Annotated in this window: 55 protein-coding genes and 4 pseudogenes (1 of these 59 running past the window's edge); 34 read left to right on the top strand and 25 right to left on the bottom strand. The window is 62.0% G+C overall.

Features of this window, described 5'->3' with window-relative positions; all coding sequences use genetic code 11:
* From Q2941_RS16515 to Q2941_RS16505, 3 genes are all read left to right on the top strand, one after another.
* Window positions 1-303, top strand: a 303-nt coding sequence (locus Q2941_RS16515) for an integrase core domain-containing protein (RefSeq protein ID WP_458193116.1), incomplete at its 5' end; no start/stop codon positions are given.
* A gap of 48 nt (window positions 304-351) precedes the next feature.
* A complete protein-coding gene (locus Q2941_RS16510; protein ID WP_458193115.1) occupies window positions 352-1,560 on the top strand; it encodes an MBL fold metallo-hydrolase in 1,209 nt (402 codons plus the stop codon).
* 641 nt (window positions 1,561-2,201) lie between these two features.
* Window positions 2,202-3,182, top strand: coding sequence for a catalase family peroxidase (locus tag Q2941_RS16505; RefSeq protein ID WP_458193114.1), 981 nt, complete (start codon window positions 2,202-2,204; stop codon window positions 3,180-3,182).
* Window positions 3,183-3,919: 737 nt separating this feature from the next.
* Here the strand turns inward: Q2941_RS16505 and Q2941_RS16500 are convergent.
* From Q2941_RS16500 to Q2941_RS16475, 6 genes are all read right to left on the bottom strand, one after another.
* Window positions 3,920-4,786, bottom strand: a complete 867-nt coding sequence (locus tag Q2941_RS16500) for a D-psicose 3-epimerase (protein WP_458193113.1) — start codon at window positions 4,784-4,786, stop codon at window positions 3,920-3,922.
* Between the two features lie 111 nt (window positions 4,787-4,897).
* Complete coding sequence (locus Q2941_RS16495; RefSeq protein WP_458193112.1) at window positions 4,898-5,896, bottom strand: ABC transporter permease; 999 nt, start codon at window positions 5,894-5,896, stop codon at window positions 4,898-4,900.
* Window positions 5,880-6,878 (bottom strand): ABC transporter permease, encoded by a 999-nt coding sequence (locus Q2941_RS16490; protein WP_458193111.1) that lies wholly within the window; start codon window positions 6,876-6,878, stop codon window positions 5,880-5,882. Before Q2941_RS16490 ends, Q2941_RS16495 begins: the two co-directional genes overlap by 17 nt.
* Window positions 6,871-8,382: a sugar ABC transporter ATP-binding protein gene (locus Q2941_RS16485; RefSeq protein WP_458193110.1), complete on the bottom strand. Its 1,512-nt coding sequence runs from the start codon at window positions 8,380-8,382 to the stop codon at window positions 6,871-6,873. Before Q2941_RS16485 ends, Q2941_RS16490 begins: the two co-directional genes overlap by 8 nt.
* A 90-nt stretch (window positions 8,383-8,472) precedes the next feature.
* Window positions 8,473-9,417: an autoinducer 2 ABC transporter substrate-binding protein gene (locus Q2941_RS16480; protein ID WP_458193122.1), complete on the bottom strand. Its 945-nt coding sequence runs from the start codon at window positions 9,415-9,417 to the stop codon at window positions 8,473-8,475.
* A 162-nt stretch (window positions 9,418-9,579) separates the two neighbouring features.
* Window positions 9,580-10,599, bottom strand: coding sequence for a LacI family DNA-binding transcriptional regulator (locus Q2941_RS16475; RefSeq protein ID WP_458193121.1), 1,020 nt, complete (start codon window positions 10,597-10,599; stop codon window positions 9,580-9,582).
* Between Q2941_RS16475 and Q2941_RS16470 the strand changes: the two genes are divergently transcribed.
* Complete coding sequence (locus Q2941_RS16470; RefSeq protein ID WP_458193123.1) at window positions 10,505-10,729, top strand: hypothetical protein; 225 nt, start codon at window positions 10,505-10,507, stop codon at window positions 10,727-10,729. The genes Q2941_RS16475 and Q2941_RS16470 overlap by 95 nt on opposite strands.
* A gap of 327 nt (window positions 10,730-11,056) precedes the next feature.
* On the opposite strand, the gene Q2941_RS16465 is transcribed toward Q2941_RS16470, so the two are convergent.
* Complete coding sequence (locus Q2941_RS16465) at window positions 11,057-11,533, bottom strand: DUF1269 domain-containing protein (RefSeq protein WP_458193109.1); 477 nt, start codon at window positions 11,531-11,533, stop codon at window positions 11,057-11,059.
* Here Q2941_RS16465 and Q2941_RS16460 point away from each other — a divergent pair.
* The 4 genes and pseudogenes from Q2941_RS16460 to Q2941_RS16445 form a co-directional block, all read left to right on the top strand.
* A pseudogene (locus Q2941_RS16460) lies at window positions 11,528-11,950 on the top strand (TenA family protein); the annotation flags it as partial. The gene Q2941_RS16465 and the pseudogene Q2941_RS16460 overlap by 6 nt on opposite strands.
* A gap of 340 nt (window positions 11,951-12,290) precedes the next feature.
* Window positions 12,291-12,602: pseudogene (locus tag Q2941_RS16455) on the top strand (FAD-dependent oxidoreductase); the annotation flags it as partial.
* Between the two features lie 418 nt (window positions 12,603-13,020).
* Window positions 13,021-14,142, top strand: coding sequence for an adenylate/guanylate cyclase domain-containing protein (locus tag Q2941_RS16450; RefSeq protein WP_458193108.1), 1,122 nt, complete (start codon window positions 13,021-13,023; stop codon window positions 14,140-14,142).
* A 37-nt stretch (window positions 14,143-14,179) separates the two neighbouring features.
* Entirely contained in the window at window positions 14,180-14,575 is a 396-nt protein-coding gene (locus Q2941_RS16445; RefSeq protein WP_458193107.1) for a tetratricopeptide repeat protein, read from the top strand.
* 89 nt (window positions 14,576-14,664) lie between these two features.
* On the opposite strand, the pseudogene Q2941_RS16440 reads toward Q2941_RS16445, so the two are convergent.
* The 5 genes and pseudogenes from Q2941_RS16440 to Q2941_RS16420 form a co-directional block, all read right to left on the bottom strand.
* Window positions 14,665-14,745 (bottom strand): annotated as a pseudogene (locus Q2941_RS16440) (tyrosine-type recombinase/integrase); the annotation flags it as partial.
* 71 nt (window positions 14,746-14,816) lie between these two features.
* Window positions 14,817-16,091 (bottom strand): ABC transporter permease, encoded by a 1,275-nt coding sequence (locus Q2941_RS16435; RefSeq protein ID WP_458193106.1) that lies wholly within the window; start codon window positions 16,089-16,091, stop codon window positions 14,817-14,819.
* The gene (locus tag Q2941_RS16430) at window positions 16,049-16,780 is read right to left on the bottom strand and encodes an ABC transporter ATP-binding protein (protein WP_458193105.1); all 732 of its coding nucleotides are present in this window, start codon (window positions 16,778-16,780) and stop codon (window positions 16,049-16,051) included. Before Q2941_RS16430 ends, Q2941_RS16435 begins: the two co-directional genes overlap by 43 nt.
* Before the next feature lie 15 nt (window positions 16,781-16,795).
* Window positions 16,796-18,151 (bottom strand): efflux RND transporter periplasmic adaptor subunit, encoded by a 1,356-nt coding sequence (locus tag Q2941_RS16425; RefSeq protein ID WP_458193104.1) that lies wholly within the window; start codon window positions 18,149-18,151, stop codon window positions 16,796-16,798.
* Between the two features lie 1,143 nt (window positions 18,152-19,294).
* Window positions 19,295-20,260: an ABC transporter substrate-binding protein gene (locus tag Q2941_RS16420; protein ID WP_458193103.1), complete on the bottom strand. Its 966-nt coding sequence runs from the start codon at window positions 20,258-20,260 to the stop codon at window positions 19,295-19,297.
* Window positions 20,261-20,462: 202 nt separating this feature from the next.
* Here Q2941_RS16420 and Q2941_RS16415 point away from each other — a divergent pair, with 202 nt between their 5' ends.
* A complete protein-coding gene (locus Q2941_RS16415; protein ID WP_458193102.1) occupies window positions 20,463-21,518 on the top strand; it encodes an IS110 family RNA-guided transposase in 1,056 nt (351 codons plus the stop codon).
* Between the two features lie 277 nt (window positions 21,519-21,795).
* Here the strand turns inward: Q2941_RS16415 and Q2941_RS16410 are convergent.
* A pseudogene (locus tag Q2941_RS16410) lies at window positions 21,796-22,038 on the bottom strand (ribbon-helix-helix domain-containing protein); the annotation flags it as partial.
* 366 nt (window positions 22,039-22,404) lie between these two features.
* A complete protein-coding gene (locus Q2941_RS16405; protein WP_458193101.1) occupies window positions 22,405-22,659 on the bottom strand; it encodes a hypothetical protein in 255 nt (84 codons plus the stop codon).
* 332 nt (window positions 22,660-22,991) lie between these two features.
* Between Q2941_RS16405 and Q2941_RS16400 the strand changes: the two genes are divergently transcribed.
* Window positions 22,992-23,336 carry a hypothetical protein gene (locus Q2941_RS16400; protein ID WP_458193100.1) on the top strand — a complete coding sequence of 115 codons (345 nt, stop codon included), beginning with the start codon at window positions 22,992-22,994 and terminating at the stop codon, window positions 23,334-23,336.
* Between the two features lie 140 nt (window positions 23,337-23,476).
* Here Q2941_RS16400 and Q2941_RS16395 read toward each other — a convergent pair whose 3' ends face one another.
* Window positions 23,477-23,743, bottom strand: a complete 267-nt coding sequence (locus Q2941_RS16395; protein WP_458193120.1) for a ribbon-helix-helix domain-containing protein — start codon at window positions 23,741-23,743, stop codon at window positions 23,477-23,479.
* On the opposite strand from Q2941_RS16395, the gene Q2941_RS16390 reads away from it, so the two are divergent.
* Window positions 23,664-23,945: a hypothetical protein gene (locus Q2941_RS16390; protein WP_458193099.1), complete on the top strand. Its 282-nt coding sequence runs from the start codon at window positions 23,664-23,666 to the stop codon at window positions 23,943-23,945. The genes Q2941_RS16395 and Q2941_RS16390 overlap by 80 nt on opposite strands.
* Before the next feature lie 860 nt (window positions 23,946-24,805).
* Here Q2941_RS16390 and Q2941_RS16385 read toward each other — a convergent pair.
* From Q2941_RS16385 to Q2941_RS16375, 3 genes are all read right to left on the bottom strand, one after another.
* The gene (locus Q2941_RS16385) at window positions 24,806-25,102 is read right to left on the bottom strand and encodes a hypothetical protein (protein WP_254107469.1); all 297 of its coding nucleotides are present in this window, start codon (window positions 25,100-25,102) and stop codon (window positions 24,806-24,808) included.
* A 159-nt stretch (window positions 25,103-25,261) separates the two neighbouring features.
* Window positions 25,262-25,573 carry a hypothetical protein gene (locus Q2941_RS16380; RefSeq protein ID WP_254107468.1) on the bottom strand — a complete coding sequence of 104 codons (312 nt, stop codon included), beginning with the start codon at window positions 25,571-25,573 and terminating at the stop codon, window positions 25,262-25,264.
* A gap of 260 nt (window positions 25,574-25,833) precedes the next feature.
* Window positions 25,834-26,850: a TRAP transporter substrate-binding protein gene (locus tag Q2941_RS16375; protein WP_254107467.1), complete on the bottom strand. Its 1,017-nt coding sequence runs from the start codon at window positions 26,848-26,850 to the stop codon at window positions 25,834-25,836.
* Between the two features lie 206 nt (window positions 26,851-27,056).
* Here Q2941_RS16375 and Q2941_RS16370 point away from each other — a divergent pair, with 206 nt between their 5' ends.
* From Q2941_RS16370 to Q2941_RS16340, 7 genes are all read left to right on the top strand, one after another.
* Window positions 27,057-27,611, top strand: coding sequence for a TetR/AcrR family transcriptional regulator (locus Q2941_RS16370; RefSeq protein ID WP_458193119.1), 555 nt, complete (start codon window positions 27,057-27,059; stop codon window positions 27,609-27,611).
* A gap of 49 nt (window positions 27,612-27,660) precedes the next feature.
* Window positions 27,661-28,857, top strand: coding sequence for an MFS transporter (locus tag Q2941_RS16365; RefSeq protein WP_458193098.1), 1,197 nt, complete (start codon window positions 27,661-27,663; stop codon window positions 28,855-28,857).
* Window positions 28,858-28,980: 123 nt separating this feature from the next.
* Window positions 28,981-29,202 carry a hypothetical protein gene (locus Q2941_RS16360; protein WP_027524334.1) on the top strand — a complete coding sequence of 74 codons (222 nt, stop codon included), beginning with the start codon at window positions 28,981-28,983 and terminating at the stop codon, window positions 29,200-29,202.
* 220 nt (window positions 29,203-29,422) lie between these two features.
* Window positions 29,423-31,210, top strand: a complete 1,788-nt coding sequence (locus tag Q2941_RS16355) for an ATP-binding protein (protein WP_458193097.1) — start codon at window positions 29,423-29,425, stop codon at window positions 31,208-31,210.
* Entirely contained in the window at window positions 31,207-32,565 is a 1,359-nt protein-coding gene (locus Q2941_RS16350; protein ID WP_458193096.1) for a sigma-54-dependent transcriptional regulator, read from the top strand. Before Q2941_RS16355 ends, Q2941_RS16350 begins: the two co-directional genes overlap by 4 nt.
* A gap of 316 nt (window positions 32,566-32,881) precedes the next feature.
* Window positions 32,882-34,153: an MFS transporter gene (locus Q2941_RS16345; RefSeq protein ID WP_458193118.1), complete on the top strand. Its 1,272-nt coding sequence runs from the start codon at window positions 32,882-32,884 to the stop codon at window positions 34,151-34,153.
* Between the two features lie 156 nt (window positions 34,154-34,309).
* Window positions 34,310-34,726, top strand: coding sequence for a DUF4118 domain-containing protein (locus tag Q2941_RS16340; RefSeq protein WP_254107459.1), 417 nt, complete (start codon window positions 34,310-34,312; stop codon window positions 34,724-34,726).
* A 165-nt stretch (window positions 34,727-34,891) separates the two neighbouring features.
* Here Q2941_RS16340 and Q2941_RS16335 read toward each other — a convergent pair whose 3' ends face one another.
* Together Q2941_RS16335 and Q2941_RS16330 are read right to left on the bottom strand one after the other, a co-directional pair.
* Window positions 34,892-36,175, bottom strand: a complete 1,284-nt coding sequence (locus Q2941_RS16335) for a glycosyltransferase family 87 protein (RefSeq protein WP_458193095.1) — start codon at window positions 36,173-36,175, stop codon at window positions 34,892-34,894.
* A gap of 461 nt (window positions 36,176-36,636) precedes the next feature.
* On the bottom strand, window positions 36,637-37,608 hold the full coding sequence (locus Q2941_RS16330; protein WP_458193094.1) for a LysR family transcriptional regulator: 972 nt from the start codon (window positions 37,606-37,608) through the stop codon (window positions 36,637-36,639).
* 119 nt (window positions 37,609-37,727) lie between these two features.
* On the opposite strand from Q2941_RS16330, the gene Q2941_RS16325 reads away from it, so the two are divergent.
* The 10 genes from Q2941_RS16325 to Q2941_RS16280 all read left to right on the top strand — a co-directional run bounded on the left by Q2941_RS16325 (window position 37,728) and on the right by Q2941_RS16280 (window position 48,213).
* Window positions 37,728-38,762, top strand: a complete 1,035-nt coding sequence (locus Q2941_RS16325) for a class 1 fructose-bisphosphatase (RefSeq protein ID WP_458193093.1) — start codon at window positions 37,728-37,730, stop codon at window positions 38,760-38,762.
* A gap of 12 nt (window positions 38,763-38,774) precedes the next feature.
* Window positions 38,775-39,650 carry a phosphoribulokinase gene (locus tag Q2941_RS16320; protein ID WP_027524340.1) on the top strand — a complete coding sequence of 292 codons (876 nt, stop codon included), beginning with the start codon at window positions 38,775-38,777 and terminating at the stop codon, window positions 39,648-39,650.
* Window positions 39,651-39,681: 31 nt separating this feature from the next.
* Entirely contained in the window at window positions 39,682-41,712 is a 2,031-nt protein-coding gene (gene tkt, locus Q2941_RS16315) for a transketolase (protein ID WP_458193092.1), read from the top strand.
* Complete coding sequence (gene gap / locus Q2941_RS16310) at window positions 41,709-42,716, top strand: type I glyceraldehyde-3-phosphate dehydrogenase (protein WP_458193091.1); 1,008 nt, start codon at window positions 41,709-41,711, stop codon at window positions 42,714-42,716. Before tkt ends, gap begins: the two co-directional genes overlap by 4 nt.
* A gap of 31 nt (window positions 42,717-42,747) precedes the next feature.
* Complete coding sequence (gene fba, locus Q2941_RS16305; RefSeq protein WP_458193090.1) at window positions 42,748-43,833, top strand: class II fructose-bisphosphate aldolase; 1,086 nt, start codon at window positions 42,748-42,750, stop codon at window positions 43,831-43,833.
* Window positions 43,834-43,869: 36 nt separating this feature from the next.
* A complete protein-coding gene (locus Q2941_RS16300) occupies window positions 43,870-45,330 on the top strand; it encodes a form I ribulose bisphosphate carboxylase large subunit (protein WP_458193089.1) in 1,461 nt (486 codons plus the stop codon).
* An 11-nt stretch (window positions 45,331-45,341) separates the two neighbouring features.
* Window positions 45,342-45,749 (top strand): ribulose bisphosphate carboxylase small subunit, encoded by a 408-nt coding sequence (locus Q2941_RS16295; protein WP_458193088.1) that lies wholly within the window; start codon window positions 45,342-45,344, stop codon window positions 45,747-45,749.
* A gap of 100 nt (window positions 45,750-45,849) precedes the next feature.
* Window positions 45,850-46,776, top strand: a complete 927-nt coding sequence (cbbX, locus tag Q2941_RS16290; RefSeq protein ID WP_458193087.1) for a CbbX protein — start codon at window positions 45,850-45,852, stop codon at window positions 46,774-46,776.
* Window positions 46,773-47,510: a ribulose-phosphate 3-epimerase gene (rpe, locus tag Q2941_RS16285; protein WP_027524347.1), complete on the top strand. Its 738-nt coding sequence runs from the start codon at window positions 46,773-46,775 to the stop codon at window positions 47,508-47,510. Before cbbX ends, rpe begins: the two co-directional genes overlap by 4 nt.
* A gap of 490 nt (window positions 47,511-48,000) precedes the next feature.
* On the top strand, window positions 48,001-48,213 hold the full coding sequence (locus Q2941_RS16280) for a hypothetical protein (RefSeq protein ID WP_027524348.1): 213 nt from the start codon (window positions 48,001-48,003) through the stop codon (window positions 48,211-48,213).
* A gap of 15 nt (window positions 48,214-48,228) precedes the next feature.
* Here Q2941_RS16280 and Q2941_RS16275 read toward each other — a convergent pair whose 3' ends face one another.
* Window positions 48,229-49,065, bottom strand: a complete 837-nt coding sequence (locus tag Q2941_RS16275) for a universal stress protein (protein ID WP_027524349.1) — start codon at window positions 49,063-49,065, stop codon at window positions 48,229-48,231.
* A 203-nt stretch (window positions 49,066-49,268) separates the two neighbouring features.
* Here Q2941_RS16275 and Q2941_RS16270 point away from each other — a divergent pair, with 203 nt between their 5' ends.
* Window positions 49,269-50,831, top strand: a complete 1,563-nt coding sequence (locus Q2941_RS16270) for a Do family serine endopeptidase (RefSeq protein ID WP_458193086.1) — start codon at window positions 49,269-49,271, stop codon at window positions 50,829-50,831.
* A gap of 69 nt (window positions 50,832-50,900) precedes the next feature.
* On the opposite strand, the gene Q2941_RS16265 is transcribed toward Q2941_RS16270, so the two are convergent.
* Window positions 50,901-51,179 carry a hypothetical protein gene (locus tag Q2941_RS16265; protein WP_084801502.1) on the bottom strand — a complete coding sequence of 93 codons (279 nt, stop codon included), beginning with the start codon at window positions 51,177-51,179 and terminating at the stop codon, window positions 50,901-50,903.
* A 336-nt stretch (window positions 51,180-51,515) separates the two neighbouring features.
* Here Q2941_RS16265 and Q2941_RS16260 point away from each other — a divergent pair, with 336 nt between their 5' ends.
* Window positions 51,516-51,878, top strand: a complete 363-nt coding sequence (locus tag Q2941_RS16260) for a hypothetical protein (RefSeq protein ID WP_035663003.1) — start codon at window positions 51,516-51,518, stop codon at window positions 51,876-51,878.
* A gap of 58 nt (window positions 51,879-51,936) precedes the next feature.
* Here the strand turns inward: Q2941_RS16260 and Q2941_RS16255 are convergent, their stop codons facing one another.
* Window positions 51,937-52,191, bottom strand: coding sequence for a DUF6496 domain-containing protein (locus tag Q2941_RS16255; protein ID WP_254107443.1), 255 nt, complete (start codon window positions 52,189-52,191; stop codon window positions 51,937-51,939).
* 288 nt (window positions 52,192-52,479) lie between these two features.
* Here Q2941_RS16255 and Q2941_RS16250 point away from each other — a divergent pair, with 288 nt between their 5' ends.
* Entirely contained in the window at window positions 52,480-52,683 is a 204-nt protein-coding gene (locus tag Q2941_RS16250; protein WP_254107442.1) for a hypothetical protein, read from the top strand.
* A 9-nt stretch (window positions 52,684-52,692) separates the two neighbouring features.
* Here the strand turns inward: Q2941_RS16250 and Q2941_RS16245 are convergent, their stop codons facing one another.
* Entirely contained in the window at window positions 52,693-52,887 is a 195-nt protein-coding gene (locus Q2941_RS16245) for a DUF3072 domain-containing protein (protein ID WP_027524352.1), read from the bottom strand.
* Between the two features lie 115 nt (window positions 52,888-53,002).
* On the opposite strand from Q2941_RS16245, the gene Q2941_RS16240 reads away from it, so the two are divergent.
* The 3 genes from Q2941_RS16240 to Q2941_RS16230 are packed head-to-tail and all read left to right on the top strand — an operon-like array spanning window position 53,003 to window position 53,718.
* The gene (locus Q2941_RS16240) at window positions 53,003-53,242 is read left to right on the top strand and encodes a hypothetical protein (protein ID WP_027524353.1); all 240 of its coding nucleotides are present in this window, start codon (window positions 53,003-53,005) and stop codon (window positions 53,240-53,242) included.
* Window positions 53,243-53,257: 15 nt separating this feature from the next.
* The gene (locus tag Q2941_RS16235) at window positions 53,258-53,482 is read left to right on the top strand and encodes a hypothetical protein (protein WP_254107441.1); all 225 of its coding nucleotides are present in this window, start codon (window positions 53,258-53,260) and stop codon (window positions 53,480-53,482) included.
* Between the two features lie 35 nt (window positions 53,483-53,517).
* Window positions 53,518-53,718: a hypothetical protein gene (locus Q2941_RS16230; RefSeq protein ID WP_027524355.1), complete on the top strand. Its 201-nt coding sequence runs from the start codon at window positions 53,518-53,520 to the stop codon at window positions 53,716-53,718.
* A gap of 73 nt (window positions 53,719-53,791) precedes the next feature.
* On the opposite strand, the gene Q2941_RS16225 is transcribed toward Q2941_RS16230, so the two are convergent.
* On the bottom strand, window positions 53,792-53,829 hold the 3' portion of the coding sequence (locus tag Q2941_RS16225) for a hypothetical protein (RefSeq protein ID WP_458193085.1). Its footprint extends 190 nt past the window's final position; 38 of the gene's 228 nt are visible here — the last part of the coding sequence; its start codon lies beyond the right edge, outside the window; its stop codon occupies window positions 53,792-53,794.

Below are 53,829 nucleotides of genomic sequence, written 5' to 3'. Positions count from 1 at the left end.
ACACGCCGACTGCGTGCCATGGGTATTCGCGACAAGCCTATTGCACCAGCCTCACCCTGGCAGAATGGCTTTGTCGAGCGGCTGATCGGATCGATCCGGCGCGAATGTGTGGACCACATCATTGTCCTGGGCGAGGCACATCTGCGGCGGATTCTGAAATCTTACGCTTGCTACTATAACACGACACGAACGCACTTGGCCTTGGATAAGGATGCGCCCGTTTCTCGCCCAGTTCAGCGAACCGGTGTGGTCAGGTCACTTGCCATCCTGGGCGGACCTCATCACCGCTACCTCAGGATTTAGGTTTTCGGTATACACAGCTGTCATCCTGAAAAATGGAAGGGACGTGCTATGTGCTATCTGATCGGGAAAGCTCTCCAAAGCGCTCTAACGCGCCGCAATATGCTGGGTGGCGGGGTGGCGCTTGCTTCCTTCATGTGTACACCGGTCCAGGCCGCGGCGGATATTCAGCGCGAGGTGGAGATGGCGCAGGCAACAGTGCCCGCGGACCAACCGGGGGCACGGCTCTTGTTGCTCGGCACTGCCGGCGGCCCGAGTTGGTGGCCAACTACCGATCGATGCAGCTTCTCCTCGGCGGTGATAGTCGGTGATGCGGCATATCTCGTCGATTGTGGTGAAGGCGTCGGGAAACGCCTCCAACAGTCGCTCAGACCGACCGACTCAGGTGCTCCGACCCTGAGAACCCTTAGAGCCTTGTTTGTGACACATCTTCATTCAGACCACACAGTCGATTATCCGAACATTCTGCTATACGGCCTGTATCAAGGTCTCGACCGTTCTTCGCCGCCGCTGAAGGTTTTTGGCCCAGGACGGCGCGGTCAAATGGAGCCCGTATTTTCGCTTCCAGGGCAGACGGCCGTCGAGCCCGAGATCATAAACCCCGAGAATCCCACTCCGGGCATCTCGGACTTGACCAACTACATTTCGCAAGCTTACGCGACCGACTTGAATGATCGCATGCGCGATAACGGCAAGCGTAGCTTGAAAATGCTGGTCGAACCCCACGACATTGCGATCCCTCCGGTGGCCGGCTTCAAGTCGCCCAATGAAACCCCTTCGCCGGACATGGAGCCCTTCAAGGTCTTTGAGGATGACCGCGTACGTGTCTCCGCTACTTTGGTTGACCATTTCCCCGTTTGGCCTGCATTCGCATTCCGTTTCGACACGGATGAGGGTTCGGTCGTTTTCTCCGGCGACACGAACCCCAACAAGAATCTGATCAAGTTGGCCAAGGGAGCGGACGTGTTGGTCCACGAAGTTATTGTGGTCGACTGGGTAAATCGGCTTTTTCCAGAGCCGCGTTCGGTAGCCAATGAAGGCTTGCGCCAGCATCTGCTCAATGCGCATACGCCCGTCGACCAAGTCGGCAAGGTGGCCGAGGCAGCCGGAGTCGCAAAGCTCGTGTTAAGTCACATCGTTCCTGGCAATGCGAGCAATGATCAGCTTTCGGCGGCAAAGAATGGCTTCTCCGGAGAACTGATCATCGGGCAAGACCTGATGACGATTCCCTTAACTGCCGCCTCGCAACGCAAAGGCTGAACTAGGATAACGAACCCGACTCCGAAGGAGTGATCGAGATTATCCTTTCATCTCGGTGATGTAGCTTGCCATTGGCTGACCATCTTACAGGATTAGCCGCCGCGCCGAAGATGTCGCCTTCTGGCCGATTCCGTTGAAAAAGTCCCATGTGGCGCGCACGCCGATTTTCTAAGGGCTACCGGTGCGGTCGACGCCGTTAGACAGTGGGGACCACGTCAATCTACACTGGATCGCTCTGTGGTCTTCCTAGCTTTGCCGTGAAGGCTTTTCTTTCCGGAATTCGCCCTGAGCTGATTTCAGCAAGATTTTTGCGCTGGTACTATTTTCGACTTTTTCAACAGTATCGGCCCCAAGCGACCGCGCCCGTCCTCGACTCTACCCAACTGTGAAGTCCAGCGCTGTCAGCTTCCGGGGCTAAAGCGGAAACGGCAGACGACAGCACGAACGGCGCTTTGGGCCCTCGGCAGTCGATTGGCTTGCTCAGGCGAACATTAGTTCTTGATGAAGATCTAGCCCGCCTGAACAGTGACCGGGATCGGCAAGGAACTGCACTCGCGCTGACTGACTCATCAGGAAACTGAATCGCACATAGCTGGGCTATTAGTGCTATACTGCATTGCGCTCTATTTGGGGAGGGCCCCATGACAAACCACAAAGTCATTGCTGCACTGGTTGGTTTCGGTTTGGCCGTGCCCGTCGTTGCACTAGCCCAAGACCAGCGCCTCGAGGAACAGCTCGTCAATGCGATGAACAAGGTATTCGGGGTACATCCCGGATTCCGGGCCAATCACGCCAAAGGCATTGTTGTCGAGGGGAGCTTTAAACCATCTCCGGAAGCCGCAGAGCTAAGCCGAGCGGCCCTGTTCAGCGGCGGCACGATCTCAGTGACTGTGCGCTTCTCAGACTCTACGGGAATACCAAACCTGCCGGATGGGTCCGAAAACGCCAATCCGCACGGCATGGCAGTGAAGTTCCATCTGCCGGACAGCAGCGACACCGATATTGTGATCAATTCCTTCAAGTTCTTCCCGGTATCTACGGGTGAAGAGTTTCGTGACCTGCTCTTGGCGCTGGCGGACAGCCCGCCGAACGCTACCAAGCCGACGAAATTCGAACAGTTCGCGGTGAGCCATCCCTCGGTCCCTGCCGCTTTCAGCACCGTAGCCACGCCAGACAGCTTCGTCGACGAAGAATACTACGGCATTGATGCGTTCGTTTTCGTCAACAAAGCGGGTGAGAGGAAGGCAGTCCGGTATCAGATGCTGCCTGAGAACGTCGTTCATCTCGATAAATCTGACGCGGCGAAACGGGCACCAGACTTCTTGATGGAAGAGTTGCCAGAACGCCTGAAACGGGGGCCGGTGACGTTTCACTTCAAGGCACAACTCGCTGCGGCGGACGATTCCACGAAAGATCCGACAAAACCCTGGCCCGAGAATCGTAAGGTGGTCGAGCTTGGAGTGCTGACGATCGACAGGGCAACGGAGAACAGTGTCGAGGTCCAGAAAAGATTGCTGTTTCTACCGGGTCAGCTCACAGATGGAATCGAGCAGTCCGATGATCCGCTGATCGACATTCGCAACGCTGCATATGCTGTATCGTTCTCGCGCCGCAATCCCTGACCGGCCCTTCTCGACGGTCACCGACACTTGACGGGTCGTCTGTGAGGGGAAGACCGGCCATGGCCGACCGGTGTTTGAGGTGAACCAGTTCGTGGCCGACTGTCGCGCGGCCTTCGCCGAAGATCAAACGCACATGGTGGTTCGGGAGGTACCACCGCCGCGGAATCTGATCCCGTAGTTTTCCTCGAGGATTAGGCGAAAACAGTCACGCGGCGGCCGTCCCGGTCCAACAGTGTGGCCTTTGACAAAGCGGCCGCGCCCATCGCGCAATGCGATCGGCCGGTCGGATGACGCTATCGCTCCGGCGCTGGATGGCGCAGCAGAATCGGATGAAATGCGCCGCCTGATCCGTGCCCGGGCTGCGATCGTCAGTGCTCGCTCGATCTTCAGGATGGCCTCCACGTAACGCGATCTGACCAAGACCATTAACGCAGCAATATTTTAGCACTTTCAAACGCTTGGGACCAAACACCAGCGTTTTCACTTCGAGACTCGGACTCGGTGCCCCGACTTGCGATTTGCAACGCGCGATCAATCCTCACGGTGGCCTCCCCCGCAATGTAATGCGTAAACAGGAAACAGGGTGCAAATCACCCCGACCTCAGCTCAATAATCTAGTGCGTCCAGTGGTTTACGACAAATCGGGATCAAATTGATCGTTGAAGAGAGCAACCGGATCCCGACGTCGCGGATGCTTGACTAGGAGAGGAATTCCGAGCCGGTCGGTCGCCGTGCTATCACGCCAGTACGTAGCGTGAAAACGCAAGGGATTGCCGCGCGGCTTCGTCTAGCTGCGCTTCGTCGGCATTGTCGCTGAGGTCGCGCCACACCTTGATGTCGCTGCCGATGCCGCCACCCATCTTGACGAAGGGCTCCATGACGACGGTGCCGTTGTAGCCGATCTCGCGCAACGCCGACCCGATTTCGTGCCAGGGCAACCGCCCCTTGCCGGGAACGCGGCGATTGTTCTCGCCAGTGTGGAAATGGCCGAGGAGAGGACCGGCGGTGCGGATCGCCTGGCCGAAGCTGTCCTCCTCGATGTTCATGTGGAAGGTGTCGAGCATTACCTTGACGTTCGGCTTGCCAACCTCGCGCACGAAGGCGACCCCCTCCTCGGCGGTGTTCAAGACATGGTTCTCGAACCGGTTGAGGACTTCCAGACAGAGGTCGATGCCAAGGTCGGCCGCGAAGTCCGCCAGGCTGGCGATCCCCTCTATGCCGCGCGCTCGGTCTCCCGGCTTGTCGACGGGTTTGGAATAGTCGATCGGCCAGTAGGAGTGAAGGGCGCCGCCGATGATATGAATATCGAGCTTGGCAAGGTTTGTGAGCGTTTCTTCGAAGAATGCACGCCCCGCCCGTCTGATCTCGGGATCGGGAGACGACAGATTCCTCTGCGGCGACGGACCGAGACCCGAGGTGAGCGTGATGCCGTTGTCGCGGGCTGACCGGGCGATCTCTGCGATACGCGCCGGACCATAGCTATTTAGATGGTGAGCAGCGATTTCGATCACGTCGAATCCGAGCTTGGCGACCTTTTCCACGTATCTGAGGCAGTCGGCGCTCCACTCCTGCTCCCAGTACGAGTAATAAATGCCGAACTTCATTTGCGCCTCCAGTCTCACAGTGCGATTATAGTTGTAAGCGACCACACCGTTGGCCGGTGGAACCGTGTTACGCGCGTGCCGTGATGCCGCGCGGACCAACGTCGTGCAGCGCTACTTCTTGATGCTTTCGAACAACACCCTCAGCATCGGCGTGCCGGATCGCAAGACCATCACCGCGACCAGAAAAAGGCCCCAGACGGCGGTCGACAGATGCTGGTTCGCGCCGAGCAAATTGAGGCCCGACGACAGGGTCTGCAAGATGATCAGCGATACGAACACCGGCGCGACGCGGCCAAAGCCGCCGAACGGATCGACGCCACCGAGAAAGCACGCAAGCACGGTCACGAGCAGCAGCGCGTCGCCATGGCCGACCCGCACCGAATTGAACCGGGTTAACATCACGATGCCAGCCAACGCACACATCATGCCCGACAGGGCGTAGAGCAGCGTGATCGACCGTTTGACGGGAACGCCTGAGTATTCGCTCGCCCTCGGATTGGACCCGATCATCGCTACGGCGAAGCCGTGACGCGTACGCGCCAGCAGCACATGCCAGAGAATTGCCGCCGCTATAAGCACGAGCATCGGCACGGGAATTCCGAGGATCGCGCCGTGGCCGAATTCGCGCAGGAAATCCGGAAAGCCGGAAATATCCCCGCCGCGGGTCAAAAATTCGCCCAGACCCTTGAGGAAGATCATCATCGCGAGCGAAGCCAGGATCGGATGGGCGCCGAAATAGGCGATCGTCGCGCCCATGGCCGCCCCCGAAGCCCCGCCAACGGCCAGCGCCGCTCCAACGCCGACGACGAACGCAACGACGCCAGCGTCCGGACCGCCGTTCATGTTGAGGATCCAGGCGAGAGTCAGCCCGCTGAGATTGGCGATCGCGATAATCGCGAGATTGATGCCGTTGGCCATGATCGGCGCCAGCATCGCCAGTGTCAGCAGGCCCAAGTCTGGTAACTGAAACGCGATTGAATCGAAGTTCGCGGCGCTTAGGAATTGCGGCGACGCCAGCCCGAAGGCGAACAAAGTGAGGGCGAACAGTCCGAGTAATCCCAGAACCTCGCGCCCAAACGTGTGATTCACACGTTCAATGAGTTTTGGCATGACCGCGCCTCCTCGATCCGCCGGCAAGCCGCGCGACCAGACCAACGTTCGTGAGTGAAATGGCGGCCAGGATCGTCAGTCCGATTACCATCTTGAAGGCGTAGGGTGAAACGCCGAGGAGATTGAGCCCGTTCTGGACGACCGCAACGAGCAGCACGCCGAGGAAACACCCCAGAACCGAGCCGCGACCGCCGCCGAGCCGCGCACCGCCCAGAACCACAGCGGCGAGCACGTCGAGCTCACGACCGATGAGTGCATTGGGAACGACTTCCTGGGCGATATTGACCTGCATCAGACCGCCGATCCCCGCCATCATTCCCATCCAGCTGTAGGCGATGAATTGCATCCTAACCGTCGCGACGCCGGCGCGCCGCGCACCTTCCGGATTGTCGCCGAAGGCATAGAGCTGTCGGCCGATGGTGGTGCGGGAGATCAGGAACCAGGTCGCCGCCATTGCCGCGACCATGGCGGCGACCGGCAAGGTGAGTGCGCCGCCATCGCCGAGCGAGAGGACAGCGACGCGGTCGGTCCACCAGTCCGGCAGATTGTAGATCGATTTGCCAGAGGTCGTGAACATCAAAAGGCCGAACAGGGCATTGAAGGTTGCGATGGTGACGACGATGGAGATGATCCGGAAGCCAGCGATGAGGGTGGCATTGATGCAACCGATGGCTACCCCGAATGCGCCGGCGAACAGGACGCCGAGGAGCCAGTTTCCACCGCCAAGGGCCAGCAACGCCAGCGCCGTGAGGTATTGGACGACCGATGCGCCGACAGCGAAGGAAATGTCGATGCCGCCGGTGATCAGGACGACCAGCAGGCCGACGGCCCAGATGACATTGACGGCATTATTGTTCAGTAGCGACGCGATGTTTCCGGCGCTGAAGAAGCTCGGCGAAGCGAAGCCCAGAAACAGCGCCAGCACGACCAGGACGATGAAGATGCGCGCCTCGCCCTCGTGGTTCCGCAGATAGTCACGCATAGACGGCACGCTCCAGTTCGGCGATGGATATGCGGCGCGGGTCGTATTCCGCGACGATGCGTCCGTCCGCCATGTGGAGGATTCGGTCGGAATTGAAGAAGACCTCGGGGGCTTCGTCCGAAATCATCAGGATGGCGATGCCGCGGGCGGCGAGCGCACGTACAATCCTGTAGATGCCGTCGCGCGCGCCAACGTCGACGCCGACCGTCGGGCAATCGAGGATCAGCACCTTCGGCGAGATGGCGAACCACTTCGCGAGTACGACGCGCTGCTGATTACCGCCCGATAGCGTCGAAACAGCGTCTTCCGGTCTCCCGATCTTGATAGCAAACTCCGTGACGCCCTTCGCGACGGCCGCGGATTTCCTCGCATCCGAGATGAGGCCGCCGGCGTTGGAGATCGTTCGCAGAGTCGTGATCACGGTGTTGTCGGCGATCGATTGCGGCTGCACCAGGCCAAGGGCGAGGCGGTCCTCGGAGACATAGGCGATGCCCGCGGCGATGGCGTCGCGGTTACTGGCGAAGGCGACGGGCGAACCGGACAGCCGGATCGAGCCGGTGTCGGCGCGCGTCATGCCGAACAGCGTATGCGCAAGTTCGGTGCGACCCGCGCCGATCAAGCCGATGAGGCTGATGATTTCGCCGGCGCGCACAGTCAGGTTCACATCCGCGTATTCGCCTGCGCGCGTCAGCCCAGCGATTTCGACGACGATCGGCGACGCGCCGACATCTCGGGCGGTAACAGTCTGGTCGAACCGCTTGCCCGTCATCAGTTCCGTCAGCCGCGACTGCGTCATGCCCGCTGCGTCGAACACGCCGACCAATCGCCCGTCCCGCAGAACCGTGACACGACGCGACACCTCGAGCACTTCCGCAAGCCGATGGCTTACGAAAACCACAGCGACGTTGGCTGCGGAGAGCGTCCGCACGACGGCAAGCAGATGGTCAGTTTCGGCTTGCGTGAGCGAGGCGGTCGGTTCATCCATGAAGATGAGCCTGGCGTCGCTCGCGAGCGCGCGGGCGATCGCCACCACTTGCCGGCCCGAGATGGGCAGGCTCCTCAACGGTGTGTTGAGGTCGAGTTGCACGCCGAGTTTGGCGAGGGCGAAGCGAGCCGTCTCGCGTATCGCACCGTAATTCACGAGCCGCGATGCGCCCACGAGGCCGTCAAAGGCTATGTTCTCGGCCACGGTCATTTCAGGGAAGAGCGCCAGGTCCTGCCAGATGACCGCCACGCCCTTGCGCCGGGCGATGGGCGGCGTCGGCGCCGCGACGCTCTCTCCGAAATAGTCCATGCGCGCGCCCGGGGCCGCCTGGTAAACGCCCGCGATCACCTTGATGAGCGTGCTCTTGCCGCTGCCGTTTTCGCCGGCGAGGCAATGCACCTCGCCGCGCCCGACCGAGAAGGACACGTCGTCGAGTGCGCGCACGCCGCCGAAGCGCACCGACACGTGCTCGAAGCGGATCGCGTCGGAAGCGGAGGGGTGTGACGATGGCGCCGTCATGTTGTCATTGTCAACGCGTGGCCTGGAGTGCCGTCGGGAGTTTGCGCTTTGCAGCGGAGCCTCTCCCGCAAGGCGGGAGAGGCAGGTTGTTCAGAGCCCGAGGTCAGCAAGCTTGTCGACAGTATCCTTGTTGATCGGCAGGAGGTTGTCGGTGATGATGTTGTGGGTTTTCGGGTCGGGATGGACGACCCCGAGGCCCTCAATCGTGTCGCCGTCCTTCACGTCCTGTCCTGCGGCCAACATCTTGCCGACGCGTACGAACACGCGCCCCGCCTCGGCCGGATTCCACATGAACCCGCCCAGGATAGCGCCCCCCTTGATCAGCTTGCGCCCCTGTCCTGGCGAGAAGGGCCCGACTACGAACACCTTGCCCACCTGGCCCTTCTCTTCGATCGCGCGACCGGCGCCGATCGGACCCTGGCTGCCGAATGCGAGGAAGCCATGCAGGTTGGGATGCGCTGCAAGTAGGTCGAGCGCGGTCTTACGACTGTCGTCGACGTTCTCGGCCACGCCGTAGCGATCACCAACCTGTTTCATGTCTGGATAATGGACTTTCAGATAGGCGATCGCCGCGTCGGCCCAGGCGTTGTGGAGGGGAACCGTCAACGAGCCGACGTAGACCGCGTATTCGCCCTTGCCGCCCATCGTCTTGGCGAGCAACTCCGCGTGTGCTTCGCCAAAGCCCTTGGCGGAGGCGAGTTCGAAGTCCCAGTCTTTGTTCTGGATGCCGGGGCCCTCATGCGCGACGACCTTGATGCCCGCCTCGCGCGCCTTCTGCAGCACGGGCTCCAGCGCCTTCTCGTCATTCGGAACCACGCCGATGACGTTCACCTTCTTGGCGATCAGATCCTCGATCGCGCGGACTTGAAGCGCCGGGTCCGCGCTGGTTGGGCCGATCATCGTCGCGTCGACGCCGCCCTTCGCCCCCGCTTCCTTGATGCCGGTCTCCATGGCGTTGAACCACGGAATACCGCCAATCTTAACGACGACGCCCATCGTGGGCTTGTCGGCCGCGTAGGCGCTGGCACTCAGCATTGTAGCGAAAGCTGCGCCCACCAGCAGGGCGCGCCGCGTTCCAGAGACTTTCATCATGACGTTTTTCCTCCCATGGACGCGCATTTGCGCATTTACGGATCAAACGATCCGGTTCCTCTGGATCAGGATCACGATCCAGAATTCGAAAGTTTCAGTGGCGGATCATCCCCGAAGGGCCTGAGCCGCATTCGCCCGGGGCGAGCGCGGCCGGCTGCTCTCCGGGGGCGAGGCCGTCGATTCACGGATTTTAATTTCGCAGGGTAGAAGAACGTGCTTGGCGGGCGCGCCGTCTCCCTTGATGCGGGCGCTCAATCGTTCCCACAAGATCCGCCCCATCTCGCGCACCGGCTGGGCGATGGCGGTCAACGGCGTTGCGCGGGCCCGCATCCAGGCGTAGTCGTCGAACCCGATCAGCGAGATCTCGTGCGGTAGGCGAAGGCCGCGTTCGGCCATTGTCGTCAAAGCCGTCAGCGTCGTCGCATTCGTCAAAGCCTGGATCGCCGTGGGCGGTGAATAGCGGTCGAACCATTCCGCGAGCTTCCGAGACGCTAGTTCGACGTCGAACCCCAGCTCGACGATTGCCGGTTTAGGCAGCCCCTTTGCGCGGAACACCTCGCTTGCGCCTCTGCAGCGTTGACGAATATTGGCGAGGCGCAACGATGTGGCGGCGATGAGGATGTGCCTGTGGCCGAGGTCGATGAGATGCTGGGCCGCAAGGCGGCCGGCTTCCTCGTTGTCGAGCGAAACCGTGTCGGCGCCCAAATTGCCGGTCACGCGGTCGGCGATGACGTAGGACGTCCTCGATGCCTCGACAAGCGCGCGTCCCGGAAAATCATCGGAGCAGGGGATGACGATCAAGCCGGCCGGTCGCCAAGCGAGGACGGCTTTCAGCTTGGAGCGCTCGATTAATTCGTCGCCGTGGGAACTAGCGACGATGACCTCGTAAGAGTTGCCGAGACACTGCTCGACTGCCGAAACGATCGAGGTGAAAAACGGGTTGTCGAGATCGGGAACGAGGATGGCGACGATTTTCGCATCGCCCGAGCGCAACATCGAAGCGAGAGGGTCCGCCCTATAATCGAGCACTTTGACGGCGGTCTCGACTCTCTTGGCGAGCTTAGGGCTCACCGGCTTGCGGCCAGTCAGCACATTCGAAACGGTGGCCGGAGACACCCTTGCCATCTTCGCCACATCATTGATCGAACTTGATTTTTCGACCATGATCTTTGCGCTTCCCGCTTCGAAAATCGTTTTACTGAAAAAACGTTTTTACGCCCGCTTGGGAAAAATGCAAGCAGCAAAGCCGCCGTGACCGTCTCTTCAGCGCGAGCGGCTCGTGTCGGTGCAGAGAAAGAGGCGGAGATTCAAGCGCGATCGCCACCAAGGCGCGCAGTGTGAAGCTCGGTAACCCGCACGGCCCCAAGCCATTCACTGCCGAGGCAAGACTGCAGGGCGCCGAGGCTCTACGTCAGTAGGCCGACGCTCGCGCGCAAGAGCTCAGATCCTGGCCGACCGCCTGCAACGCTTCGCTCGGTCTGCTCCGCGCACGGGAGCGCACATTGCCCCAATAGATGCAACACGCTCAGCCATGATATCAGCGGCGTCCCGCCCGCTGGTGATCGGCGGCAAAGCGAACGGTCTATGAAGTCGCGGGCTGAGAAAGAACAGCAGCTTGGACGCCGGCCAGAGCCGCCTGCAGCGCGGCTTCCTTGGTGTGGTCGAGCGATGTCTTCAGTACGGTACCGCCTTCACCCTTCAAACCTTCGAGCACCTTGTCCGCTGTAACCTTGCGCACCAGGACAAATAGAGCCGCCGTGCCAGGCTCGATGGCGGCCGCGATGTCCTTCATAGATTTGTCATCAATGCCAACATCGGTCAAATAGCCGGCAAGGGCGCCAGAGGCGGCGCCTAGGGCAGCACCAGCGAGCGGCATCAAAAAGATCAAACCAATCAGCGCACCCCAAAACGTGCCACCTACAGCACCTGCTTTGGTGGTGTTGATTAGCTGGTTTAGCTTGATATGACCCTGAGCATCCTTCACGGCGATTGCCGCGTCACCTAGTTCAATCAGGTATTCCTTTTGCATTTTTAGCAATTTCTGGCGGACCTCCTGCATGTGAAGCTCTGTGCCGGTTGGGGTCTTTCCGCGAGCGACCTTGAGCAAACCTCTCCCGCCATCGAGATGCTGGCCTACACACGCTACGTTCTCGACGCGGGAATGCGCGGTGATCTGCTGGCACTCAAGGTGGCACTTGCCCCCTGCGTGATCGGCTACGCGGAGATCGCAACGCGGCTCGCCTCGCGCCCCGGCGCGAACGCTGCGAAAAACTCCTATCGCGTTTGGATCGCCGAGTACGCCGGCGTGCCATACCAGGAGGTCGCGATGAAAGCACGGGCGCACCTGGAGCATCTCGCCAATCTCTACGCCACGCCGGCCCGCGAGGCAGAGCTGATTGCGATCTTCAAGGAAGCCACCCGACTCGAGACAGACTTCTGGGAGATGGGCTGGCGCGCGGGCCAGCCTGTTGAATAGCCCTCGGCAATTTCTGTCGGAGCATCTCCAATCGATGGGTGGGCGACGATTACATTCACCGCCGCCAAAGTCGGTCTGGCGCCATCGAGCGGATTTGCGGCGCACGAACGAAAAGTGGACGTATCTGGTGCGGTTTCTGGTGCGGCGGTCGCGCTGCGGGCAACGAGAACGAAGTAAGCTATTGATCATGTTGGTGGGCTCGGCAGGACTCGAACCTGCAACCAGACCGTTATGAGCGGTGGGGCTAACCTGACCTCGCATAGGGCAGGGCTCTTCTTCAGCGGTTCGGCCAAAAGGCACTTTTGCGCGCGAAATGCACCAAAACTCGCTTTCCGCCTCTGTTACGAGCCGCCTGGGCGCCGACCGTTTTCGTGTCGCGGGCACCGCTGAATTCAACGGGTTCAACAAGGACATCCGCGCTGACCGGATCCAGCCGTTGACGAATTGGGTGCGGACGAATTTCCCCGGTATCGATACATTGAGGATTGTGCCGTGGGCAGGACTTCGCCCGATGATGCCAAACATGATGCCGTGGGTCCGTGCAGGCCGAAGGCCGGGTATTTTCTACAACACGGGCCATGGTCATCTGGGTTGGACACTGTCTGCCGCTACGGTCGAGATGGTGGCGGGGCTCGTCGCCCAAGGAAGTTGATCATGCCGAGCCCGTCTGTGCGGCCCTGAGAGGGCGGGGCGGGCTCTCGCGAACCTTGCTGCTTCGCGTCATGGCCTTCGACTTCGATCCTTCGAAGCGGAAAGTCGCTTGTGCGATGATTTGGCCCGATCCGGCTTGCCGTACCATAGCGCGTGTGCCCAGCCGCCCGTCTTTGCCCTTTGGGCGCTTCGGCGTGGCGCCCTCACTCACTTCGCGAGCGAAGGCTGGTGGGGCCGGCGAGACTCGAACCTGCAACCAGACCGTTATGAGCGCAGCAAATATCCGGGAAATCTGAGTATTTTTAATGACGCTCGCGCGTCCTGATGCACGTTCATGCGCGCTTATTCACGGGGTTTCTGTGGGATTTCTGGTGGGCAGATTTGCTCCCTAAAGCCTCCTAGTCGAATTTGCCAGTGCCGTGGACGCCGTCAATTGCGCTACTGCCGTGCAGGACGGCATGGCAGCGTACAATCGCGATGCCGGTCAGAAGATCACGCTTCGGATCGGCATCAATGTCGGCGACGTTATCATCGATGACGGCGACATTTTCGGCGACGGGGTCAATGTCGCCGCGCGTGTCGAAGCCGAGTGTGAACCAGGCAGCGTTTGCCTTTCGGGCAACGCCTACGAGCAAGTTCGAGGTAAGACCGAATTCGCATTCGACGACCTTGGTGAGCGTCCGCTGAAAAACATCGACCGGCCGGTGCGGCTCTACGCTATTCGTTCGTCAGCTGCGCCTTTGGTCGCTCCTCGCCCGGTTGAAGATACAAGCCGTTTGGCATTGCCGGACAAACCATCAATAGCAGTGTTGCCGTTTGACAATATGAGCAGTGACCCAGAACAGGGATACTTCGCAGACGGCATAACCGAGGACGTCATCACCACCCTCTCGTACATCTCGTCATTGTTCGTAATCGCCCGCAACTCCAGCTTTGCTTACAAGGGAAAAGCCCGAGATCTTCGGCACGTTGGCCAAGAACTGGGAGTTCGGTACCTGCTCGAAGGCAGCGTAAGGCGCTCGGCTGATCGAATTAGGATAACTGCGCAGCTGATAGAGGCGAGTAGCGGTAGCCATCTCTGGGCAGACCGCTACGACAGGCTTTTGGCAGATGTTTTCGATATTCAGGATGAATTGACCAAGGAAATTGTTACTGCGTTGCGCGTGGTTCTAGCCCAAGAGGAAAGCGCACGGATCTGGCAACGATCCACCAACAGTGTCAGCGCGTGGGGCGAAGCCGTGCGAGGTTACGACCACATATGGCGCGGCACGGCAGCCGATATGAAGACGGCTCGCCAGCACCTGACGGCGGCAATTGAACAGGACCCCAAATTTGCCAAAGCCATCACTATGCTGGCTCTGACTCATTATTTCGATATTCGTTTTTCGTACACGACTGCAATCGGCGAGGCACAACGACGATTTGTCGAAGTCACCGATCGAGCTTTAGCTCTGGACCCGGACGAGCCCTACGCAATCGGAATGAAAGCTAACGTCTTGGGTCTTCAAAGAAGACTTCGACGAAGCGGTCCAACAGGCTAAACGTGCTCTGGCAATAAGTCCGAGCGACGCTTTCCTCTTGCTGTTAGCGGCTCGTGTTTTCATCAATGCCGAACGATCAACCGAAGGAAAGCAGGCGATACGTTCTGCGATGCGTTTGAATCCGTTCTATCCCGTCAACTATCTTGCTGTCCTCGGCGACGCCCTCGTCCATCAGGGAAAGTCCAAAGAAGCGCTCGACGCATTTGGTGAGTTGGTACGCCGAAATCCAAATTACATTTCGGCGCACTTGCATCTCGCGGGACTGTATAGCGTGTCGGGAAAACTTGAATTTGCGCGAAACGAAGTCGCAGAAGTATTGCGGATCAATCCGGCTTACAGGGCTTCCATGGCGAGCAGCTTTTATCTTTCTTCCGATGAATCTCGCAAACAGAAGTTTCTTGACGCCTTGCGGGCTGCTGGCCTGCCAGAGTGACTAAGCCGCCGGTTAGGCGGCACTTCCGCCAATGGCCCGAAGCGGCGGATCGCCGACGGGCAGAGCATGTCCGCTCTGCCCCCGGTGATTCAGACATCAACTTGTTCGGCAATCGCGAGCGCGTCGTCGACCTCGATGCCGAGATATCGGACTGTGCTTTCGATCTTGGTACAGTTGTGCATCGCCGGTATTCCATGGCCATGCTCGCGAAACAGCCAACGCGGACCTTATTCGATCCGGGTTATTCAAAGCGCAATGCCGCAATCGGATCGAGCCGCGCAGCTTTCTGCGCCGGATAGAGGCCGAACGAAATGCCGACAATCCCTGCGAATCCGCAAGCCAGCATGATGGCCCACGGGCTGATGAGAATGGGCCAACCGGCATTCCATGCGATCGCGACGGCGACGACGGCTCCCAGCACTGCTCCTGCGATCCCTCCGATCAATGAAAGTATCAAGGCTTCAATCAGGAACTGCCATCGGATATCACGGCGACTGGCGCCGACCGCCATGCGTAACCCGATTTCGCGGGTCCGTTCGGTCACCGAGACCAGCATGATGTTCATGATGCTGATGCCGCCGACCACCAGCGAAACCGCTGCCACTGCGATCAGCAGGATCCCGAGAGTCCGTATCGCAGCGCCACGTGCGGTCAGCAGGTCTGCTGGATTCTCGATCCTGAAATCGCTGCGAGCATCGCCGCGAATATGATGGCGCTGTCGTAGCAGGTCCTCGATGTTGCGTTCGATTTCGGGCCTGTCGCTCGCATTGGACATCTTGATCGAGATGAAATCCAGGGCTTCGCGGGTAGTGCCATGCACGGCACCGAGGACGCGGCTCTTTGCGGTCGAAAGAGGAATGAATACGACGTCGTCCTGACTGCGCCCGGCTGCGCCCAATCCTTTTCTGTCGAGAACGCCGATGACCGTGAAAGGTACGTTGCCAATTCGAAACGCCTCTCCAATCCTCGCACGCCCGTCAAATAGCTCATCGATGACCACCGACCCCACGATCGCGACTTTGGCGCCGGAGGTGGTCTCGTCGCCCGTAAATGATCGCCCCTCGATTACTCGCCATTCGCGGGCGACCAGATAATCGGTATTAATTCCAGCCACCTGCGTCACCCAGTTCTTATTGAGCGCGACGAGCGGCACCGACCGCGACAGCAGGGGCGCGGCCACCTGCACGTCCACCAGTTCGCGGCGGATCGCCGCGGCGTCCTCTTCGGTGAGGGTAGGCTGTGTTCCAGACTCAAGCCTTGCTCCGCCGGCATTGCGCGCTCCGGGTAAGATCAGCAGGAGGTTGGCTCCCAAGGTACGGATCTTTTCCGAGACCTCAGCTCGTGCACCCGCTCCCACCGACACCATGCAAACCACGGCCGCGACACCAACGATGATTCCAAGTGCAGTCAAGGCGCTGCGCAGCTTGTTCGCGCGAAGCGCTCGTGCCGCAATGCGCAGATCTTCCACGGGGCTCATGAAGGAGAACCCACGCCGATGGCGCTTGACGGCGCGCATTCGCACGTTGCTCCATCGTCGTCGATAATTCGTCCATCATGCATGGTGATCCGTCGCTGCGCACGACCGGCAACCTCAATGGCGTGAGTTACCACGATGAGGGTGCGACCGTCGCGATGCAGGTCGTCGAACAGAGATAGGATCTCCTCGCTCGTGGTGCTGTCCAGTGAACCTGTCGGCTCGTCAGCGAGGATAACAGCCGGATCGTTGACCATCGCGCGGGCGATCACAACTCTCTGCTGTTCTCCTCCTGAAAGTTGGTTCGGCCAACGATGACTACGGTCGGCCAGACCCACACGCGCGAGTGCATCCATCGCCGTTCGGCGGCGTCTCAGGCGCGGCGCGGAAGCGTAGACGAGAGGCAACTCGACATTTTCCAGCGCGGTCGCCCGCGGCAGAAGTGCCGGCAATTGGAACACGAAGCCGATGTCTCGGCTCCTGATGGTCGCCCGCGCCGCCTCACTCAATTGCGCGACATCGCGTCCTTTCAAGGCGTACTCCCCGGAATCCGGCCGATCCAACAGACCGAGGAGGTTCATGAGGGTAGACTTCCCCGAACCCGAGCGGCCGCGGATCGCGACGAACTCGCCAACCGCAATCGAGAGCGATACGTTGGATACCGCAGCGATAACATCCTCTCCGGATAAGTATTGCTTCGAGAGACAAACGGTCCGGACCAGCGGCGGCATCCTAAAAATCCGATCTCAGAATCCGAGGCGAATCCCGAAGTAGCGCCTTGGGGTCTGCGTACTGGCAACCCCGATGATCAACTGCCGGCCCTCAGCGAGCTGGCCTTCCAGGAGTTCGGCACCATTGTCGTCTGTCGCACCCAGCTTGACAGCGATCGGACTGGGTTGCCCGTCATCGCCAATCGCCCAAACCGTCGCGAATGCCTTTGAGGAAGCCGCGTCGGTCTGACTACGGCGAGCGGGTCGAGAGTCGGCCTCCGCCGGCTGGAAACGCAGCGCCTGGCCGGGAATTTTGAGCACCTCTCCAGTATCGCTCACCACGATCCGAAGTTGTGCGGTCATACCCGGCAACAGCAGGAGCTCCGGATTTGGTGCGGAAACAATGGTCGTATAGGTGACGACATTTTGCACGACGTCGGGAGACTTGCGGATCTGCAGAACCCGGCCGCTGAAGGTTCGATCAGGGAAAGAGTCCACTGTGAACTTGGCCGTCTGGCCCACTTTCAATTGCCCGACATCGGCCTCGTCAATCTTGCCATGCACCTCCATCTCACGCAGATCGTTGGCGATCTTGAACAACGTCTTGGCTTCGAGGCTGACTGCAACCGTTTGTCCTGGATTAACATCCCGATTGATGATGATTCCGTCGATCGGCGCGCGAAGCACAGTACGATCAAGGTCGAGCTGCGCCTGATCGAGGGCCGCCTGCTTCTGCTCGACAACAGCCTGTGCATTCTCGAGATTAGCCTCGGCCATCAGCCGTTCTGCTTCCGCGATCGCAATGGCCTCAATCTTCATCTGGATCTGATCAAGGGAGGCGCGCAGGTCGGCGGCTCCCGCATCACGCAGGGCCCGCGCCTGGGTTAAGTCGCGCTCGGTTCCGGCTCCGGTACGCGCCAATGCCACCTTTCGCAGGAACTCCCTCTCGACCTCGTCCTGCCGCGCCTTATTCGCGGCCGATTGCTCCTCTGCCAGTTTTTCGGCCGTCTGCGCATTCGCGACCGCGACCTTCGCTCGTTCAAGTGCCGCCTTTTGTACCTCGGCAGTCGCTTTCGCCACTTTAAGGGCCGCTTTCGCTTCATTGACGCGAGCGGCAAAGATTTCTGGATCGATTTGCGCGATCGGCTGCCCAGCCGTTACAGCATCGTTGAAACTAACGAACACTTGCGCGATTCGCCCCGACAGTTGCGAGCTGACATCGACGCTTACGACGGCCTCAATGGTGCCGCTCGCCTTGACCAAAGTAGCGATGCTGCCGCGTTCGACTGAGGCGGTAAGGAAGGTCGGGACCGAGGATTCGTGGCTATGGCTATAGGTGTAACCCAGCCCGACTATGAGCCCGCAAAACAGAGCGGCAACGGCGAAACGCATGTGTGGCTATCATCCTGATCACTGACCGCTTGGAGCAATCCCAAGAAGCGGATTGGTTCATTCAAGCTGAACATGTCCGCTAGACAGCACGTAGAAAGCTGCTGCCTCCCAACGCCGGTCGGTCCCGGCAAACAGTTCTCGAAGACCCCGGCGACCAATGGAGCCGACGGGGCCCCGCACTCAATGCCGAAACAGCTTCGCCCCGCGTGTCGTGACCCGCAAGTAAGCGATGTCCTACTCAGAGGCCGGCACGGCACCGCGGCTTGGACCGAAGCGCTCACGGGGCTAGATGCCTTTTAAAAGCCGCCGCCTCCCGTGTCGGCGGTGCCGCGCTTACGGCATTTGCTGGAAGCAAGCGTTGTCGTACTGGGAGTTGGCTTTTGGATTGGCCCCTGAGTTTCCTGCGCCGGATCCAGCGTACACTTTGCTTGGCGTAGGGTTGCCTAGAGTAGGGAACGGGGAGTTGGTGTTGAGGCTGTCCACCTGACCCGGGGGACTAGCTTGCGCGCCACCGCACGATGCAACACCGGCACCACCTGTACCGTTCTGGCCTTTGGTCCCTAATACCCTATGGGCGTCCGTGGCGAAGACCGCCCCAGCCGAGGAAACCAGCAGGCAGGCGCCGATAATAAGCGAAGTTGTCGGGTGTTTCATCTGGACACTCCCTTTCAAGGCTATGTTGCGCATTGCAAAAATCGCGCAGAGAGTTCCGACAGATAGTTCCAGCATATTTATTGATCGTCCGCTGGTGGGACGTAGTTGCCGATTAGCAAACACCAGACGGGCGCATATCTTCCGGAAACGATCCAAACTTTTTTGGATCACGTCCTCTCCGGCGATTTCAAATGACAAAGGTGACAGATTCTGACAGCGAAGTTAGCGTCAATATATGGCACACCTCGCCAGAGCGCAGTGGCGATGCCAGGTCCTGCAGGCAATGATGAGAATAGCAGATCTCGCTACGGCAGGCCGCGCCGCGCTGCGGGCTTTCAATCCGCACCGTGTCTGTTCAAGGTCATTAGCGGCGTTTTGACTGTCGACCGCACACTTCCGGTCTTCGTCAAACAGCCGACATTTGCGCGGGTAGTCGGCATGTTTCAAACGGGCCAATTGCGGTCTCACGCGCCGTGGCGAATGACACGATTATTCAACCACCTCGTCCGCCCGGGAAAGCAAAGCAGGGGGGATGCTGATATTCAGGGCACTAGCCGTTTTTACATTGATCACCAACTCGAACTTTGTCGGCTGTTGGATGGGAAGGTCGGCCGGCTTTGCGCCTTTGATGATCTTGTCGACGTAGGTCGCGCCTCTCCTGAAGACATCGATGACATCGGGGCCGTAGCTCATCAGCGCTCCCATCTTGACAGTATCGCGGTAACCAAAAATCGCGGGTAGCTGTGCCTCCCGTGCAGCATCAACCATACGCTGTCGATACGTCCAAAGACCCTGCGGAAAAACAATAAGTCCGTCAACGCTTCCGCGCAGCACATGGAACACCACATCGATGTCCTCGGTCCGGCGTACGTCATAAGCGTTGAGTGCAACATTCAGCGACCGTGCAGCCTTCTCTGCCGCGTCGAGGTAGATGCGTCCGTCAGGCATTGCAGAATTCCAAAGCACACCAATACGAATGATCTTAGGGGCCGCTTCGTGCAAAAGTTCGAGCATTTTGGCGTTTGTTTCCGGCGTCACCTCCATATTAAAGCCCGTCAAGTTGCCGGCAGGATGAGCGATGCTGGCGGTGAGGGCTGCTCCCAAACTGTTAAGCGCGACGATTGGTATCTGTGCTGTCGCCTTTTTGGCAGCAACAGTCAAAAGGCTGCCTGCCGTGACAATGATGTCCGGCTGACTTTCGACCACCTGCCGCGCCACCTCGTCGTATTGGTCCTCATGACCGCCCATCCAGCGGTACTCGACCGCAAGATTGCTTCCCTCAACATAACCAAGCTCGCTCAATCCGTGCCTGAAGGCGTCAACAACAGGGTTCGGACCCGCTCCAATTGCAAAGAAGACAATGCGCCACACCTTTCCTGGTCGCTGCGCTCTGAGCGATGACGGCACGAGCATTGCGGCAACCCCACCCATGACGAGGCTTCGCCTATCGATCATGCGACGGTCCCTCCTGAAGGCGCTTTTCGCTTATAGCACGACACGATGCAGGCGTGTCCGCGCTCGTGAAAGAGCGTCGCGGCGCCAGAGCCGACATTATGCCAGACTCCCTTCGCAGTTCCGGTAATGGGATGGTCCGGCCGTGCTCCAGCCCCGCCAGTGCGAGAAGCTGGCAAGGGGCGCTCAAGTCAAGGAGCACGCCATGTCTCAGAACCTCAACACAGCGATCGCCGTGATCGGCATCGATATCGGCAAGAACTCGTTCCACCTCGTGGGTCATGATCACCGCGGTGCCATCGTGCTGCGGCAGAAGTGGTCGCGCGGCCAAGTGGAAACACGACTCGCCAACCTGCCGCCGTGCTTGATCGGTATGGAGGCTTGTGTCGGCGCCCATCATCTCAGCCGCAAACTCCAAATGCTTGGCCACGACGCTCGCTTGATGCCGGCGAAATACGTGCGCCCCTACTCGAAGGGGCAGAAGAATGACTTCCGAGATGCGGAAGCCATCGCCGAGGCTGTCCAACGCCCGACCATGAAGTTCGTCGCGACCAAGACCGCCGATCAGCTCGACCTTCAGGCGCTGCACCGCGTCCGCGATCGATTGGTCGGTCAGCGTACCGGCGTCATCAATCAGATCCGTGCGTTCCTGCTGGAGCGGGGCATCGCCGTACGGCAAGGCCTGCATTCCCTGCGGTCCGAGTTGCCGGATATCCTCGCGACGCGTACCGATGTGCTCTCACCTCGCATGTTACGCATCATTGAGGATCTGGCGGGCGACTGGCGCCGGCTGGATGCGCGTATCGAGGGGCTGTCTAGCGAGATCGAAACGCTGGCCCGTCAAGATAAGGCCTGCGAGCGACTGATGACGGTGCCCGGCATTGGCCCGCTTATCTCCAGTGCAATGGTGGCCGCGATCGGCACTGGAGACGTGTTCTCGAAAGGCCGCGACTTCGGCGCCTGGCTTGGACTGGTGCCGAAGCAGATATCGACCGGCGACCGCACGATCCTCGGCAAGATATCAAGGCGCGGCAATCGCTACCTACGCGTGCTGTTCGTCCAAGCCGCATGGGTCGTGCTGGTCAGGGTCAAGTGTTGGGAGCGCTACGGCCTCAAATCTTGGATCGAAGCTGCCAAGAAGCGATTGCATCACAACGTGCTGGCGATTGCGCTCGCCAACAAGCTCGCCCGGGTCGCCTGGGCGGTTCTCAACAAGGGACGCGCCTTCGAGTGCGTCAAGGCTGAGGCGACGGCGTTCTGACCTGGCCAATCCTCGCGCCGTGCTCGGGGCCGTCAAGGCGCAGCCTGGCAGCGTAGAGCAAGACGTCAGGACAGCACGACGGCCGGCCTTGACGGCCCCTTGCGCGCGGCGCGTCTGCGCGCGCAGGCCGGGACGAAGGAACGACCGCCAGGCACAAACCAAGGAACAGTGCGAAGTGAGGAGCTATCGAGATGACGTAACCAACATCCCTTACCCGCCGAGGTCTGCGAGAGGATGAGACGACGATGGAAGATCGGTCTTCCCGGGTGCTGGGCTTTGGGTTCTGCGCGATCGCGTCGGCCGTGGCGCGGTTCTTGAAGTAGTCGAGAACGAAGAGGCGTATCGCAGACGATAGATTATCTTGCCGGCGGTTGCGGTCGATCTCACCAACCAGATCCGACAGCGTCATGCTGCGCCGGTAGGCGATCTCCTTCAGGGCCGTCCAGAATGCCTCTTCCAGGCTGACACTGGTCTTGTGGCCGTCGACGACGATGGAGCGCTTCACCACTGGGGATTGCACGGCTGTCCTCGCGACACTATGGGTACTCATGCCACCAGTGTCATTTGCGCCAGCAGGGCCAGTCCGATCCTGCAAACGAGAACGGCTCCGGCGCGCGAGGCTGGATACACACCAGAGCCGTCCCTCCCTGTGCGCTCCGCCGTGCGCAAATCCATCGTACCGTCAAAGAACGGCAAGGCGAGGCGCACTCTCGGAGTAGCCCAGAAGTTGTACTTGACGCGAGACTCGTTGCCGGAGTCCGATCCGCGGCCATGGGGCGGGATCAGCACGATATCGACGAGCGCAAGCGGTTAGAGTGGCTTTGCCTGGAGTTGGCCGACAGCAGCCCGTCGCGAATGGCGGGCTTCCTTCGATAGGGCCGCTTAGTTAAGCGGCGTCCGTCTTCAAGAGCCGGACGTAGGTCCCGCTCTCGTGCAGCTCGAGCCAGCCGCGCTCGACCGCCATCTTGATGCCCGCACCGAATTCCTCGCCGCTGGCCTTCAGTGTGTAGAGGAACGGCGCGTTGATCTTCTCGATAGAGATTCGACCGTCCTGGACGGCTTCGATGCCGCCGGCGAGCTCGACGAGCTTGCGGGCGGCGGCTTCCGGGTTGGCGAAGGGACGTTCTGACTTAAGTTTCATGAGCCAGTCTTAGCGCGATTCTGGCTCGGTCGTCGGTGTGGAGTGGTGCCGGTCGGCTCGCGACGCACGCCCAACGGCTGATGCGGCGACTGTCTACATCCTTGGGTCATTGCATGCGGGGCAAATTACTGTCCGAAGCACTGTCGAAAAAATTCGCTACGCGAGCGTCGCTACTGGGCAGACTGCTCCCGATGAGTGACGCTAAATTCAGTTGTGTTTGGAAAGAATTGAGATGGCCAGTGAACTAGCTCACATATCGCGTCGCTGACTTAGAACTAAGTTGACCAGGAAATTCGTGGTGGAAATATCTCTAATCCAAGTGGGGTATCATCATGAAAAATCTGTTCTTGATCGCAACCGCGATCGCTTCCGTAGCAGGTGCGACGACCCATCAAGCTGGCGCGTGTACTTTGCGCTTTCCGGCTTTCGAAGTGACGGGCTTTCCGATCTCGCGGCACCAAGTTGCAGTGCTGGGAGCGGCCCAAGTTGAGGAGAGTTCGGCTACGCCAAAGCTGATGTTGGCTGGTATGCCCGCTTCTCCTCATCAGATCGCGGTTCTGACACAGCGTCCAAAACCACGGATAGTTGAGGCATCGGCGGATTTAAGCCAACTCACCGTAGGCCTGGCGAAGCTTAGCTCGCAGAGTAGCAGCGGAGAGATGTGTGTGCCTGACTGATTTTGGCATGCAGACCTATTGCGGTACCTTGCGCCACCCGCCTTCGGGCGGGTTTTTTTTGTGAACCCAGCAACCGAATTTCACCGGCTCGGTGTGACAAGGCTGCACAACACGCTGGGCTTCGATTCCGGGCCCAGAGCTCACGCTCCATCGCGGGACAGCTGTGCTGCCGACATTTTCTGCTGAGGCTGGATCGCGGCGCGGTTCTTAAAGTAGTCGAGAACGAACAGGCGCATCGCGGACGACAGATTACCATGCTGGCGGTTACGGTCGATCTCACCGACAAGCTCCGACAGCGTTATGTTGGGCAGGCTCGAAATCTCCTTCATGCCGGTCCAGAAGGCCAGCTCTAGGCTGACGCTGATCTTGCGGCTGGCGACGACGATGGATCGTTTCGCGCGGGGGATTTCATGGCTGGCTGTCTCGGCAGGATATGCTGAAGTTGTCGCAGGTGAGCGCGAAGGCTTCTTTCGCCTTAGCGTCCTCGAAGCAAAAGCGCGGGCCGACGTCGGCGCGGTCGATATGCCAGTCCACTTTATTTTCTTTGGCGATGCGAGACGCTCCCCCGCGTGGGAGATCCAGTTGTCTTCCGGCAGCGAAAACGATTAAGCAATTTGCCTTCGGCATTATGGCCGTCCTCCAATGTCAATTTGGACGCGCATAGCCTGCCGCTGCTTTGCCGAAGTGCAATATGAATTGGATCACAATGGATTCCGGTTCCATCGACTGAGGGAAGGCCCGCCAAGGTGGGATGGAGCGGGCCATGATCGCGGATGAACTTTAGCAACTCCGGCCGTCACGCTACGGCTGAGGCCGTGATCAAGTGGCCCACCCCGGTGGGTTTTGAGGTCGAGGACGGACACTTCGCCGCGACTTGATCGGCACGTAATCGATTTACAGTTCTGCTGTAAGCTATTGATGTGCATAGGTCGGCGAACACCCGATTTTACATCTAAACCTCAGGAGTTGCTCAATAAACGGCTGCCTCTTAATCAGCAGGTCTTCGGCTTTTCATCAGTGCGGGCAGGTCGCGCGGCTGACCACCGATTGACCACCGAAACACCGCGAACAAACGGCGATAAAGGTGGTCAATCGCGAGTAAACTTCATTGTTTTTGTTGATCTTTTCGTTTGCTATTTACGTTCGGGACGCAGGGGTCGCAGGTTCGAATCCTGCCACTCCGACCATTTCTTCCAAAAGTCGACGTTTTGCAGAGGTTTGGGCGAAAGATCGCCCCGCCTCGCAAGACCTTTTTGCACGGATTTTGAAGGTCGGTCCACGGCGGATTTGGGTGGGCAGAGCAGGCTGCCGGGTCGGCATGGCTGGCGGATTCTCGCCGACGCCTGCCACGGCCAGCGCGCCTCGCGCACAACGCTTAGGTCCTTGCTCCGGTCGCGCTCCTCCAAAATGCAAGCAGCGCGGCCGGGATCGACCGCGCTGCTGTAATCTCGCACTACAGAGTTGAGGCGTCAGTATTCATCCGGCCCGTAGACCGGCGCGCCCCAGCCAGGCTCGGCGTATCCATAACCCGGGCCCCAATATCCATAGGCATTGGTGTGGTGCCAGCTTCCGAGGCGACGGCATTGGCCGACACCCGCCATCAACTGGCCGCCACTCATTGCCGGGCCTGCCGCGCCGACGGCGTTTTCACTCGATGGGGTACACCAGCCCGGACCGCGTCCCGCGGCGAGGCTGGGGCTTGCAGTCGCGAGCGGCAAAATCGTGGCCATCAGTGCGGCCGCGCTCACAAGTTTCATACGCGTCATGGTTGTCTCCATGTCTCGGTTTGACAGGGGACCAATCCCTGCCGCTAACAGCCGTTCCTCAACGAGCGGTCGCGATTTCGCGAGCTATGAGGGGTTTCGTGGGTTTCAGGGAATATCGTGATCCCGTTTACATGAGTGTGACTTAGCGGGCGCGCGCCATCATCTGCGTGCCACCAGCAAGCCGAGCAGAAAGGCCACCAGCAACGATGGCAGCGGTGCTTCGCGCACCATGCCGCGGACGATGTCCGGCCAGTGTTGGCCAGTGCCGCTCTCGCCTGTCGGCCAAATACCCCATTCCGATGCAAGCATTCCGATTTCACGCGGCGTGAGCTTTGAAGCGTCGCGGACACGGTAGATGGCGGCGTCCGAACGGTCGCGCGCCGGCAGCGCCATCACAGTGGCGAGCGCGGTGCGCAGCGTCATCTCGCCGTAGCCTTGTAGCCGGACCGACTCCTCGGGGTCGGACGTCATGTGAACGCCTCCGTTACGCCGCGAAGTGGCGCGCGATGGTGAAGACCGCCGCTGCGCAGAGAATCAGGGCCGAAACCGCGCCGGCGATGCCGCGCGCGAGGCGTGCGCGTGTCAAATGTCTGGCCATGTTGCTCTCCTCGTCTTTCGAGGGGGAAATCGTGGAGCGGCCGGTTGGTTCCTCACTGCGAGCGGCAATCATGCAGATCAGCGGGTATCCGCGTCACGCAAATCACCGGATATCGGGTGCTCGGCGATCGTCATCAGGCGAGCTTGCCGGCGGCGCTTTCGAGCAGTCCCCAGGCCTCATTGCCGAACCGTGTCTTCCATTCGCCGTAGAACCCGGCCTCGCGCAGCTTGGCGCGGAAACCGTCGAGCGCGGGCCTGGTGAATGTCAGGCCGTTGCTCTGAAGAACCGATTGCACCGTCGCGTTGAACGCCTTCATGTCGTCACGCTGCTTGAGGCCGGCATCGTTGATGGCCCTGGCGACGACGGCCTGAAGATCCGCGGGCAACCGCTGCCAGGCGCGGCCGTTGGCGACGAACCAGAAACCGTCCCAGATGTGGTTGCTGATGGCGCAGTATTTCTGCACCTCGTAGAGTTTTGCGATCTGGATGATCGGCAGCGGATTTTCCTGCGCATCGACGATGCGGGTCTGGAGCGACGAGTAGACCTCGCTGAATTGCAGGCTGGTGGGCGAGGCCGAGAGCGCCTTGAACATGGAGATGCTGAGCGGGCTGACGGGCACGCGGATCTTCAATCCGTGCATGTCCTTGGCGTCCTCGATCGGCCTCATGCCGCTCGTGATCTGGCGAAAACCATTGTCCCACATCTTCTCGAACGCATGGAGGCCGACCTTCGCCATCGCCGCGCGGACATGGGCGCCGAGCGCGCCGTCCATCGCCTTCCACACCTGGTCGTAGTCGGCAAAGGCGAAGCCGACTGCATTGATCGCGGCCACCTGGGCCAGCGTCGCCACGACCAGCGCCGACGGCGTGAAAAAGGTGATGGCGCCGCTGCGCACCTGGGTCAGCATGTCGGTATCGCCGCCGAGCTGGTTGTTCGGGAAGATCGTGATCTCGACGCGGCCGCCGGTCTCCTTCGCGACGCGGTCGGCGGCCTCCTGCGCGCGGATGTTGAGCGGATGACTGAGCGGCAGGTTGTTGCCGTATGTCAGCGCAAACTCGGCAGCGCGGGCGACGCGCGGCACGGCACCGGCGAGGCCGGCAGCGGGCAGGGCGGACAGCGCTTGCAGGGCGTGCCGGCGGGTCAGGGTCACAGCCTCTCCTCCAACAAGATCTTTGATGTTGCATGATATCGTCTGCGACGATCTTGCCGCGAAAATCGCGAATGACGGCCAGGGTGTCAAACGACAAAGGCAATCTTGATTTGGAAATGAATGTTCCCTATTGTGTACAGATGCGAAGGAACACGCGAGGATTGCAGCCCATCTCCCGTCCGCGCGGCCGGCCGCGGGAGTTCGACATGGACGTGGCGCTCGACAGGGCGGTGCGGGTGTTTCGCGAGCGCGGCTATCACGCGACCTCGATCGGCGATCTGACCGAGGCGATGGAGCTCGCGACAGGCAGCATCTACAAGGCATTCCCTGACAAGCGTGCGGTGTTCCTCGCCGCGTTCGAGCGCTACACGGCGCTTCGCCAGCACGAAATCCGGCGCGCCGCCGCGGAAGGCACCTGCGGGCGCGACCGCCTGCGCAACGTGCTGCTTTCCTATGTCGAAGCGTCCCAGGGCAGCGAAGGACGGCGCGGCTGCCTCGTCGTTGGCAGCGCAGTCGAGCTGGCCGCGCGCGATCCGGAGATCGCGTCGCGCGTCGCGGCCCAGCTGAAGAGCAACGAAGGTTTCATCGCCGGCCTCATTCGCGAGGGGCAGGCCGACGGCTCGGTCCCCGCTCGCGTCGATCCCGACGATACCGCGCGCCTGATGATCTGCATGACGCAAGGACTTCGCGTGGTCGGAAAGGCGCGGCTGCCGCTCGATGGCGAGCGCATCGTTACGGTCGCGATGAAGCTGCTCGCCTGATTTGTTTGCCTAATTAGGAAATAAACGTTTCCTATATATGGAGTGTGTGATGACGATGAACGCCACGATCGAAACCGCGCCCGACGAGGGCGCCGTTTCGCGGCGCCTGACCATTCTGCTTGCCGCCGCCTGCGGCATGGTCGCGGCGAACATCTACTATGCGCAGCCGCTGATTGGGCCGATCAGCACGGCGCTCGGCCTTTCGCACGACGCTGCGGGCCTGATCGTCACCATGACGCAAGTCGGCTATGGCGTCGGGCTCCTGCTGATCGTCCCGCTCGGTGATCTCGTCGAAAACCGCACGCTGATCTGCTCCGTTATCGGTCTTGGCGCCGCTGCATTATTGGCCGCCGCCTGCGCGACACAGGCCTTGCCGTTTCTCGTCGCTGCACTCTTCATCGGGCTCGGCTCGGTCGCGGTCCAGATCATCATTCCCTATGCCGCGCACCTTGCGCCGGCAGCAACGCGCGGACGCGTTGTCGGCAATGTCTCGACAGGCCTGATGCTCGGCATCATGCTGGCGCGGCCGGTTTCGAGCTTCCTGGCGTCGATTGCCTCGTGGCATGCCGTCTTCTCGGGCTCGACCGTGCTCATGATCGCGCTCGCCGGTGTGCTGTGGCGCACGTTGCCGAAGCGCATGCCGGTGGTGCGGCTGCACTATCTCCAGCTGCTAGGATCGATGCCGCATCTGGTGCGGACGACGCCGGTCCTGCGCCGTCGTGCGCTGTATCAAGCCTTCCTGTTCGGCGCGTTCAGCCTGTTCTGGACCGTGACGCCGCTTCTGCTGGCGAGCCCTGCGTTCGGCTTGTCCCAGCGCGGCATCGCGTTGTTCGCGCTCGCTGGCGTCGCCGGCGCGGTGGCCGCGCCGATTGCTGGACGGATTGCCGATCGCGGATATAGCCGCGGCGCGACGCGCGCTGCCATGCTGCTGGTCGCGGCCGCTTTTCTGATTACGCATATCGGCGCCGCCGGCTCTACGCTGAATCTCGCTTGCCTCGTCATCGCGGCGATCGCGATCGATTTCGGCGTGCAGGGCAATGTCGTCCTCGGCTTTCGCACGATCTTCGCGCTCGGCCCGGAGCACCGGAGCCGTCTCAACGGCCTCTATATGGCGACGTTCTTCACGGCCGGTGCCGCGGGCTCCGCGCTTGGCGGCTTTGCCTTTGCGCATGGCGGCTGGACGCTCGCATCCTCGATCGGCTTTGCGCTGCCGGCCGCGGCGTTGATCTACGCTGCCTTCGAGTGAGGTACTTGGCAGCACGGGCAAGGATTCGGAAACTATCCGCCGTCTCTCTGTCCGCCGCTAACGAATCGAAAAAGGTTCTGGCGCACCTTTGGCCCAGCGAATGGGAATTGGGGAGATTTCGATATGGACGGGAAAGCCATCCTGGAGAACGTACGGCGCTATCGGGCGATCGCGTCACTGCACCGCCAGACGGCCGCGTTCCGGCCGCATCAGAGCTGGTCTCTGCTGGAGCAGGCGAGCGAGTGGGAATCCCGCGCGCTGGCGGAGCTCGAGGCTTACTTCGCCGGCGGTGATCGTCGCTGGTCCGGGCCTGCGCAAGCCGGTCTGGAACTGATGGCGGCATGAGGCCAAGGTCGCCGCACCCGGCTGCAAGCGCCGGGTAGACAGGCCATTTCTACTTTGCATGGGGTTGTTTTCGACTTTTTGGATGAGCCGCGCAGCGTTAACCATTTGATGCCCTGCGGCGTCCGAAGACTAACCTGATGCCGGTGTTGCACACCTGCATCATGCGCGCCCATAATTACCGTGCCGGCTGATCGAAGAGCCCGCGGATATGGGAATCCTGATGCAGCCTGTTCATCCTGCCTCTATGCGGCGTGCGCTGATCGGCGCGCTCGCGCTCGCCGCGGTCGCAGCGGCAGGCTGGTTGACCTACGTTGTCGCTCTGGACGCAGATTTCGCGCGCATGCAGCGCGAAGCCAACGACCGGCTCACGCTGATCGCCAGCAGCTTCGATGCCACCGTCGCGCGCTACCGTTATCTGCCGGCGGTCCTCTCACTCGCCGATCCGATCCGCGAGCTCTATCGCAATCCCGGCGATGCGGCGGCGATCGTGGCTGCCAATCGCTATTTGCAATCACTGGATCAGAAGGCAGGCTCAGCAGAGCTCTTCGTGCTCGACAGCACGGGCTTTGCGCTCGCCGCCAGCAACTTCGACGATGCGTCGAGCTTCGTCGGGCAGAACTACGCCTTCCGCCCCTATTTCCAGGACGCGATGCGGACCGGCGAAGGGCACTACTATGCGGTCGGCGCCACCACCGGGCAGCCCGGCTATTTCCTCTCGCATCGCATCGAGGAGGGCGGCAAGATCCTCGGCGTTGCCGTGGTCAAGATCGATCTCAGCCCGCTCGAGACCGACTGGGCCCGCGCCGGCGATCTCATCGCCATGGCCGACGAGCATGGCGTGATCTTCCTCGCCAGCCGCCAGGAGTGGAAATATCACCCGCTGACGCAAATCCGCGCGGACCACGTCGCGGAGCTGAGCGCGGCGCGGCAGTTCGGCCAGGCGATCGATGCGGAGCCGGTCTTCGTTCCCGGCGGCAACCGCGAGGGCGTGCAGATCGGCCGTGCACGCGGGCGCGGCGGCGCGGAGCTTGGCGAATACACCCTTGAGGTCCGGCCGCTCGATCACGGCTGGAAGCTGCTTTTGTTTTCCGATGTGGTCGATGCTCGGCGTCATGCAGCGACGATCGCTACCGCCTGCGTCTTCGCGCTCGTCGCGCTCTTGATGGGCATCATGGTCGCCGATCAGCGGCGCCAGGTGCTCCGCGCCAAGCTCGAGGCGCATGACGCGCTGGAGCAGCGCGTCGCCGAGCGGACAGAGGAGCTGCGGCGGACCCACGAGAACCTCGTGCAAAGCGCCAAGCTCGCAAGCCTCGGCCAGGCGCTGGCCGGCGTCGCGCACGAGATCAACCAGCCGCTCGCGGCGCTGATCACCTATGTGGCAAGCAGCCGCGTCCTGCTTCGCCGCAACGAGGTCGAGCGTGCGGCGGCCAATCTCGACCTGATGTCCGCAGTCGCGGAGCGCATGATGGCGCTGATCTCGCACCTACGGATGTTCGCGCGCAAGGAAACCAGCGCGCGCAGCGCCGTCGCGCTCGCGGCCGTCGTCGACAATGCGCTCCGCCTGCTGCAATACCGCATCAACAACGACGGCATCGAGGTCGTGCGCGCCCTTGGCACGGAGCCAGTGCATGGTTTTGCCAATCCCGTTCGCCTCGAGCAGGTCCTGGTCAACCTGCTGTCGAACGCGATCGATGCGATGCAGGGTCGCGAGCGGCGTATCCTCGGCGTCGTGCTCGAATGGCGGGAGGGCGTGGCCGTGATCGCGATCAGCGATACCGGCAAGGGAATCGCGCCCGAGCATATGAAATCCCTGTTCGACCCGTTCTTTACCACCAAGGAGATCGGCGAGGGGCTTGGCCTGGGGCTCTCGATCTCGTACGGGATTGTCCGGGAATTCGGAGGAGACATCCTGGTGGAGAGCGTGCCGGGCCAGGGATCGACGTTCAAGGTGATCATTCCGCTCGTCGAGGCCGGCATGTCGTCGGCCAGGTCGGAGCTGCACGCATGAGCGGTGCTGTGCTCGTCGTCGACGATGAGGAGATCGTCCGCAATTCGGTGCGGCAGTGGCTGGAGCTCGGTGGCTTCACGGTGCGGGTCGCAGCCGGCGCCGACGAGGCGATGGTGCTGCTGAAGCAGCGTGCGCCTGACGTCGTGCTGAGCGATTTCCGCATGCCGCAGACGTCGGGGCTCGAGCTGATGCGGGCGATCCACCGCGCCGATCCCGATCTTCCCGTGGTGCTGCTGACCGCCCATGGTGACGTGCCGCTCGCGGTCGCCGCGATGCGCGAGGGCGCCTATGACTTCCTGCAAAAGCCCTATGATCCGGAACAGCTTTCCGCCGTGATCTCCCGCGCGGTCGAGCGGCGGCAATTGAAACTGCAGCTCGGCGAGCTCGAAGGCCGTCTCGCTGCGGCTGGCGCGATCGAAGCCCGGCTGATCGGTGTGTCGAAGCCGATGGCTGGCTTGCGCGCAAGCGTTCTGGAGCTTGCCGCCCATGACCGCGACGTCATCGTCACCGGCGAGACCGGGACGGGCAAGGAGCTGGTCGCACGGGCGCTGCATGATTTCGGGCCTCGTGCGAAGGCGCCGTTCGTTGCCGTGAACTGCGCGGCGATCCCGGCCGATCTGTTCGAGAGCGAGCTGTTCGGCCACGAGGCCGGCGCCTTCACCGGCGCGCGCGGGCCACGCATCGGCAAGTTCGAGCATGCCAATGGCGGCACGCTGCTGCTCGACGAGATCGAGAGCATGCCGCTACCGTTCCAGGCCAAGATCCTGCGTGCACTCCAGGAGCGCACCATCGAGCGTGTCGGATCGAACAAGCTGCTTCCGGTCGATGTCCGGGTGATTGCGGCCGCCAAGGGCGATCTTGCCGCCGACAGCCGCGACGGCCGCTTCCGCTCCGACCTCTATTTCCGTCTCGCCGCCGCCGAGATCGACCTGCCGGCGCTGCGCGATCGCGGCAATGACGTGCTGCTGCTGTTCGAGCACTTTGCCGCTGCCGCCGCAAAGAGCGCCGGCCGCACGCTGACGCCGCTCCGGGCCGGTGATCTCGACGCGCTGCTTGCCCATGACTGGCCCGGCAACGTGCGCGAACTGAGGAACGTCGCCGAGCGCTATGCACTGGGCTTGGCGGCGACCGGTCGCAGCGTCGCCGAGATCCTGCGACGTGGCGAGCCGGGCGCGCCGCAGCGGACGCTCGCCGGACGCGTCGCGGCCTATGAGCGGGCGCTGATCGAGGCAAGCCTGCGCGAGCATGACGGCTCGATCGCCGCCGTCACCGAGGAGCTCGGCATTCCCCGCCGGACGCTGAACGAGAAGATGACGAAATATGCGCTGGCGCGGCCTGGTCGGAAGGACGGCTGAGCGAGCAGCATGATCGGCGGAAATCCGCCGATTACCTCGCGCGCGTCGGCGGATTTCCGCCGATGAATTCTCGCCAGCCCGAACTGTCCCCGCAGAAAGCTTGCGAAAACGCGCGAATCCGGCCGCTCTGCCCATCGATCGCGGCTGGCACGGCCGTTGCTGACAGAGGCGGAAGCCGGGACGGCGCCAACTCGCGAGCCAACAAGTGAGCGGACCGTCCCCACGGGCAAACGCGTTGGAGGACGTCATGAGTTCACAGGAAGCCTCGATCACCGATTTCACCGCACCGGGCGCCGAACCGCGCGCGGGCGCCGACATGAGGCGCCGGCTGCGCGCGATCTTCGTCGGTTCGGTCGGCAATCTCGTCGAGTGGTACGATTTTTACGCCTATGCGGCGTTCGCGCTCTATTTCGCCAAGGCATTCTTCCCCGACGGCGACGAGGTGGTGCAGCAGCTCAATGCGGCGCTGCTGTTCGCCGCCGGCTTTTTGGTGCGGCCGCTCGGCGGCTGGCTGTTCGGCCATCTCGCCGATCGCTACGGCCGGCGCAACGCGCTGACGCTCTCCGTCGTGATGATGTGCTTCGGCTCGCTGATCATTGCGGTGACGCCGACCTATGCCTCGATCGGGCTTGCTGCACCGGTCATCCTCGGTCTCGCGCGCATCCTGCAAGGCCTCAGTCTCGGCGGCGAATACGGCACCAGCGCCACCTATCTCAGCGAGGTCGCCGACGAGAAGAACCGCGGCTTCTATTCCAGCTTCCAGTACGTGACGCTGATCGGCGGCCAGCTCTGCGCCATCTTGGTGTTGCTATTGTTGCAGAAGGTGTTCCTGTCGACCGAGGAGATCCGCGCCTGGGGCTGGCGCGTGCCATTCGCCTTCGGCGCAGTGCTCGCGGTCGTCGCCGCGTTGATGCGCAGCAACCTGCACGAGACCGAGGCGTTCAAGAACAGCCAGGCGGTGGTGAAGAAGACCAGCTCCCTCCGAGCGCTCCTCAACTATCCGCGCGAGCTGCTGCTGGTGGTCGGCCTCACCATGGGCGGGACTGCGGCATTCTACACTTACACCACCTACATGCAGAAATTCCTCCGTCTCTCGGTCAAGCTAACCGACGACCAGACCACGATGGTGACCGCCGGAAGCCTCGTCTTCGCGATGGTGCTGCAGCCGATCTACGGCGCGATCTCCGATCGCATCGGGCGCAAATGGCTTCTGATCGGCTTCGGCGTGTCCGGTACGCTGTTCACCATTCCGCTCCTCACGACGCTCCAGGCCGCGCACGACGCGCTGACCGCCTTCCTGCTGATCGCGGCCGCGTGGATGATCGTGTCCGGCTATACCGCGATCAACGCGGTGGTGAAGGCGGAGCTGTTTCCGACCAGCGTGCGCGCAACCGGCGTGGGCGTGCCCTATGCGCTGACCGTCTCGATCTTTGGCGGCACCGCGGAATCGATTGCGCTGTGGTTCAAGTCGATCGGGCACGAAAGCTGGTTCTACTACTATCTCACGGGCTGCATCGCGGTGTCGCTGCTCGTCTATCTCACGATGCGGGATACCAAGAGCAGCTCTGCGATGGACCGGCACGAATAGGCTGCTGGCCACCGCAGGCAGCACACGCCGGCGGTGGCCATTTATCACGGCCTGGTACCGCTCATTTCGCAATGCACAACTATCGCGGGCCCCGAACAGGTGTGCTAGCCTTGCTTGGAACCTCAGCCGCGTTCGCGGCGCAAAAGGGGATTTCCAATGAGCCGCCCGGGAACGTTCTCTGGACCGAAGATACAGCCGTGGTCCTGGCAGGCCTTTGGGTTCGCCTTCATTGTGCTGGTGGCTTCGGCCGGCTTCCAGGGCGCCTGCGCTCTCTTTGGCGCCCAGCTCTATTTTGCCGCGTTCCTGCCGGCCGTTTTCATCGTGGGGATCGTCGCGGGAGCGCCTGCGGCGGTGTTCGCCATCCTGCTCACCGTTCCGCTGGTCTGGTGGGCCTTCATGCCGCCCTTCTTCGAGTTCGGCCCGCTGACGCGTACGGACGCGCATGACATCAATTTGTTCTTCCTGTTCAGCGTGCTGTTGATCGGCCTTGCCGATCTCTGTCGTCTTACCGTGACGATCGTCAATGGCGGCGGCCTCAAGGCAACCGACAAGACGGTCGCGCCGAATTCATAACGGCATTCGCGCAGATATGACTTTATGAACATGGTCGCGAGCGCGGTGCCCGCGATAGCCACGACATGAAGTCCGATGTGTGGATCGTCTCGATCGGCATCCGAAGAACTTTGTTAAGCTGGATGGCCGACTCGAGGACCCCATACCGGCCTTCATAAAGTTCGATCAAAGCGGGTGACCCGCGTTGTGCAGCACGACGCTCTGGTCCTGAGTCCCCCGCGTGTCGTGGCAACGCCTTAGCAGAATGCGAAGGATGAGGGCGAGGAGCAGGACCACGGCGAAAGCGCCGACGGCGGGGATCATCTGATGCTTCACCGCGTGGTGCGCGCCTTGCGACACTTTCAGACCCGCCGTCTCCAGCATCCCGTAAGCGCCGGCAACGAGGATAAGCGCGTAAATGATGCCCCGCTCGGCGGAACTCGCCGCTCTGGTGAGGTCAGGAATCAGCAGCGCCAAACCGATGCCCACGATCGGGAGATCGTAATCATAGGCGTAGGGGCTGATCATCACCGACACCAGCGCGGCGACGCCGAGCGCGGTGCGCGGCGACAGCTTGCGGGCCACCGCAACGCCAATCGCAAGCAACGCAAGGCCGGCGCAGATCGCTTGCCCCCAGAACGCGAGCGCTGGGGCGACGCCCAGCGTATGCAGGGCGGCATAGGAGGAAATCATGCGGAACAGCGGATAGCTGCCGCGCTCCAGATAGCTCGCCGAAGCCCTGACGGCGTCGAAGAGCGCGGGCCAGATCTGCGGACCGAACAGCAGCGTGCACAGAACCGAGCTCGCCAGCACGCCGATGGCGGCGGTCAAAAGCGTCACCCAGCGGCGCGTGATCAGAAGATAGACTGCCATCGCGACCGCCAAATGCGGCTTGATCACCATTGCCGCGAGCGCGAGACCTGCGAACACCTGTCCTGAGGCGTCGCGTTTCTCGACATTGAGGCAGATCAGGCCGATCAATCCTGCGGTCAAGAATCCGTTTTGTCCGCAGGAGAGGGTGACGGCAAGCGCGGGAAACATCACCACCAGCACCAGCGCGAAGGCTCGCCCTGCGATCGCCCGCAGCGTCACGAGGAAGAAGGCGAGCGTGGCGGCCGTGAACAGGAAATAAGCGAGCCCGATCGGCAACAGCGCGAGGGGCGCAATCAGCACGTTGAATTGCGGCGGATAGGTCCAAGGCAGGAAGTTCGTGGCACCGAACATCTCACGCTGCATCTGGAAGAGCTTGTCGAGCTGATAGGCCTGGTGGACATCGCCGAGCCAGACCCTCTGCGCGACGATGTGGAAATCGTCGAAATCGACGAGACCGCGCTGTTGCAGCGGCCCGATCCGGGCGAACCATATGGTCTTGGCGAGAACGCCGATCGTCACCGCCCCGAGAACGAGGCGCGTGTACATCGTCCGTTTGGCTTCCGAGGATTGCGCCAGCTCCAGCGTCTTGGCGAACATGAATTGACAGCCTTCTGGCAGAATTGACAGGTTCGTACCGGTCGCCAGCCTCGCGCTTGAGTGCTGCAGCTGTACGTTGCACCTTGGTGCAGGAAAACCATTAAGAGAAATACATCCGAGAGTTGTTATGGAGCTATCGCTGCACGGGGGGTAGCATTTAGGATTAACAACTCCATAAGAGCTTTCATGAAATCCTCGAGCCCGTTCTCGAATGGCGCGCAGTTCCGCATACTGCGAACGCGCGTTCCAGCACCAAGCGGATCCATTCCGTTGCACGAGGATCGTCGCATCGGTAAAGCCGTGCTAGCAGGGCGAGAGGCGAATCGCGGGCAGGGGACTGCAATGACGACCTTCAACAGGATCTTCACAACCGAGCGCTTGCTGCAGATCATCTGCGTGCTGGCAGCGGCGCTGATCATGAAGCTGATGAGCTGACGTTCGACCGAGCTTCGATGCGTCGGTCAGCGTCCGCGCAATTCCGGCACGTCAGGCAGGTAGTTCGAACCCTCCGAGCCCAGAAAATCGAACATCGCCTGTGCCGGTGGCAGCAGCACCTTGTCGCTGCGGCGGATCACGTACCATTGCCGGACGATGGGCAGGCCCGCGACGTCGAGGATGATGAGACGGCCTTCGGCGAGCTCATGCGCGACCGTGTGCGCGGAGATGAAGGCGATGCCCAGGCCTGCGATCACCGCCTGCTTGATGGTCTCGTTGCTGCTCATCTCCATGCCGATGATCGGCTCGAGATCCGACTTCTGGAACATGCCTTCCATCAGCGTCCGCGTGCCGGATCCAGGCTCGCGCGTGAGGAAAGTCTCGTGCACGAGGTCGGTCAGGTTGAGGCCGGAATCCTTCTCCAGCCAATGCCCCTTGCGCGCGACGATGATGTGCGGGTTGCGCCCCAGTTGGCGGACGTCGACCGTGACGTCGGCCGGTGGCCGACCCATCACCGCAAAATCGAGATCGTAGCCGTGCATGGCCTCGCGGATATCCTCGCGATTGCCGATGGTCAGCTTGATCTCGATCTTCGGATAGCGCTGCGAGAACGCCGCGATGGCGTGCGGCACGAAGTATTTTGCGGTCGAGACCGCGCCGAGGTGCACCGTGCCGCCGGTTCGCCCCGCCAGAAGATCGAGCGCGCCCTGGCAATCCGCGATCGCGGCTTCGATGCGATCGGCGAGCGCCAGCACCTCCTTGCCCGCTTCCGTCAGCAACATGCCGTCGCCAGTCCGCTGCACCAGAGGCAGTCCCGCCAGATCCTGCAATTGCCGGAGTTGCTGAGTGACCGCCGGCTGCGTCAGCCCGAGATGCGTCGAGGCAGCCGTCACGCTGCCCTTGGCCGACAGCGCTGCGAGCGACCGGAGCTGCCGGATCGTCAGATGCCGTAGCTGGGTCGCCGGGTGGCTATTATAAGAAAATTCTTTGGCGCTCATTATGAATAGAAATTTTCCTTATTGGGCCGGCTCTGTCAATTTCTTCGTGCTGGGACCAGCCGCTCCACTCCCCAACCCGGGAACAAGGATAGCGGCGGCCACGAGGGGATGGACGCAAGATGACCGGGCAACTCAGGCTGGACGACTATCTTCAACGGTATTCTGAAACCGTGCCGGAGGCGCTGGCCGTGGCAGCCGCGGTCGATGCCATTGCTACCGCCGCGATCGAAATCGCGGACCTCACAGGCACCGGTCAGTTGTCCGATGCCTCGGGTCTGACCACCGGCTGCAACAGCGACGGTGATCTGCAGCGCGACCTCGACCTGCGGGCGGATGCAATCCTGCGCCGCTGCCTCGGCAAAGCGCCGATCGCGGCGCTCGCATCGGAGGAGATGCGCGAGCCGCAGATCGTCGACCGCACGGCAAAAACCTGCGTCGCGATCGATCCGCTCGACGGCTCCTCCAACATCGACATCAACATGACGGTCGGCACGATCTTCTCGATCCTGCCCGCCCCCGATGATCTTGGCCTCGCCTTCCACCAGCGCGGCTCGGCCCAGCTTGCGGCGGGGTTCGTCACCTACGGTCCGCAGACCTCGCTGGTGCTGACGCTCGGCGATGGCGTTGACGTCTTCACGCTGGACCGCGCGCGCTCTTTCCGCCTGGCGCGGCGCGGCGTGCAGATCCCCGAGACGGCCGACGAGTTCGCGATCAACGCCTCGAACCGCAGGCACTGGGATGCGCCGGTGCGCGCCTTCGTCGACGAATGCCTCGCCGGCGTCGACGGTCCCGCCAACCGCAATTTCAACATGCGCTGGGTCGCCTCACTCGTCGCGGAAGCCTACCGCATCCTGACTCGCGGCGGTGTGTTCCTCTATCCGTCCGATGCGCGCCCCGGTTACGGCGACGGCCGCCTGCGCCTGACCTACGAGGCGCATCCGATGGCCTTCATCATGGAGCAGGCGGGTGGGGCGGCTTCCACCGGGCGCGAGCGCATCCTCGATCTCGCCGCGCACAATCTGCACCAGCGCGTGCCGTTGATCATGGGCTCGCAACACGAGGTGCGGCGTGTCGAGGAACTGCATTGCGATCCGCTCTTGGTCGCGAGCGTGTCGGCGCCGCTGTTCGCGCGGCGCGGTTTCTTCCGGCTCTGAAGGAGGTGACACATGTCCAGGAAGCATCCGATCATCTCGATCACCGGTTCCTCCGGCGCCGGCACTACCTCGGTCAAGAAGACCTTTGAGCAGATCTTCTTCCGCGAGCGCGTCAATGCCGTCTACATCGAGGGCGATGCGTTCCACCGCTACGACCGCGCCGAGATGCGTACGCAGATGGCGAAGGAAGCCGAGCGCGGCAACAAGCATTTCAGCCATTTCAGCCCCGAGACCAATCTGTTCGAGGAGCTGGAGCGGGCGTTCCGCGACTATGGCGAGACCGGCACCGCGGTGACGCGCCACTACATCCACGACACCGAAGAGTCTGCGCTGCATGGCGCGCCTCCCGGCACCTTCACCGAATGGGAGCGGCTGCCGGAGAATTCGGACCTTCTGTTCTATGAGGGCTTGCACGGTGCCGTGGTCACCGACAAGGTCAACGTCGCACGCTATGCCGACCTGAAGATTGGCGTCGTGCCGGTCATCAATCTTGAGTGGATCCAGAAGCTGCACCGTGACCGCAGCGCGCGGGGCTATTCGACCGAGGCCGTCACCGACACCATCCTGCGGCGGATGCCCGACTACATCCACTACATCTGCCCGCAATTCACCGAGACCGACATCAATTTCCAGCGCGTGCCGACGGTCGACACGTCCAATCCCTTCATCGCGCGCTGGATCCCGACGCCGGACGAATCGATGGTCGTGATCCGTTTCAAGAATCCGCGCGGCATCGACTTCCCCTATCTGCTCTCGATGCTGCCGCACAGCTTCATGTCGCGTGCAAATTCGATCGTCTGTCCTGGCGCCAAGCTCGATCTCGCGATGCAGCTCATCCTGACGCCTTTGATCATGCAGCTCATCGAGCGCAAGCGAAGCATGAAGTGACGCACAACAACGACAACAACGGGAGGATCCGATGAACATCTCGGTTCATGCCGAAGCCGACCTCAATGCGGTCAGCCATGCCGATCTCGCCAACGCCGTCCGTTTCCTCGCGGTCGACGCCATCGAGCAATCGCAGTCCGGCCATCCCGGCCTGCCCATGGGCATGGCCGATGTCGCGACCGTGCTGTTCTCGCGCTTCCTCAAATTCGACGCGGCGCATCCCAATTGGCCGGACCGCGATCGCTTCGTGCTGTCGGCCGGCCACGGCTCGATGCTGCTCTACGCGCTGCTCTATCTCACTGGCGGCGCAGTCAGCCTCGACGACATCAAGGCCTTCCGGCAATGGGGCTCGAAGACGCCGGGTCATCCGGAATATGGCCACACGCCGGGCGTCGAGACCACCACGGGTCCGCTCGGGCAGGGGATCGCGACCGCGGTTGGCATGGCGCTCGCCGAGCGCATGGCGAATGCGCAGCATGGCGATGGCCTGGTCGATCACTTCACCTACGTGATCGCCGGCGACGGCTGCCTGATGGAAGGCATCAGCCAGGAGGCGATCTCCCTTGCCGGTCATCTCCAGCTCGGCCGCCTGATCGTGCTGTTCGACGACAATGGCATTTCCATCGACGGGCCGACCTCGCTTGCGACCTCGGACGATCAACTCGCGCGCTTCGCCGCCTCCGGCTGGTCGGTGCGCCGCGTCGACGGACATGATCCGGAAGCGGTCGCGCAAGCGATCGCGGAAGAGCGCGAAACCGCAAGGCCGTCGCTGATCGCCTGCCGCACCATCATCGGCTACGGCGCGCCCGACCGTCAGGGCACCGAGAAGGCACATGGTGCGCCGCTCGGCACCGAGCAGACGGCGGCTGCGCGGCGGAATCTCGGTTGGGATTATCAGCCCTTCGTGGTGCCGATTCCGATCATGAAGGCGTGGCGCATGATCGGACAACGCGGGCAGGTCGACCGTCTCGCCTGGCTCGATCGCTATGAGTGCGCGAGCCCAGCGCAGCGCGAGCTGTTCGTCGAGGGCATGGTTTTGGCCCTGCCGAGCGCCTATGCCCAGGCGTCGTCGAAATTGCGCGAGCGCTTTGCCACCGAGCGTCCGAAGCTTGCGACGCGGCAGGCCTCGCAACAGGTGCTCGACGGCATCGCGTCGTCAATCCCGGGCCTCGTCGGCGGCTCGGCCGATTTGACCCATTCCAACCTGACGCATGCGAAGACGCAGGTTCCCGTCACGCGTGGCCGGTTTGCCGGCGACTACATACATTACGGCATCCGCGAGCACGGCATGGCGGCGGCGATGAACGGCATCGCGCTGCATGGCGGCTTCATCCCCTATGGCGGCACGTTCCTGGCCTTCTCCGACTACAGCCGGCCGGCGATCCGGCTTGCGGCCCTGATGCGGCTGCGTGTCATCCATGTCATGACCCACGACTCCATCGGTCTTGGCGAGGACGGTCCGACGCACCAGCCGGTCGAGCATCTCGCTGCGCTCCGCGTGATTCCAAATCTGCTGGTGTTTCGTCCCGCCGACGCCGTGGAGACGCTGGAGGCCTGGGACTGCGCGCTGGAAGCGACCACGCGTCCCTCCGTGCTGTGCCTGTCGCGTCAGGCGCTGCCGACCTTCCGCAGCGATGCACGCGGCACGAACCGTGTTGCGCGCGGCGCCTATCTCGTCGTCGCGCCGGACGGCGGCCGCGACGTGACGCTGGTCGCAACTGGCTCGGAGGTTTCGATCGCGATCGAGGCCGCACGCCTGCTCGCGACCGAGCACATCCGCGCTGCCGTCGTCTCCGCGCCCTGCTTCGCGCTGTTCGAGGAGCAGCAGGAGGAGTACCGCGCGGCCGTGCTGGGCACCGCGCCGCGCGTCGGCGTCGAGGCCGCCGTCCTCGGCGACTGGCCGCGCTGGATCGGCGCGGACGGTGAATTCGTCGGCATGCGTGGCTTCGGCGCCTCTGCACCGGCGCCAGTGCTGTACCGCGAATTCGGCATCACACCGCAGAGCGTTGCGGAAGCGGCCAGGCGCTCGGTCGCACGTCGGAACGAAGGGAAAGCAGCATGAGCTTGCGTGTCGCCATCAACGGATTTGGTCGGATCGGCCGCAACGTCCTGCGCGCGATCGCCGAGTCGCGTCGCAATGACATCGAGGTGGTATCCATCAACGACCTCGGGCCGGTCGAAACCAATGCGCACCTGCTCCGGTATGACTCCGTCCATGGCCGCTTCCCGGGCGAAGTCAGGGTCGACGGCGATGCCATCGACATAGGTCGTGGCCCGATCAAGGTGACCGCGGTCAAGGATCCCTCGCAGCTTCCGCATCGCGCGCTCGGTGTCGACATCGCGCTCGAATGCACCGGCCTCTTCACCTCGCGCGACAAGGCGGCTGCGCATCTTCAGGCCGGCGCCAAGCGCGTGCTGGTCTCGGCGCCTGCGAGCGAGGTCGACCTCACCGTCGTGTTCGGCGTCAACCATCTCAAGCTGACGGGCGATCACGTCGTGGTCTCCAACGCCTCGTGCTCGACCAACTGCCTGGCGCCGCTCGCCCAGGTGCTGGACGAGACCGTCGGAATCGAGAAGGGATTTATGACCACGATCCACTCCTACACGGGGGATCAACCGACGCTCGACACATTCCACAAGGACCTCTACCGCGCCCGTGCCGCGGCGCTGTCGATGATCCCAACCTCGACCGGCGCGGCCAAGGCGGTAGGCCTGGTCCTTCCGGAGCTCAAGGGCAAGCTCGACGGCGTGGCGATCCGCGTGCCGACGCCGAATGTCTCGGCAGTCGACTTCAAGTTCGTCGCCAGGCGCGCGACGAACTTGAAGGAAATCAACGATGCGGTGCAGGCCGCGGCGAACGGCTGGCTCAAGGGCATCCTCGGCGTCACCGACGCGCCCAACGTCTCGACCGACTTCAACCACGACCCACGTTCCAGCATCGTCCATCTCGATCAGACCAGGGTCATGGACGGAAATCTGGTGCGGGTGATGAGCTGGTACGACAACGAATGGGGCTTTTCCAATCGCATGGCCGACACTGCGGCGGCGATGGGCCGGCTGATCTGAACTGAAAGATAGAAACGAACGGAGACGTCCCTTGGCACGCATTACCCTTCGGCAACTGCTGGATCACGCAGCTCACCACGGCTATGCCGTTCCGGCGTTCAACATCAACAACATGGAGCAGGGCCTCGCGATCATGCAGGCGGCGGCCGAGGTCGATGCGCCCGTCATCATCCAGGCCTCGCGCGGCGCGCGCAGCTATGCCGGCGACCTCATGCTCTCGCACATGATCGACGCACTGGAGCGGACCTATCCGGACATCCCGCTCTGCATGCACCAGGACCACGGTAATGACGAGGCGACCTGCGCCAGTGCAATCGCCCATGGCTTTACCTCCGTCATGATGGACGGCTCGCTCAAGGCCGACGCCAAGACAGCCGCCGACTACGACTACAACGTCGCCATCACCCGCCGCGTCGTCGACCTCGCGCACTGGGTCGGCGCCTCCGTTGAAGGCGAGCTCGGCGTGCTGGGCTCGCTCGAGCATGGCGGCGGCGAACAGGAGGACGGTCACGGCGTCGAGGGCAAGGTCAGCCACGACCAGTTGCTGACCGATCCCGACCAGGCCGTCGATTTCGTCCGCGCCACCAAGGTCGATGCGCTGGCGATCGCGATGGGCACCTCACACGGCGCCTACAAGTTCAGCCGCAAGCCGGATGGCGACATCCTGGCGATGCGGGTGGTCGAGGAGATCCATCGCCGGCTGCCGAATACGCATCTTGTCATGCACGGATCCTCTTCGGTGCCGCAGCCGCTTCAGGACATGTTCAACCAGTTCGGCGGCGAGATGCCGCAGACCTGGGGTGTACCGGTGGAGGAGATCGTTCGCGGCATCAAGAGCGGCGTGCGCAAGGTCAACATCGACACCGACTGCCGCCTGGCGATGACCGCGGTGTTCCGGAAAGTGGCCGCGCAAGCGCGCTCTGAGTTCGATCCGCGCAAATTCCTGAAGCCCGCCATGGACGCGATGCGCGACCTCTGCCGAGAGCGCTTCGAGCAGTTCGGCACCTCAGGCCACGCCAGCAAGATCAAGGTCATTCCCATGAGCGAGATGGCGCGGCGGTACCGTGCCGGCGAACTGGACCCGCGCATCGACACCCGCGAATCCGTCGCGGCCTGATCAATCAAAGAGCAGAGAGAAGAACAGGAGAGAGACATGAACGCACATGCAGGCACGGTCCGCGGCAAAGAGCGCTATCGCTCGGGCGTCATGGAATACAAGCGCATGGGTTATTGGGAGCCCGACTATGTGCCGAAGGACAATGACGTCATCGCGCTGTTCCGCGTGACGCCGCAGGAGGGCGTCGACCCGATCGAGGCTTCGGCGGCCGTGGCCGGTGAATCCTCGACCGCGACCTGGACGGTGGTGTGGACCGATCGTCTGACCGCGGCCGAGAAATATCGCGCCAAGTGCTACCGCGTCGATCCGGTGCCGGGCACGCCGGGCTCGTATTTCGCCTATATCGCCTACGACCTCGACCTGTTCGAGCCGGGCTCGATCGCGAACCTCTCGGCCTCAATCATCGGCAACGTCTTCGGCTTCAAGCCGCTGAAGGCCTTGCGGCTCGAGGACATGCGCTTCCCGGTCGCCTATGTGAAGACGTTCCAGGGGCCCGCAACCGGCATCGTGGTCGAGCGTGAACGCCTCGACAAGTTCGGCCGGCCGCTGTTAGGGGCAACGGTGAAGCCGAAGCTCGGTCTCTCGGGCCGCAATTATGGCCGCGTCGTCTATGAGGCGTTGAAAGGTGGGCTCGACTTCACCAAGGACGACGAGAACATCAACTCGCAGCCCTTCATGCACTGGCGTGACCGCTTCCTCTACTGCATGGAGGCCGTCAACCGCGCACAGGCCGGCTCGGGCGAGGTGAAGGGCACGTACCTCAACGTCACCGCCGCGACGATGGAGGACATGTATGAGCGCGCGGAGTTCGCCAAGGAGCTCGGCTCGGTCATCGTCATGATCGACCTCGTGATCGGCTACACCGCGATCCAATCCATGGCGAAATGGGCGCGCCGCAACGACATGATCCTGCATCTGCACCGCGCCGGTCACTCGACCTATACGCGGCAGAAGAGCCACGGTGTGTCGTTCCGCGTCATCGCCAAGTGGATGAGGCTTGCCGGCGTCGACCACATCCATGCCGGCACGGTGGTCGGCAAGCTCGAGGGCGACCCCAACACCACGCGCGGCTATTACGACGTCTGCCGCGAAGACTTCAACCCATTGAGGCTCGAGCACGGCCTGTTCTTCGACCAACCCTGGGCGAGCCTGAACAAGATGATGCCGGTCGCTTCCGGCGGCATTCATGCCGGCCAGATGCACCAGCTCCTCGATTTGCTGGGTGAGGACGTCGTGCTGCAATTCGGCGGCGGCACGATTGGTCATCCCATGGGGATTGCGGCGGGCGCGACAGCCAACCGCGTGGCGCTGGAAGCAATGATCCTCGCCCGCAACGAGGGTCGCGACTACGTCCATGAAGGGCCGGAGATCCTGGCCAAGGCGGCACAGACTTGCACGCCGCTGAAGGCCGCGCTCGACGTCTGGAAGGACGTCACCTTCAACTACCAATCCACCGACACGCCGGACTTCGTGCCGACCGCGCTGGAATCCGTTTGAGGAGACATGAGATGAAGTTGACGCAAGGGTGTTTTTCCTTCCTGCCTGATCTCACCGACGATCAGATCTACAAGCAGGTGCAGTACTGCCTCGCCAACGGCTGGGCCGTGAATATCGAGTTCACCGACGATCCGCATCCCCGCAACACCTATTGGGAGATGTGGGGCCTGCCGATGTTCGATCTTGCCGACGCCGCCGGTGTGATGATGGAGCTCGCCGAATGCCGCAGGGTGTATGGCGATCGTTACATCCGCATCAGTGGCTTCGATTCCAGCCATGGCTGGGAATCGGTGCGGATCTCGTTCCTCGTGAACCGGCCGAAGCAGGAGGCTGAATTCGAGCTGGTGCGGCAGGAGGTTGCAGGACGGGCGATCCGGTATACCACCGTCCGCAAGCCGGCTGAGCACGCTTCGGCCTAGACAGCATTCGTTTCCGCGCGGAGCTCTCCCTGCTCCGCTCCCTTGGCGGACAACTGCTTCGCCGCCTGTTCGCGGCGAAGCCCCTTTCTTCGAGATGCCCATGCTTGATGTGCCGCAAAAGACAGAGACCAGTGAAGCCGCATTCGATCTCCGCAAGGAGGCTGAAGCCGCAGGAATCACCGAGACGCTGCGCGAGCTCGATCAGGAGCTGATCGGGTTGAAGCCGGTCAAGAACCGCGTGCGTCAGATCGCCTCGCTCCTCCTCATCGAGCGGATACGGCAGCGTGCGGGCCTCGTCGCCGCGCCGCCGACCTTGCACATGTCCTTCACCGGCAATCCCGGCACTGGCAAGACCACAGTCGCGCTGCGCATGGCAAAGATCCTTCACGGTCTCGGCTTCGTGCGGCGCGGGCAGGTGATCTCGGTAACGCGCGACGATCTCGTCGGGCAATATATCGGCCATACTGCGCCGAAGACCAAGGAGATATTGAAGAAGGCGATGGGCGGCGTGCTGTTCATCGACGAGGCCTACTACCTGCACCGGCCCGACAATGAGCGCGACTACGGCCAGGAGGCGATCGAGATCCTGCTCCAGGTGATGGAGAACCAACGTGAGGACCTCGTGGTCATCCTCGCCGGGTATGGCGAGCGGATGACGAATTTCTTCGCCTCCAATCCAGGCTTCCGCTCGCGCATCGCCCACCACATCGAATTTCCCGACTATTCCGAACAGGAATTGCGCTTTATTGCGGACTTGATGTTGCAGGAGCGGGGATATCGCTTCTCGACTGCCGCGCGCGAGGCTTTCGAAAAGTATATCGCGCTGCGTCGGACGCAGCCGTTCTTCTCAAATGCGCGCTCGATCCGCAACGCCGTCGACCGCATCCGGTTGCGCCAGGCCGACCGGCTGGTTGCCGATCTCGACCGCATGCTTGGGGTCGCGGACCTCGAGACCATCGATTCCTCGGACGTGCTGGCCAGCCGCGTGTTCAGCGGCGGATCTGACGCGCGGAGCGCAAAGCCATGACAAGGGAAATCATCATTGCGCCGTCGATCCTGGCGGCGAATTTCGCGAGGCTCGGGGAAGAGATCGCTGCGATGGATGCGGCCGGCGCCGACTGGATCCATTGCGACGTGATGGACGGGCATTTTGTACCCAATATCAGTTTCGGTGCCGACGTGATCAAGGCGATCAGGCCGTTTACGAGCAAGACGTTCGACGTCCATCTGATGATCGCGCCGGCGGATCCCTATCTCGAAGCTTTCGCGAAAGCCGGTGCCGACATCATCACGGTCCATGCCGAAGCGGGGCCGCATCTCGATCGCTCCTTGCAGGCAATCCGGGCGCTCGGCAAGAAGGCCGGCGTGAGCCTGTGCCCGGCAACGCCGGAATCAGCTATCGAATATGTGCTCGATCGCGTCGACCTCATCCTTGTGATGACGGTCAATCCGGGCTTCGGCGGGCAATCGTTCCTCGGATCGCAGATTACGAAGATCCAGCGCATCCGCGCGATGATCGGCGACCGGCCGATCCGGCTCGAGGTCGATGGCGGCGTCACGCGCGACAACGCGGCCGCCGTTGCGGCTGCCGGCGCGGATACGCTGGTGGCGGGATCGGCGGTGTTCCGCGGCAACGGCAGCGCCGACTACGCGAACAACATCGCCGCGATCCGCGTTGCTGCGCAAGCTGGCCGGGTTCCGAAGCTGCAATTGGGTTCGGCTTCGCTGGCGCGGGCTGGCGAGAGCGAATTGGTTCGATAACCGCGGGTCACGCGACGCCTTCGGGGCGATGCAGGGCTACTTGGTCGGGCATCCACGTGATGGAAAGGTATTTGGATGCGATAGACGCGATCGCCGCGCTGCAACAGCGCCGTCACGGCCATCACCGCTCCAAATGAAAAAGCCGCCGGTTCCGGTTCCGTGCGGCTCGAGAAGTCGCGAGCTGCGTGCCTGTCGCAGCACCTGTGTACCGCCGTTACCTTGTTTGCGGCCATACGGAGGAACTCATAGCCAAAATTGCTGCATTTGGCTGTGACTTGCCCCACAGATGCCGCAACTTTGTGGCATGATCAAAATACAGTCTCGGCGAAACTTTCCCCAAAGTTTGACCCAGGGCAATGCCAACGGGCCGATGTCCGCGTTAACTCTTTCAAGGAAAGAGTGGTCCACGCAGCAAATGTTTCGCACGAGTGCAATCAGTGTGACGCAAACCGGCGAAATAAGCCGGGCGTAGCCAAGGTGGGAGATTCTCATGGAGAACGTGCGTCGGTACCGTGCTCTGGCGTCCTTGTGCCGTCAGCAGGCGGCATATCGACCCCTGCAGAGCTGGGATCTTCTCGGCCAGGCCGAGCATTTCGAACATCTCGCCGAAGCGGAGCTGAAGGCTCACTTCGACGCCTGCAATACGCAAGGCGCTGACGACGCAGCAGCCCCGGCAGAGTGGCAGCACACTGCCGCCGCGTGAAGCGCAAAGTTCGCGCTAATGCGACATCAGCGTCGGGATCGTCATAGTTTGCAGCATCGCGCGGGTGACGCCGCCTAGCACGCGCTCTTGCAAGCGCGAATGGCCATAGCCGCCCATCACCAGCAGATCGAGGCTCTCGTCGGCCGCGAGCGACAGGATCGTCGGCTGAATGTCGGCGCGGCTCGCCGACAGGCTGACGATGCGGGCTTCCAGCCCGAGCCGTGCCAGATGTCTTGCAAGCTGATCCGCCGGAGCCGCGCCCGGCGCTGACGTCGCCTCGTTCACAGTCATGATGACGATCTCCGCGGCCCGCGACAGGAACGGCATCGCGTCGCGCACTGCGCGCGCCGCAACGCGGCTGCCATCCCAGGCGATGCCGATTCGCCGTGTCTTGAAGGTGCCGCGGAAGATATGTGGCAGGAACAGCACCGGTCCGCCCGCCTGGAACAGAATCTCCTGCGGCAGGTCGCTGTCGAAGGATCCATGATCTGCATCGGGCTGCAGCACGACGCTGAGATCGTGGAGCCGTGCCATCGCGCCGACCATGTCGATCGCGTCCGCCGGGATCGCACCGACCGGGTGGCAGCTATGGGAAATGCCGGCATGCCCGGCTTCCGTCTCGAATACCGCAAGCGCCGTCTCGGCGCGCTCCGTCGCTCGTTCGCGCTCCATCTCGAACACCGCGGCCACGGCCGCGCCGCCTTCCATCACATAGGCCGTGCTGGTTGCGACATAGCCGACCGAGACCGCATCGAGATGAGCGTTGAAGCCGGCGGCGAGCGACACCGAGCCATCGATGACCGGGCGCATGGGTCGTTCGGTCGGGATGTGGACGAGAATGTCCTTGATCATGGCGGCGCCTCCGGCGGAGATCATTTCCACGCCGTAATTTTTCACCGATCCCTCGATCTGCGTTGACCTGCATCAAGCGCCGTCACCCGCGGCTGCTCGTCGCAGCTTTCTTTGCCAAGAATTAATCGCGTGGACGGGACGTCGTAATGTTGTGTCGTCAATGTTGGGCGCAAGGCGACTGCTACCAACATGGACATTTCGACATGAACGATCACATCAATCCCGATTCCGCCAGGCCGCGTGCGATCCTGAAACCCCGGCGCCTCGCGCTGCTCGGTACCGTGGCCGCGCTCGGCGTTGCCGTGCTTGCCGGTGCTTCGAACGGATACTCGCCGTTTACCGGCGCGTCCTTCACCTCGCCAGCGCTCGCCGCCGAGACGACGCCGACCCCACCCGGTTTTGCCGATCTGGTGGCCAAGGTGAAGCCCGCCGTGATCTCGGTGCGCGTCAAGATCGACCAGACCGACAAGAATGCGATGCTGCAGCAAAACCGGATGGATTCGGATGAGGATTCACCTTTCGATCAGTTCCCGAAGGAGTTCGGCTTCCGCCTGCCGAAGGGCATGCAGCAAATGCCCAACGGCATGCCGCAGCGCCACCGCGTGATCACCGGCGAAGGCTCGGGCTTCTTCATCTCGGCCGACGGCTATGCGGTGACCAACAATCACGTCGTCGACCACGCCCAGTCCGTGCAGGTGACGGCGGACGACGGTACGATCTACACGGCCAAGGTCGTCGGCACCGATCCGAAGACCGACCTCGCGTTGATCAAGGTCGACGGCAAGAAGGATTTTCCGTTCGTAAAATTCTCCGAGCAGCGCCCGCGGATCGGCGACTGGGTGGTTGCCGTCGGTAATCCGTTCGGCCTCGGCGGCACGGTGACGGCGGGTATCGTCTCGGCCAACGGCCGCGACATCGGCGCCGGCCCCTATGACGACTACATCCAGATCGACGCGCCCATCAACAAGGGTAATTCCGGCGGTCCCGCCTTCGACATGAACGGCAACGTGATCGGCGTGAATACTGCGATCTTCTCGCCGTCCGGCGGCTCGGTCGGCATCGGATTCGACATCCCGGCCAACACCGCAAAGCTCGTCGTCGCCCAGCTCAAGGACAACGGCTCGGTCACGCGTGGCTGGCTCGGCGTCCAGGTGCAGCCGGTGACGGCTGATATCGCCGACAGCCTCGGGCTGAAGGAAGCCCGCGGCGCGATCGTCGATACCCCGCAGGACAACAGCCCGGCGTCCAAGGCCGGAATCGAGGCCGGTGACGTCATCACCGCCGTCAATGGCACCGCGATCAAGGACTCCCGCGATCTCGCCCGTACCATCGGCACGATGGCGCCGGGCAGCTCGGTGAAGCTCGACGTCTGGCACAAGGGCGAGAGCAAGACCGTGAGCGTGAATCTCGGCGAGCTCCCGAACGAGCGTCAGGCCAAGGCGAATGGGAAGGCGAATGACAAGGCGGACGAAGGTCAGTCGACCGCCGGAACGCCGCGTCTCGGCCTCAGCCTCGCACCGGCCGGCGACGTGCAGGGCGCGGGCCAGAAGGGTGTCGTCGTCACCTCCGTTGATCCGGAAGGCCCGGCGGCAAGCCGCGGCATCCAGACCGGAGATGTCATCCTCAATGTCGGCGGCAAGGCCGTCGCCAGCATCGATGACGTCCGGACTGAGTTGAAGCAGGCGAAATCCGCTGGCAAGCGCAGCGTGCTGCTGCAGGTGAAGAGCGCGGAGGCGACGAAGTTCGTCGCGGTGCCGCTCGCCTAAGCAAAGAGAGATCACGCAACAATAAAAGAGGCGGCCTCGCGGCCGCCTCTTTCGTATCGGCTGTGCTTACTAACAGCGGTGTCGCAAGCCGTCTGGGCCTATATAGGTCATGCCGGGTTCGCAATACCCGCCGCGGAACGGTGCGGTCGCAATCGCGCCTGCCGTTCCGATCGCGCCGCCGACCACGCCGGCGGCTACGTCGCCCGGCCAAAAGCCTGAGCCCTCATGATAGTAAACCTGCCCATGGTGCCTTGCGCTCATCGATCGCGCGTGAGGCTCCTGCGCCAATGCAGGCGCCGCCATTGCGGTGGTGAGGACTGCGGCTGCGGCCAATCGTTTCCAGTTCATGTGCTGTCTCCGTTGTCTTCACACGGCAGGTCAACACCTGCCGCGGACAACCGTTTCGGGAACGTCACGAGTTTCATCCGGAGATTGGCCCGCGTTCCGCGACGGTCGCGCGAACCTGCGGAGAGCCGTCCATTTGAGGGGATAAGCCGGCACCGCCCGATAACATTCGCGTTAACGGATCTGTTGCGGACAGGGTTCGGCCCAAAAATTCACATTCACTCAAGCAGGTCGTGAGTCGCCTTTTGCGGCTCGACGGGCGAGGATGGTTGCATCAGCGGAACTCCAAGAGGGGGCCCGCTTTGTGGAACCGGACCTCGTCAGGAATCGGTGCCAACGATGGATCGATTGAAGGCCTTCAGCAGGGGCGCGTTACTGCTGGTGCCGCTTGTGCTCTGCACCCAAAGTGCGCTGGGTCGCGACGACGGACGTTATACGGATTCCCCGCTCAAGCCATGGTTCGACAGCCTGCGCAGCCACCTCGGTCCATGTTGCTCAGATGCCGATGGCGTGGCGGTCGCTGACCCCGATTGGGAATCGTATGGGGGGCACTATCGCGTGCGCATCGACGGTCAGTGGGTCGAGGTGCCCGATGAGGCCGTCATCACCGAGCCCAATCGGGCCGGGCGAACCATGGTATGGCCCGTGAAGACTGCGTTCGGGATTTCGATCCGCTGCTTCATGCCCGGCACCATGATCTAAAGGACACGTATCGACCTTGGGCGGCGCACGGGAGCTTCGCGCGCCACCGAATTTCGTCTCACCGGGAGCGCTTCTTGCTCGACTTCTTCTTCGAGCCCTTGCGCTTCGACGTCTTCTTCTTCTTCGGGACCTTCTTGCCCTTCTTGCGCGCCTTTGACAGGCCGATTGCGATCGCCTGCTTGCGGCTCTTCACGCGTCCACCGCGTCCGCCACGACCGCTCTTGGCCGTGCCTTTCTTGTAGCGGCGCATCTCGCTTTCGACATCCTTGCCGGAGCTCCTCGAATAGCGCCGTTTCTTTGCCTTGCGTGCCATGAGCATCCTCCCATGGCGAGAGAACCGCTTTCGCCTGCGCATGGTTCCTTGTCACTTGCCTAGAGCATGATCCGGAAAAGTGTGAAGCGGTTTTCCGAAAAGATCATGCTCAGACAATAACCTAAAGCGCGATGACGATTCAGCCCAATCTCATCGCGCTTTAGCCGGACGCGGTGACAGGATTCCTCAATAGCGACAACGACACACGTGACTGCCGCCGGCTGACGCGCGACAGAGAACAAAATCACCCCGCGCGGAACGGACTGGCAGCAGCGCGAATTGTTCGCCATGGTCACGATCAATATCCTCGACAAGCCGATCGAACGCATCCGCGAGACCTGCGAGATGATGGGCGCGCGCGACAAATTCGAACGCACCCTCCCTGAGCTCGAGACCTTCCTCGAATCAGAGATTGCCAGAGGCGAGACCGGCGAGGCGCGGCTCACCTATGACGGGCTCTGTTTCCTCAAGGAAGCCTTTGCGCGGAAGTGATCCGGCACCTCAGAACGAGTTGGCAAGCTCGATCTCGGCCTCCAGCGCCTGGATGCGCTTTGCTGCCTCGTCGAAGCTGAGATCCCTCGCATACTGGCTTGGCTGATAGGCCTCCTCGCTCAGCCGCCGCAGCCGTAGGACCTGGGCCCGCGTCATCTGCGCGGCGAGGAAATCCTTGGCGTCGTATTTACCTTCCACTCGCATTTCCACTCTCCATCCCTGAATCGTGACTTGACTATATGTTCTTATTTTGTTCTAACAAGCCATGGACAACAGAATTAATGAAATTCGTCGTAAAATCAGTACATTAAGGTCCGAGATGGTGGACCTTGAGGCGTCGGTGCGCGACCTCGTCAACCGTGATCGCGATTGCAACGAAAGCGCGCTTCGATTGCTCGGACTGCGCCAGGACATGAAGCGGCTGATCGCTGACTGGAAGGCGGCCGGCGGCGGCGATCTCCTGCCCAATATTGGCGAGCGGATGAGTCTCCGCGCGAACGTCAAGAACGATCCCAAGAAGAACGGTCACAAAGCGGCCCACATGGCCGTGCGCCGGTGAAGCCGGGGGCTCGCCGTGGATGAGGACCCGGACGCGTACCGGATTCTGAAACTGCGCGCCGAGATCCTCGAACTTGGGTCGGCCATCCGCCAGTTGCAGCGTGCCGGCCTCGACGATGCCGCAGCCCAGCTTTTGATCGCGCGCAAGCGCGCGATGCTCGAAACGCTCGTGAAGCGCGAGCCGCAAAGCGCAGCGCAGGACCGATCCGGCCTTAACATTCCTGACATCCGACGCGGCTAAGTCAGACACGTCACGCGACGTGCCGGAGCCTTCCGATGTCGGATACCGAGACGACAGCTCTGTTGCGCGCGGTTCTTGATGAGGTCTGCACGGACATCCCCACATCCGAGACGGCCGCGCGCGAGCGCGTCGCCGCGACAGTTCTCGAGATGATCCGGATGGGGTGCTGCTCGGCCGACGACCTCAGGCGAGCTGGCCGCGATGCGCTCAACCGCGCGCCGACGATGTGGCGCTAGCGGCGTCGCTCGCATCCGCCGATCAAGAAGAAAGCCCCGCGGCGCGCGGGGCTTCTCAAAGGCGTAAATGGGCTCACTTGCTGGGCATGCTGCCGGCTTGATTGGTGCCCG

This window comes from Bradyrhizobium sp. UFLA05-153 (genome assembly GCF_054185185.1).
The sequence above is the reverse complement of the archived record's forward strand: the minus strand, read 5'-3'. Positions and strand labels throughout refer to the sequence as shown.

What these genes read in the sequence shown, in the direction of transcription:
- Q2941_RS16400 (WP_458193100.1), top strand. Translation starts at nt 22,992, where the DNA reads ATGAAAAATCTGTTCTTGATCGCAACCGCGATCGCTTCCGTAGCAGGT.
- Q2941_RS16345 (WP_458193118.1), top strand. Translation starts at nt 32,882, where the DNA reads ATGAGGCGCCGGCTGCGCGCGATCTTCGTCGGTTCGGTCGGCAATCTC.
- Q2941_RS16435 (WP_458193106.1), bottom strand. Translation starts at nt 16,091, where the DNA reads ATGCGCGCCGTCAAGCGCCATCGGCGTGGGTTCTCCTTCATGAGCCCC.
- Q2941_RS16275 (WP_027524349.1), bottom strand. Translation starts at nt 49,065, where the DNA reads ATGATCAAGGACATTCTCGTCCACATCCCGACCGAACGACCCATGCGC.
- Q2941_RS16490 (WP_458193111.1), bottom strand. Translation starts at nt 6,878, where the DNA reads ATGCGTGACTATCTGCGGAACCACGAGGGCGAGGCGCGCATCTTCATC.
- Q2941_RS16270 (WP_458193086.1), top strand. Translation starts at nt 49,269, where the DNA reads ATGAACGATCACATCAATCCCGATTCCGCCAGGCCGCGTGCGATCCTG.
- Q2941_RS16250 (WP_254107442.1), top strand. Translation starts at nt 52,480, where the DNA reads ATGGTCACGATCAATATCCTCGACAAGCCGATCGAACGCATCCGCGAG.
- gap (WP_458193091.1), top strand. Translation starts at nt 41,709, where the DNA reads ATGAGCTTGCGTGTCGCCATCAACGGATTTGGTCGGATCGGCCGCAAC.
- Q2941_RS16370 (WP_458193119.1), top strand. Translation starts at nt 27,057, where the DNA reads ATGGACGTGGCGCTCGACAGGGCGGTGCGGGTGTTTCGCGAGCGCGGC.
- Q2941_RS16390 (WP_458193099.1), top strand. Translation starts at nt 23,664, where the DNA reads ATGCCGGTCCAGAAGGCCAGCTCTAGGCTGACGCTGATCTTGCGGCTG.
- Q2941_RS16425 (WP_458193104.1), bottom strand. Translation starts at nt 18,151, where the DNA reads ATGCGTTTCGCCGTTGCCGCTCTGTTTTGCGGGCTCATAGTCGGGCTG.
- Q2941_RS16360 (WP_027524334.1), top strand. Translation starts at nt 28,981, where the DNA reads ATGGACGGGAAAGCCATCCTGGAGAACGTACGGCGCTATCGGGCGATC.
- Q2941_RS16240 (WP_027524353.1), top strand. Translation starts at nt 53,003, where the DNA reads ATGGTGGACCTTGAGGCGTCGGTGCGCGACCTCGTCAACCGTGATCGC.
- Q2941_RS16380 (WP_254107468.1), bottom strand. Translation starts at nt 25,573, where the DNA reads ATGACGTCCGACCCCGAGGAGTCGGTCCGGCTACAAGGCTACGGCGAG.
- Q2941_RS16230 (WP_027524355.1), top strand. Translation starts at nt 53,518, where the DNA reads ATGTCGGATACCGAGACGACAGCTCTGTTGCGCGCGGTTCTTGATGAG.
- Q2941_RS16265 (WP_084801502.1), bottom strand. Translation starts at nt 51,179, where the DNA reads ATGAACTGGAAACGATTGGCCGCAGCCGCAGTCCTCACCACCGCAATG.
- Q2941_RS16415 (WP_458193102.1), top strand. Translation starts at nt 20,463, where the DNA reads ATGTCTCAGAACCTCAACACAGCGATCGCCGTGATCGGCATCGATATC.
- Q2941_RS16325 (WP_458193093.1), top strand. Translation starts at nt 37,728, where the DNA reads ATGACCGGGCAACTCAGGCTGGACGACTATCTTCAACGGTATTCTGAA.
- tkt (WP_458193092.1), top strand. Translation starts at nt 39,682, where the DNA reads ATGAACATCTCGGTTCATGCCGAAGCCGACCTCAATGCGGTCAGCCAT.
- Q2941_RS16420 (WP_458193103.1), bottom strand. Translation starts at nt 20,260, where the DNA reads ATGATCGATAGGCGAAGCCTCGTCATGGGTGGGGTTGCCGCAATGCTC.
- Q2941_RS16255 (WP_254107443.1), bottom strand. Translation starts at nt 52,191, where the DNA reads ATGGCACGCAAGGCAAAGAAACGGCGCTATTCGAGGAGCTCCGGCAAG.
- Q2941_RS16385 (WP_254107469.1), bottom strand. Translation starts at nt 25,102, where the DNA reads ATGACGCGTATGAAACTTGTGAGCGCGGCCGCACTGATGGCCACGATT.
- Q2941_RS16475 (WP_458193121.1), bottom strand. Translation starts at nt 10,599, where the DNA reads ATGGCAAGGGTGTCTCCGGCCACCGTTTCGAATGTGCTGACTGGCCGC.
- cbbX (WP_458193087.1), top strand. Translation starts at nt 45,850, where the DNA reads ATGCTTGATGTGCCGCAAAAGACAGAGACCAGTGAAGCCGCATTCGAT.
- Q2941_RS16485 (WP_458193110.1), bottom strand. Translation starts at nt 8,382, where the DNA reads ATGACGGCGCCATCGTCACACCCCTCCGCTTCCGACGCGATCCGCTTC.
- Q2941_RS16430 (WP_458193105.1), bottom strand. Translation starts at nt 16,780, where the DNA reads ATGCCGCCGCTGGTCCGGACCGTTTGTCTCTCGAAGCAATACTTATCC.
- Q2941_RS16405 (WP_458193101.1), bottom strand. Translation starts at nt 22,659, where the DNA reads ATGAAACTTAAGTCAGAACGTCCCTTCGCCAACCCGGAAGCCGCCGCC.
- Q2941_RS16295 (WP_458193088.1), top strand. Translation starts at nt 45,342, where the DNA reads ATGAAGTTGACGCAAGGGTGTTTTTCCTTCCTGCCTGATCTCACCGAC.
- Q2941_RS16505 (WP_458193114.1), top strand. Translation starts at nt 2,202, where the DNA reads ATGACAAACCACAAAGTCATTGCTGCACTGGTTGGTTTCGGTTTGGCC.
- Q2941_RS16510 (WP_458193115.1), top strand. Translation starts at nt 352, where the DNA reads ATGTGCTATCTGATCGGGAAAGCTCTCCAAAGCGCTCTAACGCGCCGC.
- Q2941_RS16280 (WP_027524348.1), top strand. Translation starts at nt 48,001, where the DNA reads ATGGAGAACGTGCGTCGGTACCGTGCTCTGGCGTCCTTGTGCCGTCAG.
- Q2941_RS16480 (WP_458193122.1), bottom strand. Translation starts at nt 9,417, where the DNA reads ATGCTGAGTGCCAGCGCCTACGCGGCCGACAAGCCCACGATGGGCGTC.
- Q2941_RS16465 (WP_458193109.1), bottom strand. Translation starts at nt 11,533, where the DNA reads ATGCAGGAGGTCCGCCAGAAATTGCTAAAAATGCAAAAGGAATACCTG.
- Q2941_RS16335 (WP_458193095.1), bottom strand. Translation starts at nt 36,175, where the DNA reads ATGTTCGCCAAGACGCTGGAGCTGGCGCAATCCTCGGAAGCCAAACGG.
- Q2941_RS16260 (WP_035663003.1), top strand. Translation starts at nt 51,516, where the DNA reads ATGGATCGATTGAAGGCCTTCAGCAGGGGCGCGTTACTGCTGGTGCCG.
- Q2941_RS16500 (WP_458193113.1), bottom strand. Translation starts at nt 4,786, where the DNA reads ATGAAGTTCGGCATTTATTACTCGTACTGGGAGCAGGAGTGGAGCGCC.
- Q2941_RS16350 (WP_458193096.1), top strand. Translation starts at nt 31,207, where the DNA reads ATGAGCGGTGCTGTGCTCGTCGTCGACGATGAGGAGATCGTCCGCAAT.
- Q2941_RS16320 (WP_027524340.1), top strand. Translation starts at nt 38,775, where the DNA reads ATGTCCAGGAAGCATCCGATCATCTCGATCACCGGTTCCTCCGGCGCC.
- Q2941_RS16300 (WP_458193089.1), top strand. Translation starts at nt 43,870, where the DNA reads ATGAACGCACATGCAGGCACGGTCCGCGGCAAAGAGCGCTATCGCTCG.
- Q2941_RS16330 (WP_458193094.1), bottom strand. Translation starts at nt 37,608, where the DNA reads ATGAGCGCCAAAGAATTTTCTTATAATAGCCACCCGGCGACCCAGCTA.
- Q2941_RS16245 (WP_027524352.1), bottom strand. Translation starts at nt 52,887, where the DNA reads ATGCGAGTGGAAGGTAAATACGACGCCAAGGATTTCCTCGCCGCGCAG.
- Q2941_RS16495 (WP_458193112.1), bottom strand. Translation starts at nt 5,896, where the DNA reads ATGCCAAAACTCATTGAACGTGTGAATCACACGTTTGGGCGCGAGGTT.
- rpe (WP_027524347.1), top strand. Translation starts at nt 46,773, where the DNA reads ATGACAAGGGAAATCATCATTGCGCCGTCGATCCTGGCGGCGAATTTC.
- Q2941_RS16365 (WP_458193098.1), top strand. Translation starts at nt 27,661, where the DNA reads ATGACGATGAACGCCACGATCGAAACCGCGCCCGACGAGGGCGCCGTT.
- Q2941_RS16340 (WP_254107459.1), top strand. Translation starts at nt 34,310, where the DNA reads ATGAGCCGCCCGGGAACGTTCTCTGGACCGAAGATACAGCCGTGGTCC.
- Q2941_RS16355 (WP_458193097.1), top strand. Translation starts at nt 29,423, where the DNA reads ATGCAGCCTGTTCATCCTGCCTCTATGCGGCGTGCGCTGATCGGCGCG.